40 protein-coding genes (1 of these 40 cut by a window edge) are annotated in these 57,671 nt (G+C 35.7%); 22 read left to right on the top strand and 18 right to left on the bottom strand.

The window, feature by feature from the left end; genetic code table 11:
- The 5 genes from AC51AA_RS08750 to AC51AA_RS08770 form a co-directional block, all read left to right on the top strand.
- Positions 1-316 carry the 3' portion of a hypothetical protein gene (locus tag AC51AA_RS08750; protein WP_500705587.1) on the top strand. The gene continues 125 nt to the left of window position 1, outside the view, so the window shows 316 of its 441 coding nt (coding positions 126-441); the start codon falls outside the window, past its left edge; its stop codon occupies positions 314-316.
- A 196-nt stretch (positions 317-512) separates the two neighbouring features.
- On the top strand, positions 513-1,142 hold the full coding sequence (locus AC51AA_RS08755) for a TetR/AcrR family transcriptional regulator (RefSeq protein ID WP_500705588.1): 630 nt from the start codon (positions 513-515) through the stop codon (positions 1,140-1,142).
- A complete protein-coding gene (locus AC51AA_RS08760; protein ID WP_500705589.1) occupies positions 1,132-2,457 on the top strand; it encodes a TolC family protein in 1,326 nt (441 codons plus the stop codon). The genes AC51AA_RS08755 and AC51AA_RS08760 overlap by 11 nt, the downstream gene beginning before the upstream one ends.
- A gap of 12 nt (positions 2,458-2,469) precedes the next feature.
- Positions 2,470-3,549, top strand: coding sequence for an HlyD family secretion protein (locus AC51AA_RS08765; RefSeq protein ID WP_500705590.1), 1,080 nt, complete (start codon positions 2,470-2,472; stop codon positions 3,547-3,549).
- 4 nt (positions 3,550-3,553) lie between these two features.
- Entirely contained in the window at positions 3,554-5,140 is a 1,587-nt protein-coding gene (locus tag AC51AA_RS08770) for a DHA2 family efflux MFS transporter permease subunit (RefSeq protein WP_500705591.1), read from the top strand.
- Positions 5,141-5,252: 112 nt separating this feature from the next.
- On the opposite strand, the gene yaaA is transcribed toward AC51AA_RS08770, so the two are convergent.
- On the bottom strand, positions 5,253-6,011 hold the full coding sequence (gene yaaA / locus AC51AA_RS08775) for a peroxide stress protein YaaA (protein ID WP_500705592.1): 759 nt from the start codon (positions 6,009-6,011) through the stop codon (positions 5,253-5,255).
- Between the two features lie 261 nt (positions 6,012-6,272).
- Here yaaA and AC51AA_RS08780 point away from each other — a divergent pair, with 261 nt between their 5' ends.
- On the top strand, positions 6,273-7,706 hold the full coding sequence (locus tag AC51AA_RS08780; protein ID WP_500705593.1) for a CCA tRNA nucleotidyltransferase: 1,434 nt from the start codon (positions 6,273-6,275) through the stop codon (positions 7,704-7,706).
- A gap of 10 nt (positions 7,707-7,716) precedes the next feature.
- The gene (locus AC51AA_RS08785; RefSeq protein WP_500705594.1) at positions 7,717-8,742 is read left to right on the top strand and encodes a COX15/CtaA family protein; all 1,026 of its coding nucleotides are present in this window, start codon (positions 7,717-7,719) and stop codon (positions 8,740-8,742) included.
- Here the strand turns inward: AC51AA_RS08785 and AC51AA_RS08790 are convergent.
- The 7 genes from AC51AA_RS08790 to AC51AA_RS08820 form a co-directional block, all read right to left on the bottom strand.
- Entirely contained in the window at positions 8,723-9,490 is a 768-nt protein-coding gene (locus tag AC51AA_RS08790; RefSeq protein WP_500705595.1) for a LytR/AlgR family response regulator transcription factor, read from the bottom strand. The two genes, AC51AA_RS08785 and AC51AA_RS08790, sit on opposite strands and share 20 nt — an antisense overlap.
- A 37-nt stretch (positions 9,491-9,527) precedes the next feature.
- Complete coding sequence (locus tag AC51AA_RS08795; RefSeq protein ID WP_500705596.1) at positions 9,528-9,896, bottom strand: 2TM domain-containing protein; 369 nt, start codon at positions 9,894-9,896, stop codon at positions 9,528-9,530.
- 16 nt (positions 9,897-9,912) lie between these two features.
- Positions 9,913-10,230, bottom strand: a complete 318-nt coding sequence (locus AC51AA_RS08800) for a 2TM domain-containing protein (RefSeq protein WP_500705597.1) — start codon at positions 10,228-10,230, stop codon at positions 9,913-9,915.
- Positions 10,221-10,550, bottom strand: a complete 330-nt coding sequence (locus tag AC51AA_RS08805) for a 2TM domain-containing protein (protein ID WP_500705598.1) — start codon at positions 10,548-10,550, stop codon at positions 10,221-10,223. The genes AC51AA_RS08800 and AC51AA_RS08805 overlap by 10 nt, the downstream gene beginning before the upstream one ends.
- Positions 10,551-10,552: 2 nt before the next feature.
- Positions 10,553-11,911 (bottom strand): histidine kinase, encoded by a 1,359-nt coding sequence (locus AC51AA_RS08810; RefSeq protein WP_500705599.1) that lies wholly within the window; start codon positions 11,909-11,911, stop codon positions 10,553-10,555.
- A 22-nt stretch (positions 11,912-11,933) separates the two neighbouring features.
- Positions 11,934-12,557: a hypothetical protein gene (locus AC51AA_RS08815; protein ID WP_500705600.1), complete on the bottom strand. Its 624-nt coding sequence runs from the start codon at positions 12,555-12,557 to the stop codon at positions 11,934-11,936.
- A gap of 182 nt (positions 12,558-12,739) precedes the next feature.
- Positions 12,740-14,899, bottom strand: a complete 2,160-nt coding sequence (locus AC51AA_RS08820) for a TonB-dependent receptor (protein ID WP_500705601.1) — start codon at positions 14,897-14,899, stop codon at positions 12,740-12,742.
- A 140-nt stretch (positions 14,900-15,039) separates the two neighbouring features.
- Between AC51AA_RS08820 and AC51AA_RS08825 the strand changes: the two genes are divergently transcribed.
- From AC51AA_RS08825 to gloA2, 4 genes are read left to right on the top strand one after another with little or no spacing between them, the layout of a single operon-like run.
- Positions 15,040-15,498 (top strand): DinB family protein, encoded by a 459-nt coding sequence (locus AC51AA_RS08825; RefSeq protein WP_500705602.1) that lies wholly within the window; start codon positions 15,040-15,042, stop codon positions 15,496-15,498.
- A gap of 11 nt (positions 15,499-15,509) precedes the next feature.
- Positions 15,510-15,968, top strand: coding sequence for a YciI family protein (locus AC51AA_RS08830; protein ID WP_500705603.1), 459 nt, complete (start codon positions 15,510-15,512; stop codon positions 15,966-15,968).
- 9 nt (positions 15,969-15,977) lie between these two features.
- The gene (locus AC51AA_RS08835) at positions 15,978-16,544 is read left to right on the top strand and encodes a sugar O-acetyltransferase (protein ID WP_500705604.1); all 567 of its coding nucleotides are present in this window, start codon (positions 15,978-15,980) and stop codon (positions 16,542-16,544) included.
- 9 nt (positions 16,545-16,553) lie between these two features.
- Entirely contained in the window at positions 16,554-16,943 is a 390-nt protein-coding gene (gene gloA2 / locus AC51AA_RS08840) for an SMU1112c/YaeR family gloxylase I-like metalloprotein (protein WP_500705605.1), read from the top strand.
- 122 nt (positions 16,944-17,065) lie between these two features.
- Here the strand turns inward: gloA2 and AC51AA_RS08845 are convergent, their stop codons facing one another.
- The 4 genes from AC51AA_RS08845 to AC51AA_RS08860 form a co-directional block, all read right to left on the bottom strand.
- Complete coding sequence (locus tag AC51AA_RS08845) at positions 17,066-19,069, bottom strand: RagB/SusD family nutrient uptake outer membrane protein (protein ID WP_500705606.1); 2,004 nt, start codon at positions 19,067-19,069, stop codon at positions 17,066-17,068.
- A gap of 18 nt (positions 19,070-19,087) precedes the next feature.
- Complete coding sequence (locus tag AC51AA_RS08850) at positions 19,088-22,573, bottom strand: TonB-dependent receptor (RefSeq protein WP_500705607.1); 3,486 nt, start codon at positions 22,571-22,573, stop codon at positions 19,088-19,090.
- A gap of 150 nt (positions 22,574-22,723) precedes the next feature.
- Positions 22,724-23,947 carry a FecR family protein gene (locus AC51AA_RS08855; RefSeq protein WP_500701762.1) on the bottom strand — a complete coding sequence of 408 codons (1,224 nt, stop codon included), beginning with the start codon at positions 23,945-23,947 and terminating at the stop codon, positions 22,724-22,726.
- A 272-nt stretch (positions 23,948-24,219) separates the two neighbouring features.
- The gene (locus AC51AA_RS08860) at positions 24,220-24,822 is read right to left on the bottom strand and encodes an RNA polymerase sigma factor (protein WP_500701763.1); all 603 of its coding nucleotides are present in this window, start codon (positions 24,820-24,822) and stop codon (positions 24,220-24,222) included.
- Between the two features lie 741 nt (positions 24,823-25,563).
- Between AC51AA_RS08860 and AC51AA_RS08865 the strand changes: the two genes are divergently transcribed.
- The 5 genes from AC51AA_RS08865 (at position 25,564) to AC51AA_RS08885 (ending at position 32,307) form a co-directional block, all read left to right on the top strand.
- Positions 25,564-26,844, top strand: coding sequence for a chloride channel protein (locus tag AC51AA_RS08865; protein ID WP_500701764.1), 1,281 nt, complete (start codon positions 25,564-25,566; stop codon positions 26,842-26,844).
- A gap of 92 nt (positions 26,845-26,936) precedes the next feature.
- The gene (locus tag AC51AA_RS08870) at positions 26,937-27,539 is read left to right on the top strand and encodes an HPP family protein (RefSeq protein ID WP_500701765.1); all 603 of its coding nucleotides are present in this window, start codon (positions 26,937-26,939) and stop codon (positions 27,537-27,539) included.
- Positions 27,540-27,738: 199 nt separating this feature from the next.
- A complete protein-coding gene (locus AC51AA_RS08875) occupies positions 27,739-28,278 on the top strand; it encodes an IS1096 element passenger TnpR family protein (protein WP_500701766.1) in 540 nt (179 codons plus the stop codon).
- A gap of 385 nt (positions 28,279-28,663) precedes the next feature.
- Positions 28,664-29,722, top strand: coding sequence for a nucleoid-associated protein (locus AC51AA_RS08880; RefSeq protein ID WP_500701767.1), 1,059 nt, complete (start codon positions 28,664-28,666; stop codon positions 29,720-29,722).
- Positions 29,723-29,937: 215 nt separating this feature from the next.
- Entirely contained in the window at positions 29,938-32,307 is a 2,370-nt protein-coding gene (locus AC51AA_RS08885) for a GAF domain-containing protein (RefSeq protein ID WP_500701768.1), read from the top strand.
- Positions 32,308-32,319: 12 nt separating this feature from the next.
- Here AC51AA_RS08885 and AC51AA_RS08890 read toward each other — a convergent pair whose 3' ends face one another.
- Positions 32,320-33,498 carry a Pycsar system effector family protein gene (locus tag AC51AA_RS08890; protein ID WP_500701769.1) on the bottom strand — a complete coding sequence of 393 codons (1,179 nt, stop codon included), beginning with the start codon at positions 33,496-33,498 and terminating at the stop codon, positions 32,320-32,322.
- 26 nt (positions 33,499-33,524) lie between these two features.
- On the opposite strand from AC51AA_RS08890, the gene AC51AA_RS08895 reads away from it, so the two are divergent.
- Positions 33,525-37,259 (top strand): metallophosphoesterase, encoded by a 3,735-nt coding sequence (locus AC51AA_RS08895; RefSeq protein ID WP_500701770.1) that lies wholly within the window; start codon positions 33,525-33,527, stop codon positions 37,257-37,259.
- A gap of 84 nt (positions 37,260-37,343) precedes the next feature.
- Here the strand turns inward: AC51AA_RS08895 and AC51AA_RS08900 are convergent, their stop codons facing one another.
- The 3 genes from AC51AA_RS08900 to AC51AA_RS08910 form a co-directional block, all read right to left on the bottom strand.
- Complete coding sequence (locus tag AC51AA_RS08900) at positions 37,344-38,366, bottom strand: hypothetical protein (protein ID WP_500701771.1); 1,023 nt, start codon at positions 38,364-38,366, stop codon at positions 37,344-37,346.
- A 70-nt stretch (positions 38,367-38,436) separates the two neighbouring features.
- Positions 38,437-39,297, bottom strand: coding sequence for a hypothetical protein (locus AC51AA_RS08905; protein ID WP_500701772.1), 861 nt, complete (start codon positions 39,295-39,297; stop codon positions 38,437-38,439).
- Positions 39,298-39,376: 79 nt separating this feature from the next.
- Positions 39,377-40,429 (bottom strand): hypothetical protein, encoded by a 1,053-nt coding sequence (locus AC51AA_RS08910; protein WP_500701773.1) that lies wholly within the window; start codon positions 40,427-40,429, stop codon positions 39,377-39,379.
- A gap of 97 nt (positions 40,430-40,526) precedes the next feature.
- On the opposite strand from AC51AA_RS08910, the gene AC51AA_RS08915 reads away from it, so the two are divergent.
- The 5 genes from AC51AA_RS08915 (at position 40,527) to AC51AA_RS08935 (ending at position 50,753) form a co-directional block, all read left to right on the top strand.
- Entirely contained in the window at positions 40,527-41,423 is an 897-nt protein-coding gene (locus tag AC51AA_RS08915) for an ABC transporter ATP-binding protein (protein ID WP_500701774.1), read from the top strand.
- A gap of 3 nt (positions 41,424-41,426) precedes the next feature.
- Positions 41,427-42,263, top strand: coding sequence for an ABC transporter permease (locus tag AC51AA_RS08920; RefSeq protein ID WP_500701775.1), 837 nt, complete (start codon positions 41,427-41,429; stop codon positions 42,261-42,263).
- 15 nt (positions 42,264-42,278) lie between these two features.
- Complete coding sequence (locus tag AC51AA_RS08925) at positions 42,279-44,651, top strand: T9SS type B sorting domain-containing protein (RefSeq protein WP_500701776.1); 2,373 nt, start codon at positions 42,279-42,281, stop codon at positions 44,649-44,651.
- Positions 44,652-44,674: 23 nt separating this feature from the next.
- Complete coding sequence (locus tag AC51AA_RS08930) at positions 44,675-47,902, top strand: T9SS type B sorting domain-containing protein (RefSeq protein WP_500701777.1); 3,228 nt, start codon at positions 44,675-44,677, stop codon at positions 47,900-47,902.
- A gap of 61 nt (positions 47,903-47,963) precedes the next feature.
- Positions 47,964-50,753, top strand: a complete 2,790-nt coding sequence (locus AC51AA_RS08935) for a T9SS type B sorting domain-containing protein (RefSeq protein ID WP_500701778.1) — start codon at positions 47,964-47,966, stop codon at positions 50,751-50,753.
- A 163-nt stretch (positions 50,754-50,916) separates the two neighbouring features.
- On the opposite strand, the gene AC51AA_RS08940 is transcribed toward AC51AA_RS08935, so the two are convergent.
- Both AC51AA_RS08940 and AC51AA_RS08945 read right to left on the bottom strand, forming a co-directional pair.
- Positions 50,917-54,774, bottom strand: a complete 3,858-nt coding sequence (locus AC51AA_RS08940; protein WP_500701779.1) for a TIM-barrel domain-containing protein — start codon at positions 54,772-54,774, stop codon at positions 50,917-50,919.
- Between the two features lie 367 nt (positions 54,775-55,141).
- A complete protein-coding gene (locus AC51AA_RS08945; protein WP_500701780.1) occupies positions 55,142-57,649 on the bottom strand; it encodes a beta-N-acetylglucosaminidase domain-containing protein in 2,508 nt (835 codons plus the stop codon).
- Between the last annotated feature and the right edge of the window lie 22 nt (positions 57,650-57,671).

The following is a 57,671-nucleotide window of genomic DNA, read 5'->3' on the forward strand; positions in this document are numbered from 1 at the left end:
AGGACATAAAGCAAAGGTATTTTATATATCATTAAAAGATCTTAATGAAGATTTAGGGATCTACCGAATCTCCCGAAACTATGATGATCTACTAAAAAAACTAACTATTGGAGACCGTGTAAAAGTTTATTATTTAGCCAATGCAAATGACCGTGAAAACATAAACATCGACTTAATTCAAGTAGATAAAGAAGGGACCATTATCATTGATAAGAATGAATATGAAACCAAAGAAGGAAGTCTTCTATATATCGGTTTAATTGCTGGATTTTTCATTATATTCCTGTTATATCGAGATTATAAATATCGACGATAATCCACATCCTAACATTCAAAAATCAAAGCTGAAATAATTATTTCAGCTTTTTTTATTTCCATAATCAAACCTAAAAAAAGCATAATTTAACATAAAAGACCTTCTAATCCATGTGTTAAAATTATGTTAAAACAAAACTAAACAACTGTTTAAATTAAACGCTTGTTTAATTTTGTACTCGATTAGAAAACACATCATGTCAAACATCGAATTAAACGATAAAAAAATTCAGATTCTGGAAGTTGCTGAAAAGCTCTTTTCTGAAAAAGGATTTGAGGGCACATCAATACGGGACATCTCCAAACATGCCAAAATTAATATTGCCATGGTTTCGTATTATTTTGGTTCCAAAGAAAGATTACTAGAAGCTTTGATTCTTTACAAAACTTCCGATTTAAAATTACAACTTGAAAATTTATTGCATGAAAATCTCGAACCTCTCGATAAAGTCAATAAATTAATCGAAATTTACATTAACCGAATAAATTGTAACAAAGGAATTTTCAGGGTCTTGCACTTTGAACTCAATGCCAAAAAAAGAGAAAAAAGTTTTATCGCCTTTACAGAATTAAAAAAAGGAAACTTTAAATCTGTCGAACGTATCATAACCGAAGGTCAAGATAAAGGTATTTTTAGAAAAGATGTTATCATCCCCCTTATTACACCGACCATTATCGGAACCTTTTTTCACTTTCATATGAATAGGCCTTTCTTTGAGGACCTTCTAAACTTGAACACCGAAACCTTATATAATGAATACATTAAAACTAGCCTTACTAAGCACATTCAACAAACTATAAAAGCTCTACTTGTTTATGAAAATTAATCAATTAATGCTCTTTGGTATTTTCTTTATTGGAATTTCATCAATAGAAGCACAAGAAAAAACAAGTTTAACCTTAGACGAAGCCGTTAAAATGGCTTGGGAAAAAAGCAACGAAGTTTCGCTTGCCAATACTAAGGTAAACTCAAAAAAATACGAACTACAGCAGGTTAAAAATCATCAGTATCCCGATGTAAAAATCTCAGGACAATACCAACGATTGACAAAAGCTTCGATCGATATGCACAATGGTGACCAAGCAAGCTCAGAGCCAATGATATCTCCAGATCGTGCCATGTTTGCTATGGCAAATCTTAGCTTACCGATCTTTTCTGGATTTAAAATTCAGAACAGCATCAAAGCCTCTGATAATCTATACGAAGCGGAAACGGCCTACGCTGCTAAAACAAAAGAAGATGTGGCCATGCGTGTGATCTCTTATTACACGGCTTTATACAAAGCGCAAAAAACATTAGATCTTTTGAATGAAAATCAAAAACAAGCCCAGCAGCGTGTTAAAGATTTTATTGAATTGGAAAAAAACGGGATCATTCCTAGAAATGATTTATTGAAAGCACAATTATTGGTTTCAAAAACCCAATTGTCTATTGATGAGACCAACAACAACATCAATAACATTAATTTTTACCTAACGACTCTACTACAATTAGACTCAAGCATAAAACTGGCGGTTAATGAACCTGATTTCTTTAATTTAAAAACGGCTAATGCTCCAACATCAAATGCTTTGGCTCTCGAAAGCAGAAAAGATTTAGAAGCCATTCGTTTACAACAAAAAGCAACTGAAGCCAACATTAAAATTGCTAAAGCGGGTTATTACCCTACTCTGGCTTTATTAGGGGGGTATACTGCTCTGGACCTTAAAGATATCATTACGGTACGATATGCTATGAATTTTGGAGTTGGCTTATCTTACGATTTGTCTGGTATTCTAAAAAATAGTGCTACGGTAAAAATCGCGGAAAGTAAAGCTTTAGAGGCGAAAACAACTGAAGCTATTTTAACCGATCGCATTAAAGTTGAAGTTCAAAAATCTATTGAAGATTATGACCTAGCCATCAATCAAAGTGTGGTTTATGATCAAGCGCTTCAACAAGCTACAGAAAACTATAGACTGGTTAAAGACAAATTTGACAATGGTTTAGCAGACACTAATGACCTAGTGGAAGCTGATGTGGAAAACTTAAGTGCCAAAATCAATACCGCTATATCTAAAGCCACTATTATTCAAAAATATTACGAATTATTATCCGTATCGGGTCAATTATCACAATCATTCAATCTTTCTAAAATATAATCGATAGCTCTCATGGAAAAGAAAAAAACAAATACTAAATTCATAATTATACTTGCCATTTTAGTTTTGGTGGGCGGAACATACGGAGTAACAAAATACTTACACTCCTTAGCTCACGAAGAAACAGATGATGCTCAAATCGAGAAAAAAATGAATCCAATTATTCCTAGAGTATCTGGATATGTTAGTAAGGTATATGTAAAAGATAATGATTTTGTAAAAAAGGGAGATACCTTATTTACTATCGATAAAAGAGATTATCAATTAAAAATAGATGAAGCGAATGCTGCTTTATTAGGTGCCGAAGGTCAATATGAAGCTGCAAAGGCAGATATTGGAAGTGCCAATGCTAGTATCTCGGTTTCTGACGCTAATATGAAATCCGCAGGTGGTTCTATCGAAAGCGCTAAAATTAGATTGAGACAAATCACTAGCGATTACAACCGTTACAACAACTTATACAAAACACATACCATTACCAAACAACAATACGAGCAAGCTTTAGCTGCAAAAGAAGAAGCCGAAAGTCAAGTACGTGTTTTACAACAACAACAAAGAGCGAGTTCGTTTCAAAAAACGGTAATTGAGTCAAAATCTAAAGCTTCTGACAAACAAACTGAAGTAGCGGCTGCTAACATCAAAAGAGCACAAACCATGTTAGAGGTAGCAAAATTAAACCTTAGCTACACGGTCATTACTGCTGCCATTGATGGACAAGTTTCAAAAGTGGATATTCAACCAGGACAATTGGTACAACCAGGACAATCTTTGTTTTACATCATCAATAACAATGAAGCTTGGGTAGTGGCTAACTTTAAAGAGACCCAATTAAACAAAATGATTATTGGTCAAAAAGTAAGTTTAAAAGTAGATGCTTATCCTAACTATGAATTCAAAGGAATTGTTACTTCTTTCTCTCCTGCAACAGGTTCACGTTTTTCATTATTGCCACCTGATAATGCTACAGGTAACTTCGTAAAAACCATTCAAAGATTACCAGTAAAAATTAGTTTAGATGCTTCAAACGATCCTGAAAAAGTAAAATTACTTAGACCAGGGATGAATGTTGATGTAGACGTACATTTAAAATAACATAATGAAAGCAGTACAAGCAGACGACGATTTAGTAGAATACGGTTATAGACGTGTGATCATTACGATTACTGCAGTACTTTGCGCACTGTTAGAAATTGTAGACACCACTATTGTAAACGTAGCGCTAACAGACATGCGAGGTAGTCTTGGTGCTACTTTAACTGATGTGGCTTGGGTAATTACAGCATACGCTATTGCGAATGTAATTGTAATTCCGATGACCAGTTGGCTTTCGCAACAATTTGGAAGACGTAATTATTTTGTGGCTTCTATCATCATATTTACCGTCTGTTCCTTTTTATGTGGTAACGCTAATAACATATGGGAACTAGTTGCTTTTAGGTTCGTACAAGGTATGGGTGGAGGAGCTTTACTGGTAACCGCCCAAACTATTATCACCGAAAGCTATCCCGTGGCAAAACGTGGTATGGCGCAAGCTATTTATGGTATGGGTGTGATTGTGGGACCTACTTTAGGTCCACCTTTAGGAGGATACTTAGTAGATCACTATTCATGGCCTTACATCTTTTACATCAATATTCCTTTAGGAATTATCGCTACTATTCTGGCTCTTACCTTTGTAAGAAGTCCAAAATACGGAGAAAAATTAAAAGCCAGTCAGGTAGACTGGTGGGGAATTGTACTCTTAACCGCTTTTATTGGTTCTTTACAATTTGTCTTAGAACACGGACAACAGGACGATTGGTTTAACGACTCAACGATTGTCATTTTAAGTGTGGTGACGGTTCTCGGATTAGTACTTTTCATATGGAGAGAACTAACCTACGAACATCCTATTGTCAATTTAAGTGTTTTAAAAGATGGAAATCTTAGAATTGGAACCATAATGTGTTTTATTCTTGGTTTTGGTTTATACGGATCAACCTTGATTATTCCCATTTACACCCAATCTATTCTAGGATGGACCGCAACTGACGCCGGAATGTTACTAATTCCAGGTTCCATTACAACGGCCATCATGATGCCTTTTGTTGGAAATATGATTCAGAAAGGAGTACCACAAGGGTATATGGTTGGTCTTGGGTTTTTGGTCTTCTTCTTTTTTACCTTTATGATGCACAATCGTATGACGCCAGACACTGGAGTAGAACATATGTATTGGCCATTAATTTTAAGAGGAATTGGTTTAGGATTACTTTTTGTACCGATTACAACACTTTCGCTTTCTACTTTAAAAGGGAAACACATTGGTGAAGGAGCTGCTTTTACAGGAATGATGAGACAATTAGGTGGTTCATTTGGTATTGCCATTATTACCACTTTTATTACGCGTTTAAGTCAAGAACACAGAGTCAATTTATTGACCAATTTAGACCCTGCCAATTATGATGTACAACAACGTATTCTTGGTATGCAAAAAGCCTTTATGGCTAAAGGTTATTCGGCAGATGTTGCCCTTAAAAAAACATATCAAGCCTTAGAGTATGGCGTCATGAAACAAAGTACTGTAATGTCCTACATGGATATTTTCATGTATTTAGGAATCATGTTTTTATGCTGCATCCCTATTATCTTTTTCATTAAAAAGGGAAAAAACAAAATCAATCCTGCTGATGCTATGCATTAATGACATTAGCACTATTATACAAAAAGGCCGAGTTATATCTTACGATGTAACTCGGCCTTTTTATTGGCATCCTTTTATTAGATCAAACCAACAAGCGCAGTACTTTTGACTACTATCTAGTAAAAACCAAATGATTTCCTTTGGAAAGATTGGCGTCAAACTGATAACCTTCATAGTTAAACCCTTTTAGATCATCAATCGTTTCCGCATTGGTATCAATGATATAACGCACCATCATCCCTCTGGCTTTCTTGGCAAAAAAGCTAATTATTTTTAGTTTTCCGTCTTTATAATCTTTAAAATCTGGTGTGATCACCGGCACTTTTAAGGCTTTCACATCTACTGCAGAAAAATATTCGTTACTGGCTAAGTTTACAAATAACTCTCCTTTAGTCAATTCTTTGTTCAAAGCTTTTGTAACTACTGGCTTCCAGAATTCATGCAAGTTTTTATATTCCCCTATTGGCAATTTTGTCCCCATCTCTAAGCGGTAGGCCTGCATGAGATCCAGCGGTTTCAAAAGACCATATAAGCCCGATAAAATTCTTAATTTACTTTGTAAAACTTCCAATTTTTCCATTGGAATCGAATAAGCATCCAAACCTGTATATACATCTCCATCAAAGGAATAAATGGCCGGACGCGCATTCTCCGATGTAAAAGGCGTCTTCCACTCCTGATTGCGTTTCCAATTCAAGTCAGACAATTTCTCAGAGATAGCCATTAATTCCCCTAATTCTGAAGGCTTTTTTTCTTTCAAAACTTTATGTACCTGACGGGCTTCTTTTAAAAAAGTTGGTTCAGTATATTGAGTAGTAGGTAATTCTTTTTCAAAATTTAACGATTTCGCTGGCGATATAACAATTTTCATTTGTACGTTTTTGTAGAATTCAAAAATACAAATTGCATTTTTAAAAAACGCGCATCCAAATTGATTTGTTCAATAGTACTATAAAACTCTTATATCACCCAGCCGCATTCTTTTGATTTTAATAAAATCAGTACTTCAAACTATTAATTTATTCAAAAAAGTCAACAATAGATTATAAAAGGCGTCAAGTATGTTGTAAATTTGCCCACGTTTCATTCTCTTCCAGAATAGAAATGTATTATTTATAAAATTCCTGAATTCGTGGCTATACAAACAAACTATAAAACAGCTTTACAACATAAAATCTTCGGAATCATTTCGCAGGCAGCTCAAGAACTAAACGTTGACAGTTACGTTATTGGCGGTTTTGTTCGTGATCTTCTTTTAAACCGAGGTTCTAAAAAAGACATCGATATTGTAGCAGTTGGCAGCGGTATCGAATTAGCACTCAAAGTTTCTGAATTACTTCCTAAAAAACCCAGAGTACAAGTTTTCAAAACATACGGCACAGCCATGTTGCGTTTTGAAGATACCGATATCGAATTTGTTGGTGCCCGTAAGGAATCTTATCATTTCGAGAGTAGAAATCCAGTTGTAGAAAATGGAACACTAGAAGATGACCAAAATCGTCGTGATTTCACCATCAACGCTTTGGCTTTATCTTTAAACGAAAAAAACTTTGGAGAGCTATCTGATCCTTTTAACGGATTAGCGGATTTAGGTAATAAAATCATCAAAACACCATTAGATCCTAGTATCACCTATTCTGATGATCCCTTGCGTATGTTGCGCGCTATTCGCTTTGCCAATCAATTAGGCTTTGAGATAGAGAAAAATTCATTGGATGCAATCACTAAAAATGCTGAAAGAATAAAGATCATTTCAGGGGAACGAATTGTCGATGAATTAAACAAGATCTTATCGACGGATCAACCCTCTATCGGTTTTTTACTTTTATATCAAACTGGTCTTTTGGATATAATATTACCTGAATTAACTGCTTTAAATCAGGTAGAAGAAATTGAAGGTCATACCCATAAAAACAACTTTTATCACACCCTTGAGGTAGTAGACAATATTTGCCCCAATACCGATGATGTTTGGTTGCGTTGGTCTGCCCTATTACACGATATTGGAAAAGCACCCACTAAACGTTTCAACAAAAAACAAGGTTGGACCTTTCATGGACATGAATTTTTAGGGGGCAAAATGGCCAAAAAAATATTTGAGCGTTTGCATATGCCCTTGAATCACAAAATGAAATTTGTGCAGAAAATGGTGGTGATGAGCTCTCGCCCTATCGTATTGGCTCAGGATACTGTAACAGACAGTGCTGTGCGACGTTTGGTTTTTGATGCTGGTGAAGACGTAGAGAATTTAATGACCTTATGTGAGGCCGATATTACCACTAAGAACCCTTCTAAATTTAAAAAATACCACAAAAACTTTGAGATCGTTCGCAAAAAAATTGTTGAAGTCGAAGAACGCGATCATGTCCGTAATTTCCAACCTCCAATTTCTGGCGAAGAAATCATGGAATTCTATAACCTAAAACCTTCGAGAGAAATTGGCGTTTTAAAGGAAGCTATAAAAGAAGCCATTTTAGAAGGAGAAATTCCAAATGAATACGAAGCTGCTTTTGCTTTTATGCAGAAGAGAGCAGCGAAATTAGGTCTAAAAAAAGATACTGAGTAACTCACAAAAAATGAAAAAATATTTCTCTACCATTTCAAAAACAGCATTGGTTTTAGTGTATTTAGTAATTGTTGCCGGAGCACTGGTTAGAATGACTGGCTCTGGAATGGGCTGTCCAGATTGGCCAAAATGTTTTGGATATTATATTCCACCAACCGATATCAAAGAATTGACTTGGGAACCGAACCGTACTTTTGAGAAAGGTCAAGTTATTATAAAAGACGAAACTCTTTTAGTTGCAAAAGATCATTTTACGACTCAAACCACTTTTGACGCTTCACATTGGGAGAAATACACCAAACACGATTATGCGATCTTTAATCCAATGCATACTTGGATTGAGTACATCAATAGGTTGTGTGGTGCTTTAGCGGGAATTGCTTGTTTTTTCATGGCCATTGCCTCACATAAATTCTGGAAACAAAACAAAAAAATCACCTTGCTTTCTTGGTTGGTTGTTTTGATGATGGGCTTTCAAGGTTGGTTAGGAGCCAAAGTAGTATACTCGGTTTTAAACCCTTTAAAAATAACAATTCACATGCTTATGGCTTTGGTCATTGTGGCAGTGATCCTTTACATAATTCAACTGGCAAGACCCAAAGCGGCCCAAGTAACCTACAATACAACATTCAGAAATGTGCTTATCCTATCGCTTTTCTTAACTTTAGTTCAAGTAGCCATTGGTACACAAGTACGTCAGTTTGTTGATGAACAAATAAAAAACGGACTAACGGCAAGTATTCTCTGGTTGCAAAATCCATCCCTTACTTTCTACCTTCACCGCTCCTTCTCTATTTTAGTTTTGATGGTCAATGTCTATTTGTACATTAAAAACAAAAAATTAGCTTTAGGTTATTCCAAAATGAATTGGGTAATGGTGCTTATTGGAATTGAGATCCTAACGGGAATGGCTATGGCGTATTTTGATTTCCCAATAGGAAGTCAAGCGATCCATTTGGTATTAGCCTCTATCCTATTCGGGATTCAGTTTTATATGATTTTGGAAGCTAAAAAAACTAGCCCAGCCAATTCTTAAAATCCTGCACTTTTTCACGACTTACGATCACCTCATCCTCTTTATAAGTAGGTAATATTACTTTTAAACGAGAATTGGTATGCAGCTGAATTTCTTTTATGGGTGCAAGAGGAACAATAAATTTTCTGCTTACGCGAAAGAAATCTTTAGCATCTAACTCTTGTTCGAGAATTTCTAAAGTAGTATCCATTAAGTAATTCCTATTGTCTAGCGTATGAATATAAGTCCCTTTGTTTTCACTAAAAAAACATTCGATTTCATTTGTGGTGATGACCTTTAAATGCTGGCCGATCTTAACGGTAAATCGTTTTTTATAATTCTTTTCAAAGGGATTAGACAGCATTTGACGGATTTGCTCAAAATCAACTCGAAGATCTTGCGTTCTATCCTCCAATTTAGGAATACGCATTTTAAATTTAGCCACAGCCACCTCTAGATCATCTTCATCGATAGGCTTTAAAAGATAATCAATACTATTGAGTTTGAACGCCTTTAAAGCGTACTCGTCATAAGCCGTGGTAAAGATGATGGCGCTTTTGATGTCAATTTTTTCAAAAATTTCAAACGACAAGCCATCTGACAATTGAATGTCCAAAAATATTAAATCTGGATGTTCATTATTAGTAAACCAATGAATGGATTCCTCTACAGAATGCAACATGGTTTCTACGCCTATATTCAACTTTCCTAATTTACGTTGCAATAATCGTGCGGCCGGTTTTTCGTCTTCTATTATTAATGTGGTCATTGATTAGTTTAAAAAAATTAAAACAGTGAATTAAAAATTATTCCCATTTGTGGGGATTCGAAGTTTCCTTCTCCATGTATTCTTTGATTTTCCTTTGCTCCCAATCCCTACCGAAAAAGACATCAGGTCCAAAAACGGTAAAGGCGTGAATCAATAAAGCAATGCCCCAATACAAGGCCGTAGAATAAGTATGCCAATCCAATAAGCCATTTTCATAAGCACTGTGCCCAAAGAAATCTCTATTCAAATTAGAGATGATGATAATCACATTCACAATCAGATACACTCTTAAATGTGAATAAAAACCCTTTATTTTTTTTACTTTTTTATAGGCCATATTGTACTGTTCGTCTGTACTGAATTCTGGTCCATATTCCTCATACATATGTCTTCTAAGTCGTCCCATGATCTTGCGTTCTATTTTATGTCCATTTATTTTTATTCTCTTTTTCCTTTTCCATGAATTCTTTGATTTTTCTTTCTTCCCAGTCTTTACCTAGAACTGGAAATGCTTCGAAAACCTTTAATCCATGAAAAACAACTCCAACACCCCAGCCCATCAAAGGCCAATGAAACCATATATGATCAGGCGATGTATACAGATTAATAAAAATCAAAACCGCACTTACCAATACAAAAGAAGCCAGATTTCCATAAAATCCTTTAATATTTTCGACTTTCTTTTTGGCTAGGTAGTATTTATCTTCTTCGCTATAATTGACTTCCATGATTACTCCCATTTTTGTTTTTTTATCTTTTTCTCCATGATGCTTTTCAGCTTACGCTTTTCCCATTCTTCTCCAAAAATCGCAAAAGAAACAAAGGCATCAATCGCAGAAATCAGGAACAGAACAGTCCAAATCCCCATTACAAATAGATTTATAAACTTTAGGGGAACAAAATTCAGCGGAACTCCTCCATACTCTTTTAATACATAAAGAAGTACTCCAATAAAGTAAATCAACATATGTGTGTAAAAAGCTTTCAACTTAATGATCTTTTTATTGGCCATTTTCTGAAGTTCAAAATCTTCAGGATCAGTATTCGAATTGGTTTTCATACTTATTTCCAGGTTGGTTTGTTGTTTTCTTTGTCTAAGATTTCTCTAATTTTTCGCTCTTCCCAACTGGAGCTATAACCATACACTTTAAAGGCATGCATTACTACGCCAAACCCCCAGCCTAAAGCCGAGAACCAAAACCACTGAAATCCAGGAGAGTACCTCAAATTTATAAAAATTAGAAATGGAATCACACAACAATACGAAATTACATTTCCGTAAAATCCCTTTAATTCTTCTACTCTCTTTTTGGCTCTATAATAAGCCTTATTTTCATCATTATATCCTGCATTTGTTTCCATGACTGTTACTAATTTGGTTAAAATTGGAATTTTAACAGTGAAATTTTTCTCATCCTGTTTGATCACTACTTTTCGGTTGGTCACTATAGCATAGCGATTCACTATGTTTTGCAATCCAACCCCTTGCCTATCTTGCAACACTTCCTTTTTTTGAAAATCATTCTGAATTGCCAAATAATCTCCATCTATAAAAATTCGAATATGCAGTGGTTTTTGTTCACTCACTACATTATGTTTTACGGTATTTTCCAGCAAAAGCTGCAACGACAATGGAACTACTTTTGCCTCTGGATTTATATTGGTGGCGGGCAATTCATAAAACAAACTATTTTCAAAACGCATCTTAAGCAAATTCATATAGGTCTTTGCAAAGGACAATTCGTCTTCCACTGAAACCAACTCTTTGTCCTTTTGTTCTAAAACATAACGATAAATTTTAGACAATGAAGTGGTAAATCGTTGGGCATTATCTGGATTTTCTTCAATCAATGAACTCAGCACATTTAGGCTATTAAAAAGAAAATGCGGGTCAATTTGATTTTTTAAACTTTCGAATTTTGCATTTGCCGTTCCTGCTATGATCTTTTGTTGTGTGAGCTCGAATTTCGACGCCTGTTTCCATTTAACCATAAAACTTCTGGCTTGCATAAAAGTCGAAATCCCCAAAGACAACATGATATAAAAAAGATGCACCCAAATCATTCTTGCACCAAAAAATGCTGTTAAACTTTGGTCGTTTAACACTACATAAATGAAATAGTTGATCCCTAAAACCGCTGGAACCGTATACAAAACAGTGACCAAAATCCCAAAATACACCCTCAGATTGGTATCCTCGAGCCAGTCCCATTTTTTATCCAGCAACACATTGATAAATCCGTTACCAAAACCCAATCCGAAAGAATAAAGACAACTAATAAGAAAAGTAATCAGTACATTCCTGATCGTTAAATCATCTCCTAAAAAAGCTGAAAATAGTATCGCAAAAACTATAGCCATCTTCAAACAGATTATGGTTCCATTCCTCCAATCAGCAAATGAGTTTCTTTGGTCTTTCATTATAATCAACTTAATATTAGGTTTATTTTTTACAGTTCTTTTGAGACTCCAAAGCTCGTTCTAATCCCCATTTCGGAGAAAAAGGAGTCTCAGGTTTAAAAGTAGCAAAAAGTTCGATAGCTTTATCAACTTGTACACAAAGAGGTTTGGTATCCACTCCTGTCCATTTTGCTCCTCCTAACTGATAATCCGCTTCACCAAAAACAGCTCTGGGATTAGTAGGGTCTAGTGTTTTAGCTTTGGCATACGCCTCCATCACCTTGGCAGAATACTTCATGCTATTGGTCATCGGATCAGCCACCACCCAAGCCGTATAAATCAATGCTTGCAATACATATAACTCAGCATTATTTTGATCTTTAATCATTTCAATATCCAGAGCATCTTGCGCTTTAGTCAACAACAATTCGATTTGCGTTTTGTCTTTCACCGAAAATGCCGTTGTGGTATTTACCAAAGCAACATAATAGTTAGGCAACCAACTACTTTTCTCAGCAGCGGCAATTCTTTCAAACATAGCTGAGGCCTCGGTGTTTTTTCCTTCTTTCCAAAGTCCAAAAGCTTTCCCCATCCCCTGTTCAAATTGTGTTTGTGCACTTAATAGACTGCAAATAAATAAGGTAATCATTGTAATAATTTTGGTCATGATTTCTTGGTTTTAAGTTATTTTTTAATTGTTTTGAATTTCAGTTCCTGGATTGATGATCCATACATCGGTTGTTATTATACTTCAAAAGTAGATTGGTTTTCCCTGTTTTAAAACTAAAGCATACTGAGTTGTCGAATTTTGCGACTGAACCGTATCATTTACCATCTTAGACAGCAACCCTATAGATTCTTCAACTGATTCTCATTTTTGTTTTGACTAATGGTCCAAAAGAAACCAACAAAGAAAAATCGATCTGCAGTGGGTACTATGGCTTGTCTGTTGTAAATTCCGTTTGCATCGGCCACTTTAGCATAATCATATCCAAAAACATTCTGACTTCCTAATACATTCGAAACCGAGAAATACAAGATCTTTTGTGTCGTTAGTAAATAAGCCCAGTTAAAACTCAAACTATTATAGGATTTTGTTTTCCCGCTCATAAATTGCGTTTGATTCGGGTCATTGTAAGGTCTGCCGGAACTATAACTATTGGTGAAACCGATTTGCGATTTCCAATCCGTGATAAAATATTTGGTTACAATGGACAAACTATGATGGGCGATAAAACTCGGAGTAGCCATGGTTGGGAAATTCTTGTACAATCTTTCTGAATCGATATACGAATACGAAATCCAGTACTCTAAGTTTTTGTGCAGATTGCTGTCTCTCCAAAATAAATCAATTCCCTTAGCATAACCCGATCCCTTATTATTAAACACCGTATTATACGTTATATCCTTAGTGTCATAGGTAACCAAATCTCGGTAATCCTTATAATAGGCTTCAGCTCTAAAAGTTTGTCCCGGTTGTACCAATTGATAATTCAAAATATAGTGCCTTGCTTTTTCACTTTCGAATTGATGGTATTTTGAATATTTAATATAATCCACCACCGGTGTTTGAGAGAAATCACCATAGGCAAATGAAAACTGACTGCTTTTAGAAACTTTATAAGCAATGGACGCTCTTGGCGCTAGATTGGTTTCATTTAACAAACTGTTGCTTGACAGTCTAAAACCTACTTTTGCAGCCAAATTTTTGGAAAACAAAATATCGCCTTCGGTATAAAAAGCCGCAATATTTGAATCATACCCATTGGTCACATTTACCGTATTATGATCATTGAAATTTTCATTGAACTTCGTGATAAAATAATCGGCCCCAAAAGATAATTTAAAATAATCCGAAACATTTTTTCGTAACTTCAATTTCAACTGTGCAGCATTTTCACGACTATGCACATCATTGACATCAAATTTCACTTTATTGTTATTGTAGCCATAACTAATTCCTGAGGTCAATTGCCAACCTGTCCCAAAAGTGCCTTTATAAGAAGCATTGAGATAAAAGTTATTATTATTCAAATCAGTTCTGATTTTATCTTCAAAATTGACATTTTTCTGATTCAAATCGAATTTCTCTGAGTCAAAAGCGCCATACAATTTAAAAATTCCATTGGCAAAATGATATCGGTACACCAGTTCTCCCGACAAAGATTGATACGGATTATTCCAATCTACATTTTGAGGAATTGCCGCCTGATAGGGCGCTAAATTGATATAAGAGGTATTGAGACTCAAAGAACTCTTTTTCCATTTTTGCGTATTTCCTACACCCAGACCAACTGTCATCAAAGCGATATCAGTCTTGTTTTGATCGGGCTCATCTTGTGTATTCAATAATAACACACTTGACAATGCTTCACCATATTCGGCAGAATATCCACCCGTAGAAAAGGCAATCCCACTAAAAAGAAAAGGAGAAAATCGGCCACGAGTAGGTAAATTATTAGTGCTCGCACCATAGGGTTGTGCCACACGTATTCCATCAATAAAAGTCTGGGTTTCACTGGCCTCTCCCCCACGAACAAACAAACGCCCATCTTCCCCTACCGTTTGAGTACCCGGCAAGGTTTGCAAAGCCGCAATAATATTTCCTGCAGACCCAGCAGTGGTTACAATGTCTAAGGGTTTTAAAACAGAAACCCTAGCCTTATCACCGGACTCTAATGTTCCGGCTGTAATCACTACAGCATCCAAGGCATTTACATTTTCTCTGAGTTTCACCACTTGATCTTTAAACTGAGTCACCTCAATTTCTTTTCTAAAAGTTTCATACAGTAAGAAACTAATCACTAAAGTTTGATTTCCTTTGGCCGTGCTTTCAAAAGAAAAAGCTCCAGATTCCCCGCTAGTGGCTCCATCGTAAGTTCCGTCTAGGTAAATATTGGCTCCTGAAACTGGTTTCCCTTTTTGATCCACTACTTTTCCTGAAATCGTACTTTGAGCTAATACACCAACGGTGAGCAATAATAGAATAAGGGTGAAATACGTTTTCATGTTAGATTGGTTTTGGTCAGACAAATGTATTTCACCTCTTTTAGTTTAAAAATAGTAATTAACCCAATTGTAGAATTTCGAGGATGAGTTGTAAATTACTTATTTGTATCTTAGCTACAAGTTTTAAAAGCAGCACAATTATGTCGGAGAGTAAAAGAATTTCGAATCTGTACCAATCCATTTATGATGGCAATCCATGGTTGGAAGTCAATTTGGTCAACACTTTAAAAGGGGTAACCGCAGATCAGGCTTACCGAAAAATAAACCCTAATTTAAACACCATCTGGGAAATTGTCAATCATCTGATACAATGGAGAAGAAACATTTTAGAACGTGTTCAAGGAGAAAGCATTACGACTCCCGATCACAATTATTTTGTCCCAGTCCTAGACGCATCCGAAGCTGCCTGGGAACAATCCCTTCAAAACCTACTTAAAACACAAGATCAATGGAGCAGCTTTTTGACTGATTTTAAAGATGCTGATTTAGAAACTATATACACCCAAAACCAGCATACCTATTACGAACATATTCACGGAATTATTCAGCATGATGTATACCACCTCGGACAAATTGTTATCTTGAAAAAATTACTTTAAACCACTCAAGCATGAAAAAATCAATTCTATTATTGGCGTTTATAGGTTTTAATGCCATTGGCTTTGCACAGCAAGCCGAAGTAAAGTTCGATGAAAAACTGGCTAAATCCCTCCATGCCGACACTTATGGAATGAAGAAATATGTATTTTGTTTGTTGAAATCAGGTAGCAATACAAGCACTTCAAAAGAAGAAACCAAAAAGCTTTTTGAAGGTCATATGGCCAACATCAACAAATTAGCTCAAGAAGGTAAATTAGTGGTAGCGGGACCCTTTATGAAAAATGATAGAAATTATAGAGGCATCTATATCTTTAACGTGGAAACCCTTGAAGAGGCACAAGCGCTAGTGGCTACAGATCCTGCCATACAAGCAAAATTACTCGAAGCCGAACTAACTCCTTGGTATGCCACAGCAGCTTTACAAGAAACCTTGAAAATTCACGAAAGAATTGCCAAGACCAAAATATAAAACGCATTTATGAAGACCGAAAAAGAAAAAATGATTGCTGGGGAGTATTACAATTCCGGTGATCCTATTTTAACCAAAGAAAGAAGAAAAGCCAAGAATTTATTACACCGTTTGAACGTAACGGAATACCGCATGACCAAAAATGCCAAATTAATTTTACAAGAATTAATTCCCAACGCAGGTAAAAGTTTTTATATCGAACCCCCATTTCATTGTGACTACGGCTACAATATCAACTGCGGTGATAATGTTTATTTCAATGTAAATTGTGTTGTTTTAGACGTTGCTCCTGTCCATATTGGCTCCAATGTATTTTTCGCACCCAATGTCCAACTCTACACCGCAACACATCCACTCGAAGCTGAACTCAGAAGAACTCTGGAAAACGCTTTACCTATTTCTATAGGAGACGATTGCTGGATTGGTGGAAATAGTGTAATTTGCCCCGGCGTAACCATCGGAAAAGGATGTGTTATTGGCGCGGGTTCTGTTGTCACTAAAGACATACCCGAGAATTCACTGGCCGTTGGAAATCCAGCAAAAGTAATTCGACAATTAAATCAAAAAAACCAGTAAAAAGAAAGAATGCTTACCTTAAATAAAGTACACCATATTGCCATTTTATGCGCTGATTATCAAAAATCAAAAAGCTTCTATACCGAAGTTTTAGGCCTCACCATTATCAGAGAGATCTATCGCGAAGAGCGTCAATCATACAAATTAGATCTTGCTTTAAACGGCACTTATGTTATTGAATTATTCTCGTTTCCAAATCCTCCTCAAAGACCATCCAGACCAGAAGCGGTAGGATTGCGTCATTTGGCTTTTGAGGTGATCAATTTAGATGAAACCATTGCTTTTCTAGACACTAAAAACATTGACTCTGAACCGATCAGAATTGATGAAACCACAGAGAAAAGATTCACTTTTATTGCTGATCCTGATCTACTTCCTATAGAGTTTTACGAGCGTTAGCGCGCAAACAAAAAAGATATGCTCTAGTAAAATAAAAAGGAGTTGATCAAAATAAATCTTAATCAACTCCTAAACAAAACATTACGCTGCCGATTCTTTAATAAAGAAACTACCGTACTAAATTACCAACCTGGGTTTTGTACCAGTTTTCTGCTGTTTGTTACCTCAGATAATTGAATTGGATACAAATACATGGCCCTGTCAAATTTTCTAGGAGCATTGTCGATATTTATCTTTTGGAAAAAAGTTAAATCACTAGCATTGCCGTCCATATTCATTCCTGTAAATAAACCACCCTGCATTCCTTCAGGTTTATCAGCAATCATCCAACGACGAACATCAAAATAACGCTGACCTTCAGTAAATAACTCTACTCTTCTTTCGGCAACAATTGCTTTTCTCATGGCGTTTTTGTTGCCTATTACTCCTGTTTTTGCTCCATTAGACTGCATTGTGACATAACCAGAGATACCAGCTCTAACTCTGACTAGGTCTAAATATTTGACAATATCCGGATCACTTGGATCAACTTCATTGGCTACTTCCGCATACAATAAATAGAAATCTGCCAAACGAAAGATAATCGAAGGTCTAAAAACACTTCTAATCCCTGATGCTACTGTTGGATGAATGGTTCTATTACAGTTTTTATAACATAAATAACCCGTTTTTGGAAACCCGCCTAATCGATTGTCATTGTTCGCTATTCCACCAAAGCCTGGCAAAGGCGCAGGAGCCTTAGAAGAAGGAATGTCTCTAGCAAACAAAACTTTGGTTACTTTAGACGTTGCTGGGGTAGTTCCTTGCAAACTTGTATTAGAAACTACATCATGCCAGCTTTTCCCCTGATACGTAATCGCCGCATAAAAACGTGGTTCTCTATTGGCGTATGCTTTTAAAACATTAGCATCTGTCATATAAACTGTTGTACCACTTTTTACAAATCTGGTAGCGGGATTCAATACGTTTGTAAAACCTGTTGCCACATAAGTTGAACCAGCATCATTAATAGCTAATCCATTTTTCATAAAAAAGGCATCAACCATTTCTTGGGTCACACCAAGGGTAGAACCATTACTACCCCCAGCGACAACCGAAATATCCCTAGGGGTTTGTGCGGTTTCCACAGTCCCCCAACTTTGTACTGGGTTACCCCAAATGATTTCTTTATTGTATTTCTGAAATAACTCATAAATATTAAGATCCGGATCATTGGAAGCACTTTTGTATAATTGATAATTTCCTGCATCGGCATAGGTTATAAAATCTTTTAAAGCATTCTTGGCTTTTACCCATTTGCCTGCATCATAACTTTGCGGAAATAATTTCTTCCCATCATGGTTTGTCAAAGCCATCCCCTCGTCATATCCTCCATTATACAAAGGAGATGCTACTAAAACCAATAGTTTTGCCCTTACTGCCAAGGCAACCCCTATAGTGGGTATTGCCAAACGACTTTCTTCAAAACCACTTGCAACAGTAGTGGAAATTCTTGTAGGATCAAGGTCTGTAATGGCAATCGATAAGTCTTTTTCAATGGCCGAAACTACCTCGTCAACAGAATTTCTTTCATAATCAGAATTAGGATCTGATGCGCTAGCTATTTCTTCTAAAACAGGAACAGGACCGTATTGTTCCAAAAGAAGATAATAGGAATACGCTCTCATAAAATAGCATTCCGCCTTAAGACTTTTTAACTCGGCATCACTCAAATAGTCTGGATCCCCTACTTTACCAATAGTTTTAGCATCACTGATATAAATACTGGCGGTTCGGATTGTTTTGTAAAGTGCTTGCCAGCGATGTGAACCCGCAGAAAATGAGGTATACCCTTGCACTCCGATATTTTGTAATGTCCCATTGGCATTATTACTTAATTCATCGCTCATGGATGCCCAAGGGTTCCCCAGCCCGCCAGACGATGCTGCTGCATAATCAGAATAATTGGGCATGGAAAGATAAATTGACCTTTGAAATCTTCGCGATTGTGCTGCATCGGTAAGAATGTAATCTTTGGAATCCGAGGCCGAAAAACCGTCTTCAACACTCAAATAGTCTGAACAAGAGGATAGCCCAAGAAATGAAACTAGTATGATTAAAAATTGGGAAATAGTATATTTTTTCATTTGTTTGATTTTTGTTAATTAAAATGTGACATCTAATCCTACGCTTATGGTCCTTTGAACAGGATAGTTTGAACCTTTTGATGAATCTCCCATCTCAGGATCCCAATATTTAATCTTATCCCAAACAGCTAAATTTGTACCTAAGACATAGAATCTTGCTGCAGTAAAACCCAAAAGATCCAATTGTTTTCTCTCTAATTTATAACCAATTTCTACATTTTTCAATCTCAAAAAACCAGCATCTCTCAGGAACCAAGAACTTCTTCTAATGTCGGATTGATTCGTATTGTTTATTTGCAAACGAGGAAGCAACGCATTTGGGTTTGGATTTTCTTCTGTCCATCTGTCCAATGAAAATCCTTTAGTTGAAGTGGTCAGTGGATCAGATCCTGCAAAGGGAATCATAAAACTAGGGTCTAAATAAGCCGTTGCATTTGCAACACCTTGAAAAAAGGCACTTGCATAAAAGCCTTTATAATCTGCGTTTACACCAAAACCATAAATAATTTCCGGATTAGTTGGTTTAGCTCCAGCTACATGTTTGGTCCAGTCAAATTCATTAATGAGTCCGTCTCCATTCAAATCCGAATATTTGATATTCCCCGGATATACATTTCCTAGCCTTGATACAGGCAAGCCTGCTTTCAAACTATATGTTTTTGCTCCTGTTGTAGCATTAGTGACTATATCAAAATCTTCATTAGTATAAAGTCTTTCAGCAACCCAGCCATCCACTACATTCAAACTGGTACCTGTAGTATTTTGATACCATTCAGCTCTAGGTATTTCATCCATTTCTATTATTTTATTTCTGGCAAACGTAAATGTTCCGGTTGCTCCAAAACCAAAATCATTTATCTTTTTGTTAAAATTCAAACTGGCATCAATTCCTTTATTAGAAACTTTTCCGAAATTCTCAAAAGGATTTTGCTGTAAACCTGCCGCTTGCCCTACCGTGGTTCTTCTCAACAAAATATCATGTCTTAGATTATCAAAATAATCTATGGTAAAACTTAAGGCATTGTGCCAAGCCGTAATATCAATTCCAACATTTCTTTTTTCTTCTATTTCCCAACGAATATCTGGATTAAAAGCCTGATTCTCAAATATCAAGTTACCTGACGAATTAGTCCCTCCTGAAGAGGTCATTCCCAGATTAACCGTGTTCGTAGACCAGTTTAAGTTTTCTTTATAAGGGAATCTTGTATTGGAAACTTGATCATTACCCGTTCTACCATAAGATACCCGTAATTTTAATGTCTGAATTCCTGTCGATTGTATTAGATCACCTATTTTATATTCGTTTGTCAGCATATAACCCAATCCGAATGCAGGGAAAAAGCCATATCGGTTTTCTGGCGCAAAATTTTCACTTCCGGTAATACCAAAACTGGCATCCGTGAAATATTTATTCCCATAAGCATAACTTATTCTTCCCACGGCCCCTTGCTTCTTATAAGGATAGGGCTGACTTTGTAATTGGCTTTCTTTTTGATTTACTAGAAACAAACCAGACAATACATGATCTCCTAAGTTTTTACTATATCCTATAGAGGTTTCCATGTAGATTCTTTTATTCCCTCCGGTAAATCCTCCCCCTGTCTCTTCTGTAGCCGTATTCTGTCCGTTAACAACCTTTTTCATAATTAACTCTCCATTGGAATCCCTGGAATCTGAAAAATACTCGCTCGGGTTTCTTGTTTTACTAACTACTGAGGTAAAATCAGAATCAAAACTTGTCCTGATTTTCCATATTAATCCTGGAATGGATTTGAATCTTTGCTCTAATCCTATATTAGTTTGCAGCGATACCCTATATTCCTTGTTATAACCTTTAAAATTAAGTTGTGTATAAGGATTGGTATAGTTGGCTCCTGCATTAAATCTGGACGGATATCCATTAGAATAGATCATAGGAATCAAATGGGGCGCTGAACGCATCATGGATTGAAAGATCGCATTTGTACCCGTACCAGGATAATTAGTAGTAAGGTATTGACCGGCTAAATCCACGCTTAACTTAGTGGTCTCCGAAATATCCATATCAATATTTGATCTAAGATTAAATCTTTTAAGTCCAATATTTACGTCATATTTGATATTCTTATTGTATTCATTATAATCAACTGGGTTGGATAAAAAGGCACCTTCCTCGTTGTAATAGGAAGTACCTACAAAAAAGCGCATTTTATCTCCACCCCCTCTGAAATTCAGAGAATACTTTTGATTAACAGCTGTTTTTTTCAACATATCCATCCAGTTTACATTAGGGTATAAGTCTGGATCTGCGCCATTTTCGTATAAAGCAATTTGGGCATCTGTTTTATATGGAATAAATGACGCTTTATTAGGATTCCCTTCCGTATTCCATTTAGCCTCATTGTACAATCGCAACCAGTCGCCTGAACCTAAAAAAGGCATCACTCTAGTTGGGCTATTGAATGAATTGTCCATTCTAAAATCAATGGCTGTCTTTTGATTTAGTCCTCTTTTGGATGTAATTAGAATAACACCATTGGCTCCTTCAGAACCATATACAGCGGTTGCTGAAGCATCTTTTAATACGGTGAATGTCTCAATTTCTTCAGTACTGATGTCTGACATATTACGAGGCACACCATCTACCAGAATTAATGCTTTCGTACCTCCTGCAAACGAGCTTACACCTCTAATGTAAATTTCAGCATTGTCGTAACCTGGCTCACCACTTCTTTGAATAGCATAAAGACCAGCGACACGCCCAGCCAATGAGTTGTTAAGACTTCGTCCAGGCAACCTCAATTGATCCCCCTTTATCGAAGAGATTGAACTAACCACTTGAGCGCTTTTTTGCTTCCCATAACCAATAACTACCTCATTTAAAGCCGTATTCTCTTCTTGCAGTTGAATTGTAACGGAACCTATTGCGTCACTCACAACCACTTCCTTTGTCACAAATCCCGTATAGGACACAACAAGAGTGTTTTTGGAATCAGGCACTTCAATTGTAAAATGGCCATCAAAATTGGTTACCACTGACTTTTTAGTACCTTTCAAAAGCACTGTGGCTCCTGCTAATGGTACCCCCTTTTCATCCACTACCGTACCCTTTATTTGCTTTTGTATTGGAATAGTGAAGATTTTATTTTCAATTGGAGAATATTTCTTCCCTTTTAATATAATGTGATTCCCTTGGATGGTATAGCTCAGAGGCTGATCTTTAAAAATAAGATTAAGAGCAATTTCTAATTTTTCATTGCGTAATGAAAGATTGATTCTTTTAGCTCCAGCCAATTGCTCTTCACCATACACGAAGCTATAATTAGTCTGCTTTTCGATTTCTTTAAAAACGGTCGACATTTCATCGTTTTTAAATTTCAGGTTGACTTTTTGAGCCATTCCAATTGCACAAACTTGCAAACTGGCTGCAAACAGTAAGACGGTGGTTACTTTCATCTTTAATGCTGTTTTAAATTTCAGCTTTCGTCTCATGGGCGAAGGCTGTAGAATTGAATTTAAATTCATAACTTTGGTTTTGGTTAATAATTAATACTTGTGACACTTGTATGATTGAGCTAACCCATATTTTGCCGGAAGTGCGTCCAACACTTTCCGGCTTTTTTCTGAAGAAAACTCAACTTTCTTGATTACGGCAAGAGACTAAAAAAAGGAAAATTACTTTTGCTTTTTATTGCATTCCATTACTGTAATTTTATTCCCATCAATTTTAAAACGCACTAAATCTGTTAGTTCCATTATTTTCAACAAATCAGAAATAGGTACTGTTCTGGATACTTTCATGACAAATGAATAATCTACATTTCCATTATAATCCACATCAACATCATAGCATTTTGAGATCTGACTCATAATTGTTTTGATGTTGGCTCCATCAAAATAAAACTGCCCATTTTTCCAGGCCATCACTTCATCCATATTAGCATTATCAATTAATTTCAAATGCGCTGCTCCCAACACCTGTTGTCCTGGTTTAACAATTAGATTTTCTGTGATGCCTTTATTTTTCTTGCGCTCTACTTTTATACTTCCTTCAATCAAGGTAATTTTAGCAATGGGTTCGTCTGAATATGCATTAATATTGAATTGCGTTCCTAATGCCTGAGTTTCAACTCCTTTAGCCATTACCTTAAACGGCATGGAAGGATTTTTGGCCACATCAAAGAAAACCTCACCGGTCATTTTCACCTTTCTATCCACACCTACAAATTGAGAAGGGTAGGTCAGTGAAGAACCTGTATTTAAATAGACTTCGGTTCCATCGGCCAATACTAATCGTACGGGCTTACTTCCTTTAGGTACAAACAAGGTATTTTCACTCACTGCATTTACTGGACTCTCCTTTTTGCCTTTATAGACTATTTGTCCGTCTTCTGTTTTTGTTACCTCAGCACCACCTTCAGTAACCAACTTTCCTTTTGAGGAGTCTTCCAAAACTATTTTCCTTCCATCTGCAAGGGTAAGAATCGCTTTATTAGATTCTGGTGCATTGATATCATTGCCGAAACGTTCTTCTTGCGATAAATTTGTAAGCAATTGTTCTTCACTAGCGTTAAACACAGAAAACCAACAACCACTACCTACTGTAATTAAAACAACAGCCGCTGCAACCCATCTAATCCAATATTGTTTTATCGAATTACCCTCACTTTTAGAATTCAAGGAAGTCACAATGGTTTCCCAGCCGGCATCTTCATCAAATTCATATATTTTTTCTAACTCAGTTGCAACCCATTCTTTGTTACTAAGATTTTCAAATACTTTTTTATTGGCATCCGAAGCATTAATCCAATCTTCAAGAACACCACGCTCACTGTTGACAAGTGTCCCATTGAGAAACTTGGTTATTAACTCATCTATTTGAGGTTGTATATTTGGCATAAGCTTTCATTTGGTTTTATATTACACAAGACTAACACGTGCTAACTTTTTTTTTAACCATCCTAGAAATCATTTTTTTTCAAAATATTTCACATACAACTAATAATCAATTATTTAAAACCAAAAAAAAATACTGAATGAGTTCAGTATTTTATGATTTTAAACAACAGATCGTGATAAATTTTTATCCTAATGAGAATAGTACATAGCGTTTTTTATTACTGTACTGATTGGGAAATAAACAATAATAACTATTTGGTTTTCTTGATGCCTTAGCTTTTCTTGTACAACATCATGGAGAGTGTATTCAACAATAAAACCGTAGAAAGTATGTTTTGATGATGCAAAGCCAATCGAATTTTCTGCAAAGCTTTTGTCTTTTGATTTAAAACAGTTTGAGGGCTGATCTCCATTTCTGTCGCAATATCTGCCGTGCTTTTACCTTCTATAAAAATAGATTTAAAAACCTGCTGGCACTGATTGGGTAAATTTTCCATTTCGGCGTAAATCGTCTGCAGTACTTTGGCAGTTATCATTTCCTGTTCACCAAATTGCTCATCGAAAGGCGATAAAGGAATAATTTTTTGGTGCGATTTATTATGGCGTTTTTCTTTCCTCAAAAAATCATAACAAGCATTTCTTGATACCGTAAAAAGAAATGATTTTATATCCGAAAGACTATCAAAATCGTCTTTTTTTTGTAATAATTTTAAAAATGTTTCAGTAGAGATATCTTCCGCTTCCTGCGAATAATTAATCAATTTTTGATTAAAATAACATAGCGGACGAAAATATAGCGTATACAACTTTCGGATAGCAATTTCATTACCATTCCTAAAACCTTGTAAAAGATCGATATCAGTATTTATATCCAAAATAAAGCTAGTTTTTTATTTTTAATCTCTTATATTATACTTCCAAAATTCAAAAATAAAAAAATTTACTTTCCATACCTATACTTTTTAAAATAATTTAATAATTATTTTAATATCTTAAAAAAATAAGACTAAACCTCCTACTTTTATAAAAAACATGCGAATACAATAATTAAAAAAAACTCATTTTACTCAAATGTCTTTGTTGCAAAACGGATAAATTACATCGAATAGTAGTTTTTGACCAGTCCGATTCGTCAACTTGGCCTCTTCACAACTTAGAACTGATAACCAACAACGCACTATTCACAAAAAAATGGGTCAAAGAAGAAAAAGCCCCCCTATGACCCACCATATATTCTCTACATTCTGAATTCTTTATTAAACTCAATACTCATACCTTCCAACCGACAACTCACCACTTCTAGTTCTCTTCAACACGGGGTACATTACTTTATCCGTTCGCTGTCGTTTTACTGTTCGTGTCGCCCTGTTTCTTTTACAATTTTTGTTTGTACGATCTCTTTGCTGGTACAGGATAAATCGAATTCCATTGCCTTGTTTTTTTTAATGCGGATTTTGGGTTTAAGTGAGTCGCATCCTTTAAAATTTTAGCGAAATAAATTTCACTTTTGAAAATTTTAACATAATATACTGAGGCCATTTTATTAAAAAACGAGAATGATTCTGTAATTTTGTGAAATCGCAAATAAAATCCTGCGGTTTACAAATTTACTTCTGATGAACAAAACGGCGAAAATCAAAAAAAATCATCAATTTATCAAGTTCCGAAAATTAGTTATTGTTTCTATTTTAATTGGCTTCCTATCAGCCTTTTTAGGAATTTCTTTAAAAAAAATTACTGAATATTACGAAAAAATCTTCTTTCACGAAGTCACGGTTAATCCAATTTATTACGTCATTTTTCCTGTTTTCGGCTTATCGGTTATCTATTTCCTAAGACAGTATCTTTTCAAGAAAAAAGAAAACAAAGGCATTAAAGAGGTTTTTGAAAGTACCCAATCCAAAACAAAAAACCTTCCTTCTTATAAAATCCCTTCTCATTTCATAAACGGCTTAATAACCGTCATATTTGGTGGTTCCACAGGAATCGAAGTTTCAACAGTTGTCGCCACAGCCACCATTGGTTCCGTAGCCCATCAAAAAGAAAATGTATTTCGTCAGTATAAAACCGAACTCATTTGTGCCGGTGTTGCTGCAGGGGTAACCGCTTTATTTAGTAGCCCAATTGCCGGAATCTTATTTGCTCTTGAAGTGATTTCACGAAAAGTCACTCGTGCTTTTATCATCTCCAATGTCATTGCGGTTTCTATTGCTTTCGGATTGCTTTCTATTTTAAAAGAAGAACCCTTATTTACCGTTTCAGTAACAACCTGGCATTTAAAAGCCATTCCTTATTTTATACTGCTAGGGATTTTGGCCGGACTAAACTCGGTTTATCTGACGCGTTGTGTATTGTTTTTTAAATCACAATTTTCAAAAATCGATACCCATTATTATAAAATCATTATAGGATCGGCTGTATTGAGTGTTTCTTTATTTATTTTCCCGCAATTGTATGGAGAAGGTTATCATTCCCTTCATATCCTATTCGGCAACAAAACGGCAATTCCCTTAACACTAACATTGGCCTTAACTTTTATAGGCATTTTAATTCTCAAACCAATTGTAACTTCCATAACATTAGCCTCTGGTGGAGATGGTGGCGTTTTTGCTCCCAGCCTTTTTATTGGTGCTTTTTTAGGTCTTTTACTGGCTTCTGTCTTAAATACGTTTTTCAATACACAAGTGATTCCTATTAATTTTATGATCATTGGAATGGCTGCAGTGTTAAGTGCTAGTATACATGCGCCTTTCACAGCGATCTTTTTAGTTTGTGGATTAACCAATGATTATACACTGTTCTTACCTATTTTAGTGGTTTGCTTGATTTCAAAATATACCGCCAAAATGGTTTATCCATTCACAGTTTACAGTTATGCTCCCATCTTATCTAAATAAAAAAAAACTACAGATTTGATTCCTTATCCATCGGTTAAGCGCATTGAACCCCAAGTCAAAAAACACCCTACAAGCGAATAATACATCATACTATGCCTGTACAAAAAATAAAAAGAGGGTATCGCAAAACCCGTTATATCCTTTATAAGGAAACCTTAATCAATTATAAAGAACATTTTTGGTCGTTTTTAGGTTCATTTGTTGGTATTGGAATTTTGGCTTATTTGGAGTCTATTCATTTCTCTGGAAGTGATATGGTCTACTTAATAGGTTCCTTTGGTGCCTCTAGTGTATTGGTTTATGGTATTATTCAGAGTCCGTTTTCACAACCTCGAAACCTAATTGGAGGGCATTTAATATCTGCTTTCATTGGTGTTGCCGTCTGTAAATTGGTCCCTGACATTGTTTGGATAACCGCTCCATTAGCGGTTTCTCTTTCCATTATCTTCATGCAGATCACCAAAACCCTTCATCCACCTGGTGGTGCAACGGCTCTTATTGCCGTTACTGGTTCTGCTCAGATCAAAGATTTAGGATTTATGTATGTCATTTCACCTGTATTAGTAGGCGTTTTGATTTTATTTCTAACGGCATTAATTTTCAACAATATGACCTCAAGTAGAACCTACCCGAGTCATAGTACGTATCACAAACACTATCATAAAATTAGAAAGCGTCTCAGGGGAAAGTCTTAATTTTGTTTTAACGGTATTCACAAGCTTTCCAACAAGAGAAGCCCTTACCATTTGATTCTCAGTTTAAGTGAACTTGAGAAGCGCTACAGTATCTCCTATCCCCTGAATGTAACAAAAAATCTTTTCAACAAATAGTAATTCGCAATTCATTAATCGTTAATTATATTTTACCTTTGACCTTTCAATAAATACAAAGATTATGGTTTATAAATTTAGAGTAATTCTAGACGCCGAAGAAGATATTTTTAGAGACATTGCAATTCTTGATGACGATACTCTTGAGGATTTACACAATGCAATCTTCAACGCTTTTGGTTTTGACGGAATGGAAGTAGCTTCGTTTTATACCTGCGATGAAACTTGGAATCAAGAAGATGAAATTCCACTTTTTGATACTGGTGACGTTCCCGGTGAAATACGCACCATGAGCGATTATCCTTTATCGTCAATCTTAGATCAAGAAAATACTAAAATTATCTATGTATATGATTTCATCAATATGTGGACATTCTTAGTGGAATTAGCTGCTATTGAAGAGCAAGTAGCAGGAAATCTATATCCAGAAACCTTATTCTCTCATGGAGAAATGCCTGATGATTCTGGCGAAAAGAGCTTTGAAGCCGATATGCATGATGATATCTACGGTGAATTTGAAGATGATTTAGACGAAGATGATTTGGATATGTTTGAAGGTGATGACAGCTTTGAAGATTATGGTTTCGAAGAGAATTGGAACTAGTTTTTTTTAAGTAATTACTAAAAACGACATACATTTAGCTATCTCCTTAATTGCATTAAAAACCAAGAAAGGCTTCAACTAAATCAACTCCTAACCGACTCATTTCCCAAAAGAAATGCATGAGTAAGTTTCAAAAGAAAATCCATTTCAATACACACTAAACTAGTAATAGATTAGGACAGCGATACATTTAATGACTATTTGAAAATTTTAAACAGTTCTAATTTATCCTTATTGAAAAGGAAGACCCAATTGAAATCGCAGTCCATTATAAGCGATAGCAACGAGAATCAATTTAATATAACAAATAGAGAAAGCAGCGCAATAGAACAAAAATAACGTTTTGTCCCTTTGCATCTCTGCAGCTCTAAACCCAAATAAATACATGATCAACTTATTCAACACCCACATCGAGACGCTTGCGATTCACCGCGTAGGAAACAAAAGCAGAAACGAAGCGATTTTTTTATCGGAGCAATCTTTTAACTTAAATGATGAAATTGTACCTCTAATAAAAGAGTACTTTTTCAAGCCTTTTAGAGAAAAAGAAGAAAACTATTATCAGTTTGCGCACGAAGTCGATTTGGATTACAACGACATGTTCAAATATGCTACTGAGATTTTTGCTAATCCGGACAATTTACAAGAGATTTCAAAAAAAATAACGACACATTTATTCGAGCAATCGAATCATCCCCACATTAAAAATGGAGAGGTTTATGTAACGTATTTAACCAACTTAAGTATTGACAACAATGTTGTGGATGCCATTGGTATTTTCAAAAGTGAATTACAAGCAGACTTTTTACAATTTGAAGAAAAAGACAGCAATCTAGAAATGATCTTGCAACAAGGAATCAACCTGAGCAAATTAGATAAAGGTTGTTTGATCTTTAATTATAAAAAAGAAGAAGGATACAAAATCCTAACCGTAGACAGCAACCGTTATGATGCTCGTTATTGGTTAGAACACTTTTTATCTGTTGATGCCTTTGAAGATGAAAATTTCATCACAAAAAAATACCTGAAATTCTGTCAAGGTTTTGCTAAAGATGTGGTTTTACCGGCAGAAGATAAAAAAGAAGAAGTAATGTTTATGAACCGATCAGTGAATTATTTCGCAAAAAATGATCAGTTCGAAGAAACCAATTTCTTAAATGAAGTACTAGACAACCCAGATTTGATTCCTGAATTTAAAAACTATAAAGTAGATAAAGGAGAAAAATACAGTATCGAAGATATCACCTCATTCCCGATTGCCAACGCAGCAGTTTCTGATGCTAGAAAATCGATAAAGAACGTTATTAACTTGGATACTCATATCCAAATTAAAATGGATTTCATCAACCCAGAAAGCGCTGAGAAATTCGTTGAAAAAGGTTGGGATGAAGAAAAACAAATGTATTATTACTTAGTGTACTTCAACAAAGAAGAGAAAAGCTAGGAACAATTCATTTTCTATTACTTACTTAAAGCAAAAAACGGCAACTACAGAGATGTACTTGCCGTTTTTTTTTTCATTTATAGTACCCCAAAATCATTTGCTTAAACCTTTTATTTCCACTGAATAGAAATCCAAGTTACAATGAACGAAAGAGACAAAAAAAATGATCAAGATGCTTAATTTATGCTTAATTTTGTATTCTAAACCAAAGTCAAATGGATACTCTTTTGCATAACGATAGTCCTTTCCAAACTATAATCTCCTTTCATAAACTAATCGATTCTTTTGAAGAAATTGCCTTATCTGATGTAGATTACAGAGCCAACTATGCAAAAGCCATTCTGGAAAAAATCAAGCCCTTGCCAGAATTCCGAACAGGAATTCTCGATTTTTCAATGATCCAAGACAATGAAGCTTTGATCCGAAATCTATTGGCTGATCTTTTCCCAACTGCTTTAACCCATAACGAAATAAAAGCCGTTACGATTCCTTTTCAGAATCTGTCTTTCAACTATACAGAAAGATTCAAAAAGATTTTAAACAATGCCGGCTCACAATTTGATATGGAAATTCGTGATTTTGATGATCATCAATTCTATATCAACAATTGCTGTCTGATCTTGAACACACATTACAAACAGCAAATCGATTTTAATAAACCTTTTTTTTACGATATACCCGATGAAAATGGTGTTGAAAAACATTATCGCATTTTATACAATGCCGATTTCATGGAAATTATCCCAACAGAAAACGCGATCCACTTAAGTCCAGAAGACATTGATTTACTCCTAGACAACTACGGAGATATAACCTTGTGGAAAGCGAAATTTCCTGTAGGAAGTTGGATCTTAAAAGGTTTTGGTATTATTTCATTATTTGACGCTACTACCGAAAGCGCCATTTCGACTTTAAAAACGAATTTATTAAAACCCGATACCAAAAGCGTGACAGCGGATGAGATTATTGAAAATATTTTTAGATCCATATTCAAAATCCCAACTTTAAAAGTCGGTTTCATCATCTATAATCCTGAAGAACAAAAATTCATAAGACCCATCAAATACGACAACCAACTTCAGAGTTTTTTACTTACAAAAGAAGAGGAACTCGATTGTAGAAATGCTTTTTTTGGTTGTTCTTTTGAAAACCTATTAGATAAAAATGAGCCTTTTATTATTTCAAATGTCAAAAAATTCATTGCCGAATCATCGAATAAAAACCTCGGTGAACATTTATTAAAACAAAACATTCAAAGTTGTGTTTTTGCCCCTGTTACCAAGGATGGTACTTTACTTGGCGTTGTTGAATTAGTATCCGAAAACCCAAGAGACTTAAATACCGTTAATGCCACCAAACTCGAATTGGTTTTACCCTACCTCGTCGACACCATTGACCGTTACAATACCGATATGCAGCACCAGGTTGAAGCCATTATTCAACGTGAATACACCACTATTCACCCAAGTGTTTATTGGAAATTCAAAAAAGAATCGCTCAACTATTTTCAAAATACCAACCATACCAAAGATTATATTTTTAAAGAAATTGTCTTTAAAAATGTATTTCCATTGTACGGACAGATCGACATTAAAGGTTCTTCAGAACATCGAAATGAAACCGTGAAAAAAGATTTACAAAATCAACTCGATACCCTTTTAGCCTTATTAGCCAATCAAAAACCCAATTCGAATTTGGTCCTTATGGAACAACGAAAATTTGAATTAGAGTCACTTAGAACTGAATTGGATTCTCCCTTAAAAGCGGATACAGAACAACAAATACAACGCTACATCGAAGAAGAAATTCATCCTATCTTAAAGAACACCAGAGAAACGGCTAAAAACGAAATATTAGAACAACGCTATTTCGATAGTTTAGATCCAAAATCGGGATTGTTTTATCAAGAAAGGAAAAAATTCGACAATGCCATGTCCATTATCAATAAACGCTTGGCGTCCATTTTAGATAAAAAACAAGTCGAAGCTCAACAAATATATCCGCACTATTACGAACGTTTCAAAACGGACGGGGTTGAGCATAATTTATATATAGGCCAATCTATTTCGCCTGCCAAGCCTTTTGATATTATGTATTTGCACAACTTGCGTTTGTGGCAACTGCTGACTTTATGCGAAATGGAATTGGAACATCACCAGCTAAAAGCCTCTTTACCTTATGAACTGGATGTCACCTCATTGATTTTGGTCTTTAGCGCACCACTATCCATTCGTTTTAGAATGGATGAAAAACGCTTTGATGTAGATGGCACCTACAATGCCCGTTACGAAGTCGTAAAAAAACGCATTGACAAATCGAACATTAAAGGCACGAAAGATCGAATTACTGAAAAAGAAAAAATCACGATAGTCTATTCCCAGAATAGTGAAGAAGCCGAGTATTTAAAGTACATTAAGTACTTACAACATCAAAAAGTATTAGAACCAGCCATAGAACAATTTGAAGTAGAAGATCTTCAAGGAGTCTCTGGTCTAAGAGCCATTCGTGTAAAAGTAGTCAATAACATGCCTAATCCTACAGTGCAAAAAATCACCTATCAAGATCTCTTAGACGAATTGAAATAAGATGTTATACCTCTAAATTGATTTGAATGCAATAATAAAAGCCATTACCGTAACAATGATTCCGATCATAAAGAAATTGTAAGCAATTCGCAATAAATTATATTTACGTTGCAAGACCAGTCCTAGATAATACAAATCTTTAATCAAGGTGGAATACAAATAATCCTTGTCTTTCATCATTTCGTTCATGGCCCAGTCGTATTCTTCTAGTGGCATTTTGTAAAAATTACCGAAAAACAATAGATTTATTTTTTTTGCTTCGATATCTTCTCGCGTAAATACACCACTTGTTACTTTAGGGCGAGTAGATAAAATCGCAAAAACGATTGTGGTCACACTAGAAATCAACATAATAAAAGTCGGAATAACTAAATGCGCATTTTTAGGACTGTCTAATTTTGGAATTATAGACGAAAGCGCAATGGAAATAATAATGGCATTAACGGATAATAAAATATTGGCTTTACTATCGGCAATCCCACTTAGACGGGTGTGATTTCCTAAAGTTACACGAAACAGCGTATCAATTCCTCGATCTGGTTTTTCCATCTTCTCTTTCTTTCTATTAGTTTCCTCTGCGGCTTCCATTTCTTTCATTTCCAGTTTATTGATTTTCTTCTGGACACGAACTAAATTTTTCTCTTTTAATGGCTGCCAGTTTTTTTGCGCAAAATCAGTATAAAATCGATGTTTGTTCAATAAAAAATTCAAATTCTCTTTCGCCCATTCCAAATTAGAGAAATCAATTTTCCAAGTATTTTTCAATTCAAAGCGCAATAACTCACAAGTAGTAGCATACTCAGCTCCCATAATATGAGCATAATCGGCATCTTTTATGATTTTCTCTAAATGTGTTTGAGGCACATATTCCTTCTGAGTCGCTAAAATTAAACTGGAAACTTTAGCTATAAATTCATCCGATTTCCCTTTCTCTTTCAAAAAACGAGTCACAATTTTCACACTTTCCTTTTCATGCTCCTCATAGCCTTCAACATAGCCCGCATCATGAAACCAAGCCGCAACTAAAAGTATCTCTTTGTCGTCTCCTTCCACTTTTTCCTCACTGCACAGCTCAGTAACAGCATTCACAACTGTTAAAGTATGGCTGAAATTATGGTATGAATATAAATTAGAAAGTTTATCTTTGAGTAAATTAGATACGAAATCTTCGGATTGTGCTATTAAATTCATTTAGAATATTTTTATACTACTAAAATATGAAATTGTTTTTGGATAATCATTTTATTACTAAGATTAAAAACTTTTTCTTAGTCATTACACTGTTGTTTTTAGCCAACTCCTGCGCTACGCATCAAGCGCAATATGGAAGAAATGTACGAGGCATCAATAATGCAAACTCTATAGATACCACAAATATTGCCCACACCTTTTTTCTGGTCGGTGATGCCGGAAATGCAGACCAAGCACAAGCACAACAAACCCTAGCAGAATTGCATCAACATTTAAAAAAATCAACAAAAAAAGCCACCTTACTCTTTTTAGGTGACAACATATACCCCAAAGGCTTCCCTACCAGTACGCTAGCTTCGGACAAAGATTTAGCCGAAACAAAGCTTAAAAACCAACTAAAATTAACCGAAGGTTTTAAGGGAAAAACCATTTTTATTGCTGGAAACCACGATTGGTATAATGGCATAAAAGGGCTAGAACTTCAAGCTAATTTTGTTTCCAATTACCTTAACGATAAAAAAGCTTTTCTACCTCGCAAAAGTTGTCCTATTGAAGCGGTAAAAATTGATAGTACTATAACGTTAATCACGGTGGACAGCGAATGGTTTTTAGAAGACTGGGACAAACATCCTACCATAAATGACAATTGTGATATCAAAACTAGAAACGCCTTTTTTGATGAATTAGAAAGCCTTTTAAATAAAAATCAAGAAAAAACAGTCATTCTTGCATTACATCACCCTCTAATGAGTAATGGTTCCCACGGAGGACAATACTCTTTGGAAAAACAACTATTTCCATTAGAGCAAAAAATCCCACTTCCTGTAATAGGCTCTTTAATTAATTTATTGCGAAAAACATCAGGAGTAAGCCCACAAGATATTCAAAACAAGCAGTATACCCTGTACACCAAGAGAATCAAAACACTCTTGCAAAGTCAAAAAAATATAATCGTCGTTTCTGGACATGATCATAATTTACAGTATATTAACAAAGAAAACATCAAGCAAATCATTAGTGGAGCTGGTTCCAAATCAGAAGCAGCAAGAGCGATCAATCCAACCGATTTCTCCTATGGTGGAAATGGTTATGCCAAGCTGACTTTATACAAAAGCGGCAATGCTAAAGTGGCTTTTTTTGGCCATGAAAACCAACAAGAAAAATTACTTTTTGAACAAGAAATTATAAAAGCTGAAACCTTTAATTGGGAGGCTACTACGGCAACTAAGTTTCCAGCAACCGTGACTTCTTCGATCTACTCTGCAGAAATGACTAAAAAAAGCAGGGTACATAAATTCCTATTCGGAAACCATTATAGAAAATATTATAGTTTACCTATTGCTGCTAGAACAGCCACCTTAGATACCCTTATGGGCGGTTTGACACCGATGCGAAAAGGGGGTGGACATCAATCTATTTCTTTACGTTTGTCCGATCCTAAAGGAAGAGAATATGTGATGCGCGCACTGAAAAAAAGTGCCACACAGTTTTTACAAGCCGTTGCCTTTAAAGATCAATATATTGTCAATGATTTTGAAGACACGTACGCAGAGAATTTTTTACTTGATTTTTACACCACTTCACATCCCTACACTCCATTTGCTGTAGGTAATATGGCTGATAAACTTGGTCTAGCGCATAGCAATCCCGTTTTGTATTACATCCCAAAACAGAATGCATTAGAAGAATTCAACTCCCATTTTGGAAATGAATTGTATATGGTTGAAGAAAGACCAGCCGACAATCAGATCGATGCAAAGAGCTTTGGTCACCCTAGCGATATCATCAGTACCGATGATATGATGAAGAACCTGCATAAGGACGAAAAATACTCCGTTGATGAAAAAGAATACATAAAAGCCCGCTTGTTTGACATGCTTATTGGTGATTGGGACAGACATGACGATCAATGGCGTTGGGGCGAATATAAAGTTGGAGATAAAATTATTTACAAAGCTATTCCACGTGATCGTGATCAAGCCTTTTCTAAATATGATGGCACCTTACTTTCGCTGTTAATGAATATCCCCGCACTTCGTCATATGCGAACTTTTAAAAATGAAATTGACAATGTAAAATGGCTTAACAGAGAACCTTATCCTTTAGATTTGGCTTTTCTGCGAACTTCTCAAAAACAGGATTGGATCGCTCAAGCCAAATTCATTCAGGACCATTTATCTGATGCCGATATTGATAAGGCTTTCAACAATTTACCAAAAGAGGTACAGGACGAAACCATTGAAGACATCAAACATAAATTAAAAAACAGAAAAAAAGAGCTTCAAAAATACGCTGCAACTTATTCCGATGTCTTGAGCCGAACCGTTATGATTGCGGGAACAGATAAAAAAGACAAATTTGTTATTCATCACAACGCCAGAAAAAGCATCGAACTTCAAGTATACCGACTCAAAAAAGACGGTGAAGAATTGATCTACAGCAAAAAATTAAACGATGACAAAACTAAAAATCTTTGGATCTATGGCCTAGATGATGATGATGTTTTCCAAGTAATTGGCCAACAAAAATCTAAGATAAAAATTCGTTTAATAGGAGGACAAAATAACGACACCTATGCCATCGAAAATGGAAAAAAAGTGTACATCTACGATTTTAAATCCAAAGAAAACACCTATAAGCTTGACAAAAAAGCCCATACAAATCTAACGGATGATTACGATGTCAATCTATACAATCATGAAAAACCAAAATACAATGTAGTTTCTGGCCTACCTAATGTTGGTTACAATCCCGACGATGGCATTAAGCTAGGTATCAACGTAAATTATACGGTGAACAATTTCAAACAAAGTCCCTATACACAAAAACATATCCTGAATGCTTTTTACTATTTCGCCACTGGAGGTTCCGAATTTAACTATACCGGACATTTCCCTGCTCTACTAGGGAAATGGGTATTGGATCTAGAAGCACAGTACACCACTCCTAATTTTGCTATGAATTATTTTGGTTACGGGAACGAAACTCAGAATAACGACGAAGCCTTTGGAATGGATTATAATCGAGTTCGCATTCAGAAATTCAAAATTGCGCCTGCCATAAGACATGTAGGTCGTTATGGAAGCGAATTTAGTGTTCAGCCTATATTTGAACAACTGAAAGTAGAAAATACAGACAACAGATATATTAACATCCCTAATATCATTAACCCAGCTATTTTTGAAAGTCAACTATATGGGGGAGCCAAAATTAAATACAGCTTTAAAAATTCCGATTTCGTTTCAAAACCGACTTTAGGAATGAGTTTTATGCTTGCTGCAACTTGGTTGACCAATTTGGACGACAGTAAACAAAACTTTCCAACTTTAGAAAGTTCATTAGGTTTTGCACATAAAATAGATAAGAACGGAAAATTAGTTTTAGCCACTATAGTGAAAGCCAAAAGCATTTTCAATAATAATTATGAATTTTATCAAGGCGCTACTTTGGGTGGAGATTCCAATTTACGTGGATATAGAAACGAACGTTTTCTAGGAAACTCTTACTTTTCTCAAAGTACTGATTTGCGTTTAAGTATCGGAAAAATCAACCGCACCATTGTTCCGCTTACCTATGGAATTTTAGGCGGCTACGATTATGGTAGAGTGTGGCTTGACCAAGAAAACTCTGAAAAATGGCATCAAGACTACGGTGGAGGACTTTGGATCAATGCCATTAATGTTTTAACAGCAAGAGTTTCTTACTTCAAAGCACCTAAAGAGGTTGGCCGAGTAGCTTTTGGAATAGCGTATAGTTTTTAAAAAAATAAAGGCTCTGAGATTTTAATTTCAGAGCCTTTGTTCAATTTCTACACCAATTCATACTGCGCATTAATTGATAAAAAATCAATTTAATGTCCATTGTACAAACGTACTCATGACTGCTGACCAATGCCCTAGTTCATAATTAGGCGCTCCCTTTTGATCTACTTCAAAAAAGTTATGGTTTAAATTTAAGTACCTCTTATATGTTAAATTCTTTTTGCCATTTTGAATATAAAACAAAGGAACCATATCACATAAATCTGCCGCGATATCATTTGTCCCATAACCTAGATAAGTTGGAATCTCTATTTTCAACCAATCATTTAGCAGTGGTTTTGAAAATGATTTCCACGCTAACAAGTAAGGTTTTGCTTTTAGAGAATCTCCATTATGTGCTTCACGAAACATTTCATACTCTTCATCTATTTTTTGATCCGCTTCCACCCACGTAATTTCCTTACTTTCTGCAGCTTTTCTATAATCCCTAATCACTTGATCAATTCGTCCAAATGGATTGGCTCCAAACAAACCTAATCGCGTTACATTTTTATTGCTAGCAGCTATGGCAGTCGCAACCTTTGAACCTTGTGAATGCCCCGCAATAATTAATTTTGAATGATCCACCCAAGCTTGCTTTCTCAAAAATTTCAATACCACATTAGCCCTTTTTTGATAATTTTCTAAATAATCAGCCGATATATATTGACGATCAAACTCTTCTGGCTTATTAGGATCGGGAATATAACAATAGGATTTATTCAAGTTTTCCTCCTTAACAATTACAGGAGTATTAGGCATTGAAATCACCACCAAATGATAGTATTTCTTAATTTCTTGGACGTCAAAATTAGTCACTCCTCCTCCTATCATCCACATAGGCTCCTTCTCTGGTTGAACAAAAAGAGGTAAAGGCAAAGAACCTTGACAAAATAAAAAGATTGGCTTTTTAGTATTTAAAACGGTATCAATTACGATAAAATCAATTGGATCAGTCTTACTTTTTAAATTAAAATGAATCGCCTCTTTATTAATTAGTTTGCCTTTTTGAGCAAAAGAAATTTGAAACAGGAAAACAAACGCACCGACGAAAATAAAATTTTTCATAATTAGAATCCTTCAAAATGTTAAATGAAGGCGAATTCAAAACTAATAAAAATCTTATTAAATAAAAACATTATTTCAACTTAAACTCATAAACGTTCCCACCAATTTTCTTGGTCTTTTCATCAGCGATAAGCAAGGTATTGTCGTCTTTAAAAACTACAGCCTCCTTTTGTGAAAAATGACCTAGTTCGATTTCTGAATGAGTCCCTTTTTGAAATAAGTCTCCTTTAAAATCTTTAAACAACAGAATTTTATCATGACTCAATAAAGCTACTTTTTTTCCATCAGGGCTGATTGTCGCACTTGTCAAAACACAATGATTGTAATTATTACAGGTTTTAAACTCCCCTATCTTAATTGCTTTTTGCGTACCTGGTGCGTTTGCAATCTTATAAATGAAAGCCGTTCCATCAAAACCTTTACTTCTGTTTTTTGTAAAAAGATAAAAGAAATTTTGGTATTCAAAAAAGCCCTCCACATCATATAGTAATTCGCTTTTCTTTGGAGGAAATTCAGTTTGCTCCGGATATGAAAATGAGACCTTATATTCAGACTCAGCCACCTCTTTATCGAGTTGCGATTTATTTACTTTATAAATACACAAATCCTGGCGTGCGTTATCGTTGTTACCAAAATCTCCTACATAGATATTCCCCATTTTATCTTTGGTAATATCTTCCCAATCTACATTTGTCGCATTGGACACCACAATGGTTTTCTCCAATTGACCTGTTGCATTTACGACGTAAATTTCGTTTTTGTTACCACTATCCTCTAAGGCATAAATCAAATTGGTTTCTGGAAAATAGGTTATCCCCGACACTTCCTTTAATTTTTTAGGTAACGGATAAAGCGTATTAAAATCACTGTTTGATTGTTCTTGACAAGCCAACAAAACAATAGATATTCCAAATAGAAAAAACTTTTTCATAAGTGTGTATTTTAATGAATTCGTCTCAGATCAGTCGCATTCTTTAATGGAAAACGATAAAAAAGAGGACAAAAAATATTTAAACTAAGTTAGTGTTTTTAAAGTTACGTGTGATAAACTCAAAAGCGGCATACATCACATGTCCCATTGACTTAGCATTTTTAAATTTCATATCATTGGTATAGCGATACAATTCCATTTTTAGCTGAGTCAAATGTTCTTCTGTCGAAATGGTATCATGACACATAATATTCAGTAATTTTTTAATTCTAGCATCCGCAGAATGAATACGTTTTGCCAAAATAGCCCGTTCTTCATCTTTGTATTGAATAATGGACCGCTCCTCTAATTTTTCTTTGATCAACTGAATCATCGGGTAATTCTCTTTAAAAAACTGCGGACGATAGACCTTAAAATTCCCTTCGTAACATTGTTGATCAAAGTCAATAGGACGAATTTTATAGACCACCTGATCAAAATCGTGAATAGGAACAATTACATAATTATACGCGCGCATATCCCCTAAAAGCCTGATCATACAACGTTCATTAAATTTCACAAACTCTTTTGCGATTTGCGATTTTTCTGTTTCGGTACAATTCTTCAGTAAAGTATCCATAAAAACATCACCCGGAATCCCGATAATATGTTCCTCGATTAAAGTGTCCTTATACACTAAAAAATTGATCTTGTCTGGTGAAAGTATGTCCTCGAGTTCTAGTCCGTAAATTCTTGAAGCATCCGCTTTTTTGATATAAAAATGAACATAGTTATCATTGAGAATATTTCGAACTTTTATTCTGAAAGGTTTCGAATTTCCAAACGTACAATAATCTATCGCATCGACATTTAAGAACTGAATGATATCACTATTTCCATCAGAGTGCAATAGCGAGTAAATTCTTTTCAGATTCAAATCGATCTCTTTTCTTTCAAATTCATTATAATAAACCCGAATCCACAACGTATCATTTTCATTCTTATCGTAGACATTTATTGAGCCTGAAAAGCGCAGTAAATCATCATAAAACACTGACACCTTTGAAATTCGTTCGAATCGCTCCAAATAACTTAAAAGAGGTTGTGTTAAAGGGTAAGAAGGTTTTTTATATAGCATTAATGGCTCGCTCATTTTCAATATCTTTAATGCAAATTTACATTAAATAACATTTGGCAGTAACAAAATTTCTGTTGAAACGTCTTACTAAAAACTAAAACCGAAAACTATTTTGGAAACCATACTAACAATTGAGAATCTTCACAAAAGATACGGCCGCATTCAGGCCTTAAAAAATGTATCTTTTGAAATACAAAAAGGACGCGTTTATGGCATTCTAGGGCCAAACGGAAGCGGAAAATCGACTACTTTGGGAATTGTCTTAAACGTGGTCAACACAACAACCGGTTCGTACAGCTGGTTCGGCGGAAAAATGCAAACGCACGAAGCCTTAAAAAAAGTAGGCGCGATTATAGAAAGACCCAATTTCTATCCTTATATGACTGCCGAGGAAAATCTAAAATTAGTTTGTAAAATAAAAAGCATCAATTATTCCAAAATCGATGAGAAACTAAATCTTGTAGGTTTAATGGAAAGAAAGGACAGTAAATTCAGTACCTTTTCCTTAGGTATGAAACAACGTCTGGCCATTGCTTCAGCACTTTTAAATGACCCTGAAATTTTAATTTTAGATGAACCAACCAATGGTTTAGATCCTCAGGGAATTCACCAAATTCGTGACATCATCAAAAAGATCGCTTCACAAGGAACGACTATTTTATTGGCTTCGCATTTATTAGATGAAGTAGAGAAAGTGTGTTCCCATGTGATCGTTTTACGCAAAGGTGAAATCTTATATTCAGGTTCCGTTGATGGAATGTCGGCTAACGAAGGCTTTTTTGAGCTCATGGCAGATGATAACATCATCTTAAAAAACGCTTTAGACACCCATTCAGCAGTGGATCACATTAGAGAAGAAGAAGGAAAACTTCTAGTTTATTTAAAATCAGATTTATCCGCTTCAGCACTAAATCAGTTTTTATTTTCTAAAAATATTGCGCTAAGTCATTTAGTAAAACGCAAAAATAGTTTAGAAGCACAATTTTTAGAATTAACCAAAAACAACTAAACCATGAAAAGACTTCTCTCTATAGAATTGCAAAAAATCTGGAAAAACAAAGCCAGCCGCGTTCTTACTCTAACCTATTTTATTTTACTTTCTTTCATTGCACTAATCGCTTCAATCAAATTTGATCTTGGTGTTTTTAAATTTCATTTGGCTGAAATGGGCATTTTTAATTTTCCATATATCTGGCATTTTAATACCTACGTTGCCGCTATTCTTAAATTTTTCTTAGCCATTGTTATTGTATCGATGATGGCAAATGAATATAGTTATGGTACGTTAAAGCAAAATTTAATTGATGGTTTAAGCAAAAAAGAATTCATCTTATCCAAATTCTTAACCGTGGTACTTTTTGCGGTATGCTCTACTATTTTTGTTTTTGTAATGAGTTTGATCTTAGGATTATGCTTTTCTTCCTATACTGAATTTGATGTTATTTTTTCTGATCTTGATTATCTCTTAGCCTTTTTTATAAAATTGACTGGGTTCTTTTCTTTCTGTTTGTTTTTAGGCATACTAGTAAAAAGATCCGCTTTTGCCTTAGGTTTTCTATTGGTTTGGAGCATCATCGAAGGAATTATAAAAGGGCTTTTAGTTTTTAAAGTTTTCCCTGATAGCAATACGGGTAACTACATTACACAATTTTTACCTCTTGAAGCCATGTCCAATTTAATCATCGAGCCCTTTTCTAGGCTATCGGTAATCAAAAGCATTGGTAACCAAATGGGCGTTCAAAATGTGAAAGATTACGGCGTTCACTATCTTTCGATTTTGATTGTTTTAGTTTGGACTTATTTATTTATATACTTCTCATATAAATTATTACAAAAAAGAGATTTATAGTATATTTGTTATACTATGAATGGTTTAAAATGTTTTTTATTCGCGTTAGTACTGTGCTGCCTATCTACAAAGATAGCAGCACAAAATATTATTGTTAACGATACGAAAACAGCACAAGATTTAGTGAACAACACTTTAATCAATAGCTCTTGTATTAATGTAGGAACGGTAAGTGCTACTGGTAATCCAAGCGGTGGAAATAGTTACGGTACTTTTGATGCCGGAAATAGCGGATTCCCTTTTGCCACGGGAATCGTTTTAAGCACTTCACCAAGTGTAAAAGCGCAAGGTCCATTCAACCCATCAACATCTGACGGAGCACAAATTAACGGTTGGCTAGGTGACTCTGATTTAAATCAGGCACTGGGTAATTCAGTAAGCAGACAAGCAACCTTTTTGGAATTTGAATTTACTGCCTTAACCAACTCCATTAGTTTCAATTACATTTTTGCATCTAACGAGTATCAAACCTACTTTCCTTGCCAATATTCCGATGGATTTGCTTTTTTAATAAAAGTAGCAGGATCTTCTGATAACTATAAAAATTTAGCCATTATCCCCAATACCACAACAGCGGTAGCATCCACTACGGTACATCCGAAAATCGATCCTATTACGGTAACCGAAAATGGACAAACCATAACTGTAAGTTGTCCTGCTACCAATCAAAGTTATTTTAATGGCTACAATACGATTGCAAGTCCCATAAATTATGCCGGACAAACCGTAGTGATGAATGCTCACACGGATGTAATTCCTGGCAAAACCTATCATCTAAAGTTAGTAATTGCAGATGATTCCACGGGGAAATTTAATTCTGCGGTTTTTATAGAAGGCGGAAGTTTTGTTTCTAATATCAATTTAGGAAATGATAAAACCATTGCCAACAATAATCCAGCTTGTTTTGATGAAACTGTAATTTTGGATAGCCATCTTGATAATACCCAATACACCTTCAAATGGTTCAAGCAAGATGCTTCTAATAACTATGTTGATGTTAGTCCTCTTCAATCAACTTCAACTTATGAAGTTACTGCCAGTGGAAACTATAAAGTAGAAGCCATTGCCAATGGTACAACTTGTGTGGCTACAGGTGAAATTAAAATTGAATATGCCCCCAAAATCCTTTCCACTAATACATTATTATCACAATGTGATGATAATGGTGACGGCATTTCTGTTTTTAATTTATCTAAAGTGGATCAAATTGTAAAAAACGATGTTTCAGACATCCTAAACAAAGGCTATTATGAATCACTAACCGATGCCCAAAGTAAAACAAACCCTATTACAAATCCGGAACACTACACCAATCAGCCTAGCGCTCAAAATTCTGATCAAATTGTTTATGCCAGGCTTGAAAACCAATACGGTTGTGCTAAGATTGCTGAAGTAACATTAAAGGTTTCCAATGCGGCTATTGCCACTCAAGCCCCAATTAACACTTGCGATGGAGATGATAATCAAGATGGTTTTTATCAATTTGATCTAGCTGCCGAAGTCAGTCCGCAAGTTCTTTCAGGCTTGCCAAACGGGCTAACAGTACAATATTATCTAACCTCAACCGATGCATTAACAGAAACGAATGTATTGCCTAACCTATTTAAAAATACCAACGCTCCCATTCAGACCATCTATGCCCGAATTATCAACGGAGCAGATTGTTATGACATTACGCCCATTACCTTAGTGGTGAATACTTTTGACCCAGCTAATTTTGGAGATCAATCTCAAATGTTATGCAAGGGTGACCAAGCTACATTAAGTGTTGCTACAGGTTTTGCTAGTTATTTATGGAGTACAGGAGAGACCACCAATGCTATTATAACTACTATTCCTGGTGATTATACGGTAACCGTTGCAGATGTGAATGGTTGTGAAAAAACAAAAAAAATCAAAATAATTCCGTCGGAACCAGCAACAATTAATAACGCTGTTATTAAAGATTTCTCTGGAATTGACAATACGGTTGTAATAGAATATACAGGAGTTGGTGACTATGAATTTTCACTAGATGGCATCATATTTCAAGACGAGCCCCTATTTACAAGAGTAAACCCAGGTATCTATTACGCGATAGCAAAAGATAAAAACGGTTGTGGCTTATCCAACGCCTTTTTATTGTATGTCTTAGATTATCCTAGATTTTTCACGCCAAACGGCGATGGATTTAATGATTTATGGGCCGTTAAAGACTTTGATCAGCTTCCAGATTATAACGTTTCTATTTTTGATCGATACGGAAAATTATTAAAACAAATGAGTAAAAACAGCTCAGGCTGGAATGGACAATTCAACGGACAGCAATTGCCCGCTGACGACTATTGGTTTAATATGGATCTTACTTCAGGACAAACCATTAAAGGTCATTTTAGTTTAAAAAGATAAAATTATTTTAGTACTTTTAATGTATGAATAAAACTACTTTACTTCTCATCTTTTTAATTTTTATTACTAGTTTTGCTCAGGCAAAATCCTCAAACTATTCAAAAAAAGTAGCCACAAGTACGGAAGCAGCTCCCACTATACAGATCACTTTTGGAAAAATAAACAACGCTCAAGCCTCTTGCATTCCAAATACGATCCTAAGCGTAGCGAATCCTTCTGGACTTAGTTCTTATCAATGGTATTTTAACAATGTTCTAATTCCGTCTGCAACAGCAGACAACTACACGCCAACACAGGCTGGTTATTATTATGTCACTGCCTTACGATCTCCTTCGGCAGCAGTAGAGCGTTCAGCTGATATCCCTGTAAGCATCTGTCCTCTAGACACTGATCATGATGGAATAAACAATAACGTTGATCGAGATTTAGACAATGATGGGATAATTAATTCTTTTGAGGGTATGTATACGCTTGCAAAACACACCGTTATATCAAATGGATCCGAATATACAGATATTACAAATGGGAGTGGTGCCATAATTCCAAAACCCCTTTTTGGCTTTGTTTCTTCTCTAGCCGCAGGAAGATCAAAATTCGTAACCTACGACCTTCATTTGAATTCTCCAACACATGTTATACTAGCTTACTTACCTCCTGAATCCCCAGGAGATCAACAAATAGCAGATCCCTCAGAGTATATAAACTCTAGGGGGGATTTTACAGTTCGTGTTCCTGAAGATAAAACCTTAACCATTCTAAACCCTAACAATGCCTTATTGATTGACACTAACTACGATGGAATGTATGAAAGTGACGTAAAAGAATTCTCCTCTTTTGAAATTCGATTTCGTGTCAATAACCCCTCTAGTCCTGCGGGGTTACGTCCTGGTACGCCCTTTAGTATTTCTAGTTATTACACTGATTTTATTTCATACACACATCGTAATTTATCTGATACGGAAGCTAACAAAGCTACTTTTGTATTTACAATACCTTTGCTTTTTGATGTAGACTCTGATGGAATACCTGATCTTGAAGATTTGGATAGTGATAATGACGGAATTCCAGACCAAATTGAAATGCGAGGACAGGACATTAGAACCTATTCTGGTATTGATGTCGATAAAAACGGATTAGATGATGCTTTCATGCCCATTGAAGCGGGCATAAATACCGACGGCACCCACCCCTATGACTACTATGTTATTGATAGAGTAGATTCGGACAGTGATAATGATGGTATTTACGACCTTGTTGAATCGGGAAATAATGCAATCGATGCGAACCATGATGGAGTTATTGATGGTTCCCCAGCCGCTTTTGGTAGAAATGGCTTACTTGATAGTTTAGAGACATTTCCTGATAGTGGTATCCTCAACTACACTATAGCCGATACTGATGCAGATGGTATGGCAAACTATATTGACCTCGATAGTGATGGAGACTCTTGTAATGACGTTACTGATGCAGGATTTACAGACCATAACAATGATGGTTTACTTGGAAACACACCTTTGACATCAGACCTCAGTGGCATTGTCACTAGTGCCATTGATGGATACGTGACACCAAACAGCGCTTACCTAATTTCTGGAAAAATACAAATCGCAAGCCAACCGATCAATCAATCTGCCTACGAAGGACAAAGTACTGTATTTACAATTACTACAAACCCTATAAATGGATATCAATGGCAATTCTCTACCGATGGCATTATTTGGACTAATATTGCTGATGGTTCAGACTATACCGGTAGCACAACAAGTTCTTTAGCGGTCAAGAATCTAAGGCTAAGCATGCAAAATTATAAATATCGCGTAGTCCTTAGTAAAATTGGCAATCTTTGTGGATTAACCTCCCATGAAGCCTCTTTGACTATTCAGGCATCGCCAATAACCTCTCCTCAAAGTTTGATTCAATGTGATGATAGCGCTGGTGGAATATCTACTTTTAATTTAACAGAGAGAAATAGTTCCTTTTCAACAAACCATAGCAACGAACTTTTTACGTATTATACTACTGAAGCAGCCGCGACTGCAAAAGACATAGTATTTTTAATTAACGATCCAATTGCCTACAGAAGTACTACTGGATCCGTTTGGGTGAGAATCGAAAACGCAAGCAGTTTTTTTTCGATTGGTGAATTAAAACTAATGGTATCCGCAACCACAATCCCCTCTACTTTTAATCCCACTCTGTCCATTTGTGATGATGATCTAGATAATACAAATGATGATCAAGATGGAATCGCTACATTTGACTTTAGTAGTGTCTCTGATGACTTAAAAGCACTTCTTCCTGCACCTAGTTCTTTATATTCAATTGCTTATTACCAGACAGAAGGTGACGCTCTATCAGAAATCAATCCCATCACAAATACCACAAATTATAGAAATACAGCCTTTCCAAATCAACAAAAAATATGGGTTCGAATAGAAAACATTCTCGATAATTCATGTTATGGACTTGGTGAAAATCTTACCTTGAAGGTAAAAGAGGTGCCTAATATTGATTCGAACGCTCATCATAATGATGATCAATTGGTTTGCTCTAATTTATCTTCTTTTTTTGTAACACTTGATGCTGGGATTAAAGACAATACACCTACTACCGACTATACATATGTTTGGAAAAAAGATGGCGGAATCTTAGCCGATCAAACACAATCTTCTTTAGAGGTAAATACTGAAGGAATCTATTCCGTTGAAGTTACTTCTCTTTCTGGCTGTTCAAAAACCAGAGAAATAAAAGTTTCTACATCAAATCTGGCGAAAATAAATCAGATTACAGTTGAGAATGTAAATGAATCCAATACCGCTACAATAGCAGTTGAAGTTACAGGTCCTGGAACTTACCAGTATAGTCTAGATGATCCAAATGGACCTTTTCAAACATCAAATGTTTTTGAAAATGTATCACTGGGAATTCATGAAGTATATGTAAATGATCAAAATGGATGTGGCATAATAAGTAAATCAATTGCAGTTATTGGTGCTCCCAAATTTTTTACTCCTAATGCTGATGGATACAATGATTATTGGAATGTTCGTGGTTTAGATACTGATCAAAACAAAAACGCTTTTATCTATATTTACGATCGATATGGTAAACTCCTCAAACAACTTAAGCCCTCAGATATAGGCTGGGATGGAACTTTTTTAGGTAAAATGCTACCTGCCAGCGACTATTGGTATACTACTGTATTTGAGAATGGTAACCAAACAAAAGGCCATTTCAGCCTCAAAAGATAAAGCGAGAATCTTTAATTTACTTCCTACACATTTTCGTATATTTGAGTCTAATGAAAAATGTATGAAATCTGTCCGGTTAATAGCATTCATTACCCTACTATTAAGTACAGTAACTTCCATTGCCCAAAAAGAAGCGGCAATTTGGTATTTTGGAAAGAAAGCAGGTTTAGATTTCAATTCCGGAAACCCGATAGCTCTTACAAATGGGAGATTAGAAACTAACGAAGGCTGCACCACTATATCGGACAAAAACGGCAGACTTCTTTTTTATACTGATGGGTCTGTTATATACAACAAAGCCCATCAACTGATGCCAAATGGAACTGGATTACTAGGACATTTTTCCAGTACACAATCTGCCATTATCATTCCAAAGCCTAGCAACCCCAACATTTACTATATTTTCACTGTAGATGAACCAAATCCCGTAAACGCTGATACCAACGCGACAAATGATGACGATCCCCCAAACAGTGGCTTAAACTATTCCATGGTTGATATGAGATTGAACAATGGATTAGGAGATATTGTGAGTAACGAAAAGAACATTCCATTGATTACGTATGACCCTACTAACAGTGAAGATGTAAAATATAAGTGTTCAGAAAAAATTACCGCCGTGCAACACAGTGACGGTTCTTCCTTTTGGGTAATCACTCATTTCAAGAATACCTTTTATAGCTTTAAAATCAGTAATAACGGCGTTGATCAAACACCAGTAAAAACAATAACCACACAAATGATGCCTCTTGGAGGTTATAATTTAAATGCTATTGGCTACTTAAAAGCTTCCCCAAATGGCAAAAAAGTAGCGATGGCCAATATGGCTACTAATAACTCCAATGTGAAAAATTCCTCTGGTCAACCAATAAGGAATACTGGTAATGTATGGCTTTATGATTTTGATGCTAATACGGGTTCATTAAGCAATCAACTCAACATTCTTAACAACACCAATCCTTATGGAGTTGAATTTTCACCAAAAACGACAAAACTTTATGTCACCTTCAACAGATACAACCCTACAAATGGCATCTCTTTGGGTAGCTCACTTGTTCAATTCGATTTAAAAAAACCAGATATCATCAACTCTCAACAATTAATTTATGCTTCTAATTATGCCGCTGGGGCCCTACAACTCGCTATAGACGAAAAAATATACAGAGCTGGTTATTCCATTGCTGGTGATGATAATAATCGATTATCGGTCATCAGCAATCCCGAAGCTGATGGCACTAATTGCAACTATATGCAAGACAAAATTGATCTAAAAACCGGCTTTTCAAAACTAGGTCTCCCTCCTTTTATAACCTCCTTGTTCTTGTATACTTTTGATTATGAATTCAACTGTTTTGGAGATTCTACCCATTTCTTTATTAATTCCGTAGAAACGATAGACAGTATAGTATGGGACTTTGGTGATGGCAGCACTTCTACCGATCACGATGCCCACCACACCTTTGCCGCAGCAGGAGACTATAAAATAACGCTAACCAAAACGGTTAACGGCGAAAATAGAGATCCCATTGTGAAGACCATTACAATCTATGAGAATCCAACTGTACTATCAACGCCTTATAAATTAATTCAGTGTGATACTCAAGATAGCAATTCACTAGATGGCCTCGCGACTTTTAACCTCACACTAGCCAACGATCCCATTACCCTAGGAAATAACGACTATGAAGTATTTTATTATCATAGCCAACAAGAGGCTCTGAATGATATTCATAACAGCATGTCCATAAACCCCATTTACCAAAACAGTACACCCAATGAAATTCTTTATGCCAAAGTAACACAACCCAATTCTTCTTGTTACAGCCTTACAACTGTTATTTTACAAGCCAATCCCAACCTTGCTATTTTAGCTACCAATCTTCATCAATGTGATTCCGCTAATGGAACAGCAGCATTTGACTTAGAACAAAAAAAACAAGACATTAAAACGGCTTTAATTCTACCTACTGACGTTCAACTTTACTTTTATCCTACTGTCATGGATGCCGCTTTAGCACAAAATGAAATTAAAAATACGATCACAACCGTTTCAAAAACGATATTTATTAGAGCCGAAAATAATGAAGGTTGTTACGGAACTGGGCAATTTGAATTAATAGTAGACCCAATTCCCAATTTATCTTCTGCTGCTGATCAGCTGATTTGTGCCACTCAACCCAATACAACACTTACTTTAGTAACCGGAATTCAAGTCAATCAACTCCATGATTACACCTATCTATGGTCAACAGGAGCTACTACACCTACTCTAACTATAACCGAAGAAGGAACATACAGTGTCACTGTTACCAACAATGCTAACTGCTCTGCTACCTTAGACATTCCTGTAAAATTATCTCATTTAGCCGTTATCAACTCTATTGAAATAACTGATTTCACCACCCAAAATGAAGTGATTGTCCATGTCAACGACCCTGAGTTTTATCAGTATAAGATTCAGTTTGAAGACGGTACTCTTAGTGATTATCAAAATTCGCCGGTTTTCCGAAATATACCTGGCGGCTTTCATGAGTTAATTATCGAGAATAAGGATGGATGTGGACGCATAACAAAAAGTTTTTCTATACTCAATATTCCGAGATTTTTTACTCCCAATAATGATGGTCAAAATGATTACTGGAATTTCAATACCCTAAACAATCCTCTCTATGAAAATGCTACCATTTTCATTTATGATCGCTACGGAAAACTTTTAAAACAATTATCCCCTTTAAGTACAGGCTGGGACGGCACCTACAATAAAGCCCCTTTGCCCGCCTCTGATTATTGGTTTACAATACAATTAGCAGACGGCAGAGAAGCAAAAGGTCATTTTAGCTTAAAAAGATAATCCAAGCAGTCCCCGTAAATTCATCTATTTGCCTTTAAAGTAAAAGGAACTTAATAACTATATCTCAGCGCTTGATTTAAAAACGTCTAGATAGGAGAAGAGGCTGTCTATACAGACAACCTCTTCTTTATACACTAAGCTTATTAGCTATACAATGATTAGCTTAAAACGAAGCCGTGTTCAATGCTTTATCAACTAATAAACCATCTACTGGTTTTAGGTTAAGGCTTGCTTTGCGTTTTGCTTTTAATTTAATAACCAACAAATCAGCAGTCCCCTTTAATGTTTCTTTATCTCCAATATTCACAAAAGTTGGATACAATGCTTTTTTTCCATTTGTATGCAACCTATCATAAGTAAGGTTTTGCATATCCTTAAGCGCTAATGCTTGTACGCTTACAAATTCAAAATCTTGTGGATTGTATGGCAAACCAAAACTTAATGCATTTACGCTAGCTAAATTTACACCCTTTACGGTTATCTCCACAGTTTCTCCAGCATTGTAAGTTGCTTTTGCACTGCTTAGGCTTAAAGTTCCCGTTAATTTATCGATTTTGTCCATTTCTGCACCACCCTCTAATTGCGTGGTCACATTTGAAATATCCAATGCATCAATTAAACCGTTTTTGTTAATATCTCCATTACTGATGTAACCGTCAAAATCACCATCACCTTTTCGTAAACCAGTGTAGTTGGTGTATGAGGTTAGATCATTTTCATCAATCACTTTATCGTTATTGATATCCCCAGGGAAGAAACTTTCTGTTCCAGGTACTTTAAATACATATAATTCTCTTCCTGAACCAAAACCACCCACACCTTCTGTAACCACTAATTTTATGTAGCGTACCGTTGGATGATTAGCAAAATCGAAAGTTTTTGTGTCTCCATTTCTGGCCCATGCAAATTTCCCTGCCTCTGTCCAAGTGGTTTTGTTCGTACTATAAAATACAGTTCCTTTGAGTAGTACGCCATTACCACCTCCAATGCGTGGCAAGTATTGGAATTTCTCCACTTGATTTACACTCTTCAAATCTATTACCATATCAAAAGGCAATGAGTTTTTACCCCAGATGGTGTGCCAACCATTATCTTCTTCAAAATCAAATAATCGATTTAATTCAGAACCTTCTTGACTTTCCGCAGTACTTGTCGCTTTTATTCCTTTAATGGCAAACTGCAACGGATTAGCTGCTGTTTTTGCTTGAATACTGACCCAATCCGAATACCCCTCTTTATTCGCTGCCCTTAATTTAAACGCATAAGAAGTTTCGGCTGTTAAACCTTCAAAAGACATTATAGTGTCTTTAATGGTGGTGTATACCATATTGTCGAACTCTATTTCGTAAAAGTCTGCATTACTAACTTTTTTCCATGTTGGTTTAAGCGCAAAAGCTGCTTCGTTCTTTTTACTAACCTGTGCTGACTCTGGTGCCTTTAGTGCGCCCGTGGCAATACGGTGTTTATCTGCAGGTTCGAATAGGAATCCTTTAACCTCAAGTATAACCCCATTTTGAGTCACATCTGTAGGAGCTAATTTTACCAACAATTGCGGATTTTTAGTCATCTGCACTTTTTCGAATTCACTTCCCTTGGTTGCAAATCGATTTAAGTTTGGTGCAGCATCGTAAAAATAAACATTTTGTCGTTCAGCATATTCAGCCGCCGACTTAACCATTTCCAGCTTTAGGCTTTTGCCTCCAACTTTTGCGGTAACCTTATTAGGTTGCTCAGTCACGTTAATAACAAAGTTCGTAGCCTTCTCTTTCACAAAACCGTCAAAATCACCTTTGGTAGGTTCAATAGTAATGATGGCCACGTTTTTATTTACCGCAGAAGAAATTAAAGTAGAAGCCCCTTTACCTAATTTGTACGCTTCAGTTGTTCCATCATCATCGTATTCGGTAAAACTGCTGTTCCCAGCTGGATAAATCTCGTAAATACGGACTGCTTTATTAATTTCGTTTGCGTTATTAGTCGCATTTGCCATCGGTATAATCGCTCCACTTTTCACAAAAACAGGCAGCTTCCAAATAGGTGTTTCAAAACTATTGATGATGGTATTCCCCGTATATTTTTCTCCTGAGAAATAATCAATCCAGGTCCCTTCTGGTAAGTAAATTGTGTTTCGAATGTCATTCCCTTTTTCATCAGCCTTGGTGGTTTGATAAATAGGAGCTATTAAAAAATTAGGTCCAAACATGTACTGATATTGTGTAGCAGATCCTAATGTATAAGCAGTAGGATTAGCTAAAAACATTGCTCTAATCATAGGCAAACCATCAACAGCTTCTTTGGCAATGCTGTATTGATACGGTAATAGTTCTGATTTTAGTTTTAAATAATTACGGTTAATAGAAGCAAAAGGTTCTCCCTGTGCGTGTGGATATTTTTGACTAGAACCCCAACCATCCATATTTAACTGCATAGGTGTAAAGGTTTTCCATTGGAAATCTCTAACATTCATTGGACCGTTTTTACCGCCAAAAATACCATCCATATCAGAAGTAATGTTGGGTTGTCCAGATAATCCAGAACCAATATAAGTTGGAATATGGAAACGGATATACTCCCAGTTTCCACCCGTTTGATCGCCACTCCAGATAGTCGCATAACGTTGTGTACCGGCCCAACCATCTAATGAGATGATAAAAGGTCGAGCATCATTACCGTAATATGGCATAGTTTGCCCAACATCAGCTACCCCATTTAGGCCAAATGAATACCCTGCACCTACCCAAGCCACGTCAGTTTTAAGCACTCTAACACCTGCATCTCTTACCTCTTTTAAAATATCTCTTTGCAGTAAGGCACTTACTTCCGATTTAGGATGCAAGTCAGATTGTGTCCACAAGCCAATCTCAACACCGTTTTTACGGGCATAATCGCCAAAGCTCTTTAAGTTAGCAATATTACCGTCTAAAGTTTCGGTTTGTCCATAACCAGCACCATAACCATCGTTTGGCAAAATCCACCCCAGAGGCATATCGTGTTTTTTGTAACGGTCGATAACGCCACGGGCAGAAAACTGGTAATTATTTTTTTCACCATTAAGTGATTCTTTTATACCACCATTATCTTTTTGACTCTCTTTATAAGTTTTTCCGTCTTCAAATAAAATCCCTGCAGGGTCTTCTTTCCAATAATCACGGTTAAAAGCATTCAAATGGCCTTCGTAAAAACCAAATTTTGGTACTAAAACTGGATTACCTGTTAGTTGGTAAAAATCATTTAATAAGGGAACGACACCCTCATTGATCATGAAAAAGAGATCCAAATAATCTGTTTCGTGAAAAAGTCTTACTGTTCCTTTATCTTTTGCCCCAAAATCGTATCGACCTTGTTTAAAGGTGTACCACATTAGGCCGTAACCTTTGGTACTCCAATAATAAGGAGTCGGAGAAGCTACACCGCCATCTGTCCAACTGTTTTGGTTTTCAATGGCAATCGATTTTCCTTTGTGAGAAAAACGTCCATTTTGCACACCCCCACCATAAAAAAACTCTTGAGGGTTTTCTTTAAGTGTAAGTGAAACTCTGCTTTTCTCGAATTTTACAGGCTCCGTTTCTTCCAAAACGACTTCCTGATTTTCTTTTTTAACAACCTTAAATAAGGAAGTGTTTTTATTGATGACAATACTGATTTTGCTAGTTGATATGACAAACTCCCCATTTTGATCCACTAAAGTCAATTTTGAAACTGGCTTTCGTGCATTGTTTACTAAAATTTGCGCCTCGGGTTTCGCTTCTGGATCCCTAATGACACCTCCGTTATTGTCCTGAAATAATCTAAAAATATTCTCCCCATAAAAATCAATGGTTAAACGCTGGTTGTCCGCGTACACAATTTCCACTGTTGTTGGGTTGATAATTTTTACTCCGGCAACTTTTTGTGTTTCCTGTACTTGAGATATAGGATACTTGATTTTTGCTGCGGCTTTCCCTTGAGGGGCCGAAAACAGCATTGCAGATACCATAATTGCCGTTATGTTATACCTGTTGTTGCGAATAATTTTGATCATAAATTTAAGATAACCCACATTTTAATAGTGGAGGTTTTGATTAGTGTAATTTGTGAAGCATTAAAAGTAAAAAAAAAGAATCATTTTTGATTTAATCTACTCATGGTCTTTTAACTTTATACTACTTTTTTGTTCCAATTAAATAGACGATCCTTAGAGGAGTATAGATCCATTAAATCAGCCACCAAAATTCAACGCGACAGTATTGTTCAAAGTATCCTAAGGAGCAAATGGCGTGAAAAAGTGAAAGAAAATTTAAAAGGAAACACATCGGTTTTTTCAAGTTTATCATAAAAAAAAGGTTAGCGCCGAAATAGTTCAGCGCTAACCTTAGTAGTATACCCTCTTAAAATTGGGCTTCTTATCTTTAGTTGTTCAATATTTCATAAACTCGAAAACCTTTATTGTCCTGTGCCTCTATTTCCAATGTTGTAGCCTTTTGGAATTGTTTAACCGGTATTTCAACAAAATTCTCTTTTCCTTCGTACACTAAGGTTTTGGCACCACGCTTGTTCACCCCATAGATGGAAACCTTTTTATTGTTGGTTCGCATCAGCAAACTGATGGACTGTATCTCTTTATTGATCGTTAAAGGTAAACCGATACTCGATTTATCATTCAACTCTAAATAGGTAGCAATCGTATGATCTTGAACATACACCCTTTGATCTGCATTTACACTTTGAGCATCTAGCACCACTTTAAATTCCTTCAAAAAGAAGCTTTTTATCTTATCAGAACTGTTTCTGTAACGAATGTATTGAATCGCATCATTGGCGAACTTAAGATTGCCCTTCCCTTTATTTTGCTCCACTTTTAACTGCGCCCAAACTTGTCCGTCCACTGAAGTTTCAAATACCCCACCTTCCATTAAATTTTTAGATTCTAAATTAAAGAAGAGCTCTTTCACTTTCACCCTTTTGTCCATTTGGATCCCGACATATTCTCCAGGATTTAAGTTTAAAACCTCCAAGATAGGCGATATAGCAATAGCGACATTACTCAATTGCAAGGGTTGATTTTTTAGTTTTTCAGCATTGCTAATTACATTTGTTGAACTGGCATTCGCTTTGATTTCAGAGGTACCTACGAAATAAGCATTCGCTTGTTCAAAAATAGTTTTCACAAAAGGAGTTAACACTAAAGAACCTGTTTTCACACCTGGTTGATAAGGGTTTTGGTTATAGGTTTTATCCACTAAATTGATACTATCTAAAGCCGTTTCTACTTTTAAATAATGATCCCAAGCTAAAGCTTTATTTTTCGCTTGTTTGCCTTCGAGCATCTTTATGCTTTCTAATCCAGCTTTCCCTAATAAGTTGAATTGCGTCAACCAAGGGTCGATTTCTTTAATTAGGTTTTTATTGTGGCTTTTTTCACGTAGCTCTGCTGCCACTGGAATAATATGTTCAAACTCCTTTTTAATGGTCACTGCCGACGCAGTTGGATAGTTGTCATTTTTATAAGCCGTTAAAAAGGAGTCGATTTCGGGTTTTATGCGAACCGATTCTTCCCTTCTGTAGCGGTGTCCGTTAGGCCCTAAGTCACTATTGTGCTCATTAAACAATTGAAATGCTTCGGAAGCCTCTGGCATAATGTATTTTGAGGCGGCATGCCAAGCGGTATTGGGCTCATATTGTTTCAGATTCCAAGTATACAAAGCAACACTGAATAAGGCCACTTTAGAGGCTTCGGCACGCTCCATCGGATTGGATACAAAACCGGATAAATCACTTTTAATAGTAGTGTCTAAGCCATAAGCAGCTCCCATTAACAAATGATCACGCACATAATCACTTACAGGAAAATTCCACCATATGTAGGCTTTACGTTTGATTCGTTTGTTAATCCAGTCTAAATCAGATTTACTCACATCGTCGATAACGCTATCTCCCGTCCACATAATTTGTATAGCAGGATCGAGTTTATCTCCTAGAATATCTAAATAAGTATCTGGTTTTGGATCAGCCCAAGCTTTGTTGTACTCCGTAGGACACATAATCAAAGGCAAGACATCTTTTTTCTTTTCAATAAACTCCTTTTGAACATAATTGAGCAATTCAGCCTGTTTTTCTGCCTTGGTTCCAACCCCCGTAATATCATCAAAAAATACGGCAAAAGAACGCACGCCTAAACCATACATTAATTCCAGCTTGTTCAAAATAGCCAACCTGTCAGATTCATTCCATTGAATATCCAATCCTGGGTGAATTGCCCAGGTAAAATCAATTTCATTCTTTTTTGCTTCCTCAACTAACTCTTGAATCTGCTTGGCGTTTTCGGCAGGATAAGCTTTTCGCCAGTTTGGAGAGGAATGATAGGGATCATCTTTAGGTCCATAGATATAAGTATTTAATTTTAATGCCCCATAAAATTTAAACTGCGAAATACGATCTTCATGACTCCAAGGCGTACCATAAAATCCTTCAACAGAACCACGTGACAAAACATCAGGAAAATCTATGATGTCTACTAAGGGCAAACTGTTATTGCTTTTTAATTGCGTTAAGGTTTGCAAAGCATAATAAGCACCACGATTATCAAAAACATTAATTTGGACGTCTTGTGAAGTAACCTTTAGCGTATAGGCTCCTGACACCTGCAAGCTTTTATCAGCTTTACTTAATGTAGTAATACTAACAGGGAACACCTTCGTTTTAGCTGCGCTATTGAAAATATCGTTCAACAATGCCAAGCTATTGGATTTTAATTTAAAATTCCCTTTTAATTGATAGGATACTTCTGTGCTGATTTTTTGTTCAGTAACATTTATTTTCTGCGGACTAGGATAGATCGCAGCCTTGTCATTTTGGGTCCATCCGGTATTTGCAAATGATAAAAATAAGGTAGTGAATAGAAGGTGTTTTAGTTTCATTTTTTGGCGTTAAATAGAATAG

This window comes from Flavobacterium sp. OHVDL-2026-0007 (assembly GCF_059882335.1).

Coding starts and splice junctions, on each gene's coding strand:
- gloA2 (WP_500705605.1), top strand. CDS start 16,554: ATGCTTACCTTAAATAAAGTACACCATATTGCCATTTTATGCGCTGAT.
- AC51AA_RS08790 (WP_500705595.1), bottom strand. CDS start 9,490: ATGACCACATTAATAATAGAAGACGAAAAACCGGCCGCACGATTATTG.
- AC51AA_RS08880 (WP_500701767.1), top strand. CDS start 28,664: ATGATCAACTTATTCAACACCCACATCGAGACGCTTGCGATTCACCGC.
- AC51AA_RS08935 (WP_500701778.1), top strand. CDS start 47,964: ATGAAATCTGTCCGGTTAATAGCATTCATTACCCTACTATTAAGTACA.
- AC51AA_RS08925 (WP_500701776.1), top strand. CDS start 42,279: ATGAATGGTTTAAAATGTTTTTTATTCGCGTTAGTACTGTGCTGCCTA.
- AC51AA_RS08810 (WP_500705599.1), bottom strand. CDS start 11,911: ATGAAAGACCAAAGAAACTCATTTGCTGATTGGAGGAATGGAACCATA.
- AC51AA_RS08920 (WP_500701775.1), top strand. CDS start 41,427: ATGAAAAGACTTCTCTCTATAGAATTGCAAAAAATCTGGAAAAACAAA.
- AC51AA_RS08765 (WP_500705590.1), top strand. CDS start 2,470: ATGGAAAAGAAAAAAACAAATACTAAATTCATAATTATACTTGCCATT.
- AC51AA_RS08770 (WP_500705591.1), top strand. CDS start 3,554: ATGAAAGCAGTACAAGCAGACGACGATTTAGTAGAATACGGTTATAGA.
- AC51AA_RS08820 (WP_500705601.1), bottom strand. CDS start 14,899: ATGAAAACGTATTTCACCCTTATTCTATTATTGCTCACCGTTGGTGTA.
- AC51AA_RS08870 (WP_500701765.1), top strand. CDS start 26,937: ATGCCTGTACAAAAAATAAAAAGAGGGTATCGCAAAACCCGTTATATC.
- AC51AA_RS08895 (WP_500701770.1), top strand. CDS start 33,525: ATGAAATTGTTTTTGGATAATCATTTTATTACTAAGATTAAAAACTTT.
- AC51AA_RS08805 (WP_500705598.1), bottom strand. CDS start 10,550: ATGAAAACCAATTCGAATACTGATCCTGAAGATTTTGAACTTCAGAAA.
- AC51AA_RS08815 (WP_500705600.1), bottom strand. CDS start 12,557: ATGACCAAAATTATTACAATGATTACCTTATTTATTTGCAGTCTATTA.
- AC51AA_RS08875 (WP_500701766.1), top strand. CDS start 27,739: ATGGTTTATAAATTTAGAGTAATTCTAGACGCCGAAGAAGATATTTTT.
- AC51AA_RS08760 (WP_500705589.1), top strand. CDS start 1,132: ATGAAAATTAATCAATTAATGCTCTTTGGTATTTTCTTTATTGGAATT.
- AC51AA_RS08785 (WP_500705594.1), top strand. CDS start 7,717: ATGAAAAAATATTTCTCTACCATTTCAAAAACAGCATTGGTTTTAGTG.
- AC51AA_RS08855 (WP_500701762.1), bottom strand. CDS start 23,947: ATGCCAAATATACAACCTCAAATAGATGAGTTAATAACCAAGTTTCTC.
- AC51AA_RS08800 (WP_500705597.1), bottom strand. CDS start 10,230: ATGGGAGTAATCATGGAAGTCAATTATAGCGAAGAAGATAAATACTAC.
- AC51AA_RS08890 (WP_500701769.1), bottom strand. CDS start 33,498: ATGAATTTAATAGCACAATCCGAAGATTTCGTATCTAATTTACTCAAA.
- AC51AA_RS08835 (WP_500705604.1), top strand. CDS start 15,978: ATGAAGACCGAAAAAGAAAAAATGATTGCTGGGGAGTATTACAATTCC.
- AC51AA_RS08885 (WP_500701768.1), top strand. CDS start 29,938: ATGGATACTCTTTTGCATAACGATAGTCCTTTCCAAACTATAATCTCC.
- AC51AA_RS08830 (WP_500705603.1), top strand. CDS start 15,510: ATGAAAAAATCAATTCTATTATTGGCGTTTATAGGTTTTAATGCCATT.
- AC51AA_RS08905 (WP_500701772.1), bottom strand. CDS start 39,297: ATGAAAAAGTTTTTTCTATTTGGAATATCTATTGTTTTGTTGGCTTGT.
- AC51AA_RS08850 (WP_500705607.1), bottom strand. CDS start 22,573: ATGAATTTAAATTCAATTCTACAGCCTTCGCCCATGAGACGAAAGCTG.
- AC51AA_RS08795 (WP_500705596.1), bottom strand. CDS start 9,896: ATGGGACGACTTAGAAGACATATGTATGAGGAATATGGACCAGAATTC.
- AC51AA_RS08900 (WP_500701771.1), bottom strand. CDS start 38,366: ATGAAAAATTTTATTTTCGTCGGTGCGTTTGTTTTCCTGTTTCAAATT.
- AC51AA_RS08945 (WP_500701780.1), bottom strand. CDS start 57,649: ATGAAACTAAAACACCTTCTATTCACTACCTTATTTTTATCATTTGCA.
- AC51AA_RS08755 (WP_500705588.1), top strand. CDS start 513: ATGTCAAACATCGAATTAAACGATAAAAAAATTCAGATTCTGGAAGTT.
- AC51AA_RS08865 (WP_500701764.1), top strand. CDS start 25,564: ATGAACAAAACGGCGAAAATCAAAAAAAATCATCAATTTATCAAGTTC.
- AC51AA_RS08825 (WP_500705602.1), top strand. CDS start 15,040: ATGTCGGAGAGTAAAAGAATTTCGAATCTGTACCAATCCATTTATGAT.
- AC51AA_RS08845 (WP_500705606.1), bottom strand. CDS start 19,069: ATGAAAAAATATACTATTTCCCAATTTTTAATCATACTAGTTTCATTT.
- AC51AA_RS08940 (WP_500701779.1), bottom strand. CDS start 54,774: ATGATCAAAATTATTCGCAACAACAGGTATAACATAACGGCAATTATG.
- yaaA (WP_500705592.1), bottom strand. CDS start 6,011: ATGAAAATTGTTATATCGCCAGCGAAATCGTTAAATTTTGAAAAAGAA.
- AC51AA_RS08910 (WP_500701773.1), bottom strand. CDS start 40,429: ATGAGCGAGCCATTAATGCTATATAAAAAACCTTCTTACCCTTTAACA.
- AC51AA_RS08930 (WP_500701777.1), top strand. CDS start 44,675: ATGAATAAAACTACTTTACTTCTCATCTTTTTAATTTTTATTACTAGT.